This window comes from Haloarcula vallismortis ATCC 29715, from assembly GCF_000337775.1.
Lineage (GTDB): Archaea > Halobacteriota > Halobacteria > Halobacteriales > Haloarculaceae > Haloarcula > Haloarcula vallismortis.
Genome location: NZ_AOLQ01000021.1, coordinates 1 through 55,769, shown reverse-complemented (window position 1 = coordinate 55,769; position 55,769 = coordinate 1). Strand labels below are relative to the sequence as shown.

The window sequence follows — 55,769 nt, the reverse complement described above, 5'->3', positions numbered from 1 at the left end:
GCGCCGTTCGGCCCGCTCGAAGCGCTCGTCAGTCAGGTACACGCCGCCGTCCCGAACAGTGACCTCGATACCGTCGAGAGCGTCACCGGCACACGGACCGTGCGTACAAACGCCGTCCTCGGGTTCGAACTGCGCGCCGTGTTTGTGACACACCAGTTGTTCACCGCGGACAATCGCACCCCGACCCGGGTCAAGCGGGACCTCGGGCTGGTGGGGACAGGAGTTGCGCCAGGCGACGACGGCATCGCCCGCGCGATGCAGAATACAATTGACGCCCCGTCGGCCGTCGCGTGCCTCGAACACGAGCGTGCTGTCGGTCGGCACTGCATCGAGTGCGACGATTCGGCGCGGGTCGTCGCCGTCGTCGGTCTGCTGTCCGTCGTTGCCGTCGGTCGGCGCTTCGTCGTCAGCCGCCTGGTCGTCGCCAGTGCCGGAAAAACTGAACCGGACGGTCGTGTCGCCGGCTTCGACTTCGCCGTCGTCGTCGTGGATGCGAACCGATTCCGACTCGTCGTCGGTGTCGACGGTCACGTCCACGGGGTCACTCATAGCAACTGGTCGTCGGTTGACACACATAGCGATGTCGAAGTCGGCCGCGGCATGCCGGTTGCAAAACGGAGTTATGTCAGCCCTGCGGAACGTCGGTATGGACCCAGAAGATGTTTCCGTCGAAGTGGAGGTCGAGGTCGAGGTAGACACAGCGGAACTGGAAGCCGAAGTCGAGGACATGGCGGAGTTCGAAGCGGAACTGGAAGGGAAAGGCATCGAAATCGAACTGGAGGCTGAGGTCGAGTTCGCCGAGCACGACGACGAAGACGAGGCTGCCGAGGAAGAGATGGACGAAGCGGACGCCGAAGACAGCCACGAAGCAGAAACCGAAGATAGCCACGAGAGCGAGGAGTAACGGGGCCCACAGCGTCCGATTGTACGCATCCGCCGAAATGGCCAGCAGCGGCTCCGGTAACGGCCGTCGCCCCGTCAGAAACGAGGTGAAACCGATTTCACAATCACAGGCGTTCGTCGGTCTCGGCCGGTCGTCGCTCCAGCGCGGTGACCGACAGGGTTCCGTCGATGGTCGCCCGGAGCCGTTCGGACGTTGCCGTCATCGTCACGGCGATCTCCCACGGGTCCCGGCGTCGCACTGTCGTCCGTGACGGGTCGACGACGAAATCGAGTTCCCAGGCGCGGGTCGTCCGGGGGTCGACGCCGTGGTCGTACAGCCAGCCGGTTACCGCGGGGTGATAGAGCGCAACGACCGCGGCGGGCGGGTAGTTGTAGAAGCTACACTGCTGGCAGTCGATATCGAGCATCACCGGGTGGTCGGTCGCATAATGGGAGTCCAGTTCCGGCCCGGTTTCCGTCGTTAGCCCCGCACTGATGACGCCCGCACAGACCGGACAGACGCCGGCGACGGCGAACCGCCAGAATAGCCGGGTCCGCCGGTCGAACGCCGCGGCGACCGCTTCGTCGGTGCGACCGCTGACGCCGCCGGGGTCGAACGGGAACGCCATGACGGTGTCGTCACAGGTCAGACAGCCGACATGGCCGATGTACTCGTCCAGCGTGAACGTCAGCGCGGTCCCACAGTGGCGACAATCAGCATCGAGCGACACCGGATCTACGCCGCCGGTCTGATGGAGGACGCCGCTGTGGATCGCATCGAGGACGCGGTGGCCCGGATACAGCAGTTCGTACGCCTCGCCGTCCGTCCCGACGAACCGGCCGACCAGCTGCGAAAGGTGATAGTTGAACTTTCCGCTGTCGCGTTCGCCGACCTGTCGCTTGAGTTCTGCATACGGGAGGGCGTGCCGCTCTGCGGCCCAGAGCGCGTCCAGAATCTCGACGCGGAGGTCGTGGCTGAACAGCGCAAACGCGTCGGCGGGCGTCCGCTGCGTGTCCGCGTCACCGTCGGTGTCGTCGGGCATAGCCGCTGGTTCGACAGGTCGACACAAAACGTCTGGCCGTCCACTTATTAAACCACCTGTCAGAAGTTATACTGAAATAGAGTTCTCAGAATACTTACTAATCAACGGCGGCTACAAACAGGTACACGATGCACGACACGCCACACGTTATCGGTATCAGCGGAAGTTTGCGTGACGACAGCGGCACGAGAATCGCCGTCCAGCACGCCCTCGACGCGGCAGCGGAGGCTGGCGCAACCATCGAGCACATCGACCTGCGGGAATGGGACCTCCCGCTGTTCGACCCCGACACGGGCGCGGCTGCATCCGGTGACGGCCCGGAACTGGCCGCCCGAGTCCGCGAGGCCGACGCGATGGTCCTCGGAACCCCTATGTACCACGGCACAATCGCCTCGCCGCTGAAGACAGCGCTTGACTACTGTAGTATCGACGATGTCGAGAGGACGACCGTTGGCATTCTCGCAGTGGCCGGCGGCGGGTTCCCCACACCGGCGCTCCAGCACCTCCGGGCGTCCGTCCTTGAGCTGAAAGGCTGGCCGCTCCCCGGCGACGTCGCCATTCCTGACTCGTGGGCCGCCTTCGAGGACGGCAGCATCGCCGACGGAGACATCGCCGAACGCATCGAGAAGTTGGGAACGGATGTCGTCGCGTACGCGGGCATAGCGGACCGTCCGGAAAAACCGGAGCGGCCGGAGGTGGCGACCGGGGACTGATACTGTCGGCTGTAATCACGTGACGATTATTGCCACCTTGGGGTGGGGAATATTGTCACGACGTTACAGCCAACGGTATGACGTTACTCGAACCAGTCGACAAAACTCCCCTCCAGCAGATTCCCCTCCTGGTGACGGATGTAGGTGGCCTGCATCCCCCAGATCGCTTCAGCGAGCGGGACGTTCTCCTCGACGCGACGGCGGACGTAGTCGTGTTTCCACCGTGCGGGCGTCAGCCGGCGGTCGACGCGCTCTCGCAGCGGTCGGATGTAGCTGTGGGCCTCTTCCGCCGAGAGGCCGCGCTGTTCGAGGCCCTCCCGGGCGTGCTCGAACAGTTCGCCGTATATCTCTTCGGTGCTCGTCGTCGTCGCCCCGTCGGCGGTGATCCACTCGATTTTCGCCCGGAGGCCGTTCCGAGCGGCGGTGTAGAAGTTCCGCTTTGCCGTCTCCCAGTCCAGCGACCGGATGGGGTGTTCGAGCTGTGGCAGGCTCTCCATCAGGCCGGCGAAGACGGCTGCAAAGCCGACCGCGTCGTCGACGGTCGGCTGTGCGGCCAGCGGGCGGAACTCGATACGAGCGTTGGCCGCCGACCGCGTCGGCCCCTCGAACACCGGCCTGACCCACCGCCAGTACGTGCCGTGCTTGTGTCGGAAGTGAACGAAGTCGTCGTCGAAGCGAGTCCCCGACTGCAGGTCGACCGGAACGATGGTGTCGTCCTCGACGATATCGTCGATTGCGTCCTCGACTGAGTCGAAATCCGGCGGAAAACACACTTTCGGTGGCGTCGGGTCCCCGTCGGGGGGGTTGAGCACTGACTCAAAGACGCCGATACGGTTCTCCATCTTTGCCCCGGCAACGATCTCCGGATCGGGCGCGTCGTCGTAGAGATCCGGCGGGAAAAACGGCGAGTTGACGCCAAGCGCCAGCAACGGCGCAGCAATTCGGAGCGCATAGCTGAAATACTCCGGCAGGTCCGGGGCGTGGGGAATCTGGTAGTGCGGTTGAATCGAGGTGATGAGCGACTCTGGCATCACCGTCTCGGCCTGCAGCGAAACGTGTGGCGCGTCGATTTTGAACGCTGAGGGGTAGTCGGTGTTGGCCATCGTGTGATAGCGAACGGAGTCCGACATGTTCGTCCCGATGCGGACGCCGCTCTGTTCGACGCAGTCACAGAGATACGCCTCGGCTGTCTCGCCGGCAGGCGGGACGGTCCACATGCCATCAGAGACGAGCCGGATACCCTCGTTGCGTACCCGTTGCTGGGCCGGCATCAGCGACGCCTTCAGTTCGTTTCGCTGGGCCGCCAGCCCATGGGTGTTCAGCGGCTGCGGGCTCGTCTGCATCTCCGCGTTATGCAGGCCGAGTTCCTTCTCGAACCCGATGAGTTCGAGCAACTGGCGGGGGACCCGCTGGAGCGCGTCGGTCTGCTCGTCAACGGCGTACAGCTCCAGTTCCATGCCGACAATCGCTTCCGTGTTGTCGAACGTCCCGTCACGAACGGCGGATTTGAGGGCCTGTGCCTCCTCGCGAGCGCGCTCATTGAACGCCTCGCTGTCCGTCGCGAGCACCGCTGCCACCCGGTCCGCCAGTTCCGAAGCCGACATATCTCCGGATTTGCAGCCATGGGTGTTAAGCATGCCCCAGACGGGACGCGAGGAGTGAGACAGCGGTTTCTACGCCGTCACAGCAACTCGCCGCCGTCGCTCCCGACTTCGCCGAGAGCAATCCACACACGCTCACAGCAGGTCGCCGACATCGCTCATCGTCTCTCCTAACGGGTCTCGTTCCTCAGTCGTAAGTGCACCCTCCACCGCATCGCGGGCCGCGGGCAACGGCTCGTGCGTCTCGATGTACGCAGCCAGGGCAAACTCCTGTTCAGTCACGCCAGCGAGTGTAATCGCGTCACTGCGGGAGAGGTCCCCGGCAAGCCAATCGGCGATTATCTCACGGCCCTGCGGGCCGACGGGTGACACTTGCTCGCCGACGAGATGGAGCGTCTTGGCGGCCATCACAGGCGCAACGCCAGCGGCGCGGCCCGCGTCGCCGACGCTCCTGCCGGCTGCGTAGGCCTCGACGACGGTCGCCGCCGTCGCCGCCGAACACGGGAGGTCGTCGGCCACAGGGGCCAGTCGCTCCGGGAGCGGCGCGTCCGTCTCGTCGACAGCAGCGACGCCGTGGTCACGCTGGTGGGTCGTGACCTCGACACCGGCAGCGATATCCGACAACGTCATTAAAAATTTTCTTTCTTCTATCGGAATTTAATACTGTCGGTATCCCGATATGCGCCGGCGCCGGCCCCGGCATCTACCTACCGGTTACCGGTTGGCAGTTTCACCGAAAACCGCCCGGAATCCCGCCTTTGCATCGGTTTTTTAACCCTCCACCCAGCCGTAGGTCGAAACATGAGCACGACGGTAACGCAATGTCCGGAGTGTAACGGGTCAGTCAAACAGCAAGGCGTCGAATCGGTCTGTAGCGGCTGTGGGTTGGTCGTCGGCGAGGATGCCATCGACCCCGGCCCAGAGTGGCGGTCGTTCAGTGATGATGACACTGACCGAGCACGGACAGGCGCGCCGTTGACGCGGTCGCGCCATGATCGCGGTCTTTCGACGAAGATTGGCCGGTCGACACGGCTGAAAGGGCGCAAGCGCCGACAGTTCGCCCGCCTCCGTCGCGAGCACAACCGCGCCCAGATCAGCTCGAAACGCGAGCGAAACAAGGTGTACGCTTTCACAGAGATCCGGCGTATCATCAGTTCGATGGCGCTCTCGGACGCCATCCGGGACCGGGCGTGTGTGCTGTTCGAATCCGCACAGAACGAGGACCTGCTCAAAGGGCGAACGCTGGAAGGCTTCGCGGCCGCGGCCATCTACGCCACCTGCCGGACGGAAGGCGTTGCTCGGACCGTCGACGAACTCTGTACTGTCGCCAAAGCGACCCAGGCGGAGCTTCGCGCGGCCTACGACGCCCTGAACAGGGAACTCGGGCTTCCGACTGGCCCGATTGACCCCCGCGAGTACGTCCCTCGGTTTGCAACGGCGCTGGAGTTGCCGACGGCAGTCCGGCAGCGTGCGGAACGGCTCGTCGACGTGGCACAGGACCGTGGGCTGGTCAGCGGGCGCAACCCGGCCGGCGTCGCGGCGGCGTGTCTCTACACCGCGGCCCAGGAGCAGGGCGTAGCACTCACGCAGGCAGAAGCGGCAGAGACAGCAGACGTAACGCCGGTCACGTTACGAGGGACCTACACCGAGCTACAGGAGTAAACGGCGTCAACAAGCGCTTCAAGCGAGTTGCAGGCTGATGCTTCCGGCGCTGTTTCTCGAAGCGGCTGTCCATGCGCCTGCGCCGTCGCCAGCGGCTCGCTCTCCGGCACTGCGACGGCTGGCGCACCGAACCGATCCGCAACGGCCTCAGTCGCAGGGTCTGGGCCTGCACGGTTGAGGACGACCCGACAGAGTCCGGCGTCGAGTTCACGGGCCAGCGCCCGAACCCGGAGCGCGTCGGCGAGGGCCGCATCTTCCGGTGTCGTGACGAGTACCGCGGCGTCGGCGGCTGCAAGGGGCAGTCCCACGTCGGCGTGTAAGCCGGCCGGTGAATCGACGATGACCCAGCGATAGGTCCGCTCCAGCGCGGCGAATACGTCTGTGAGGGCCTGCAAATCGGCACTTCGAGCGCCGGCCAGCGTCCGTCCGCAGGGAACGAGGGTCACGGGGCCGTCTGCGCGGACAGCCTCGTGTGGGTCGGCGCGGTCGGCGAGCACATCGTGCAGGTCGGGACCGTGACTGGACGGGAGGTCCGCCATCCCGAGGTCGCCGTCGACGACGACGCTCCCCGCGTTTGCGTTCGAGAGCGAGCCCCTGTTATCAGCCCGTTCGAGTCCATCGAGTTCTGCCGCGAGATTGTACGCAATCGTCGACTTGCCGACGCCGCCCTTGCCGCCGGTGACTGCCAGAATCATGCGAGGCGAGAGAGCGTTTCGGTCGGCACCGTGGCGGCTGCTCGTCTGTCGGCGAGCCGCTCGGCCCGCCGGGCCAGCGCCCGGAGCATTTGTTCGTCGGTATCGCCGCGTTCCGAAACCGCCCGGACGCCGGAAATGCCGTCCGCTGCGCGAACCGCAGCCGTCGCCGCCGACAGCGAGTCCGCCTCAGCCAGCCGCTCTGCGCGGTCGACGCGTCGAGCGACGGTTTCGAGCCACTGCGAGACAGCGTCGGGGAGCCGCTGGTCCGACTGCTGGCCGGGCGCAGTCCTCGACTCTGCTGGCGATTTGACGGTCGCTCGCTGCGGGTCCATCTCCTGTTCGACCGTGGATTCATTCGACCGCCGACTCGTGGCTTCGGCCGCCTGCGACGGCTCGCCTGCAGGCACAGCATCAGCAGGCGGTGACGGGTCGCCCAGTTCCCTGAGGACGGCATCTGCGGAGTCGAATCGCTCGTCCGCCGGGGGCGTATCGGGCGTCGGCTCGGCACGCACCAGCTCCGCCGGCTGGTCAGATCGTGGGGCCGGCGTCGCGTACCCGAGCGCGTGCGTTCCCGGGCCGACGACGCCCTCGAAGCCGTTCCCGGTCCAGCCGGCCTCTGGAACGCCCTGCTTTCTCGGCGGCCAGAGAGGGCCATCGAGACAGTTCCGAACAGTGATTCGAGTCGGTTCGGTAACGTCGCCGACGGTCGCCGTGACGAGCGTCACGCCGTCGACTCGCTCGGCGCGACAGTCGAAGGTAACCATAGGGACGGTGGCCCGGCCTTCTGATTTAAACCTCAGCAGCGGATGACAGGGGCATCGAGACAGTCCGATGCAGCCGTCGGCGACCTGAACCGATCCGCCCCGAGGACGACCGGTGCGGGCGTCTTCGCGAACCGGAGCACGCCCAGCGCGGCCGTTACTGGATCGGCGTCGAGCGGGCTGTCCGGGTCCGGCCCCGGAACAGCTTCGATGGCCCGAGCGAACGGCTCGGCGCATCGGTCGACGAGGGTCGCCCGAGCGCTCCGCCGGAGGTTGGCCAGTTCGTCGGCAAGCCGACGTTGTTCCTCCAGCGAATCCCGGTAGGCGCGTGCCCGCTCCCGGCGGAGTTCACGGGTCTCTCTGGCGGCAGCCCGACGCGTCTCCCGTTCGCTCAGTTCCGTCGCCGCATCCCGGAGGTCAGCCTGTGCCGCCCCGTCGTCCGCCCCGACCGCCTGCCGAGCGGTGAGACGACCGCGATGGGTCGCGACCGCTTCCTGCAGGCCGTCGATGGTCGACTCCGGGACCGGGTCGACAGGGGCCGGTAGCTCCGGCGGCGAACATTCGAGCTCGGCCAGCTGGGCGCGGCACTCAGCGATAGCGTCGTCCTGCGGCGTTTCGTATCCCCGTGACCGGGCGGCGGCCGCGAGTGCAGTCCGCGTTCGCAGTCCCATCGACGAGTGGATGTGCCCGGCGTAAGCGTACACAGACGGGGGTTCCGGGCAGGAGACGACTGGCAAGCACCGCTGTCCACTGATACTTGCGGCGATGGTCCGACCGTCGACGTTTCGGGTTCGGAGGTCGACGACAGCACCCGTATAAGTGGTTCCAGCGATGCGGAGCTTCACAGGTCGACGCCTCGGAGTTGGTCCGGATCCGGGAGGTCACGTCCCGACGCGAACCGCTCGTAGGGCGTCGCCGGTTCCTCGCGCGACTCGTACCGTTTGGCCGCTTCACGGACGTGCGTCGGGGCATCTGTCGGTTCGAATGGCTCGACACGCTCAATCTGAACGTCAAGCCCGTGTTTCTCGTGGAGCCGGAGCGCCTGAAACGCCCCGAACTCGGTTCCGGAAAACAGCGCTGCTCTCCCGAACTGCCGAACGACACAATCTTCGTGGGCACGACAGACGTTCCGCAGGTCTCTGCGTGCCGGCCGGGAGTACGTGACGACGAGTAGCACTGGGTAGACATTGCTATTATTGCTATAAAATTTTACTGAATTGAATGTGCTTTAGAGTGAATATATATTGGAACCGGTGAGAAAGATAGGGGGTCGTATTCGAGAGTCAACACTGCGCACAGGATGTGGGGGACACCGACAGAAACTGCAGTACTAGAGAACGCCTTACTCGACGGCTGTAACGGTAAATTCCCCGACGTCCGAAACGAGGTCCCGAACCCGTTCGCGGGCTGCTGTCTCGGACGGCGCAAGGACGACGAGCCCGTCAACGGCGGCTCCGCCGGTTGCCCGGTAGGCCTGCAGGTCACCCTCGAACTCAGTCGCGTAGGTCCGGAGGGTCCCGCGAACGTCCCGTTCGAGATCGCCGAGCGACTTCGACCCGGCCTCGAAGTCGGCCAGCGCCTCCTCGATGTTACGGAGTGCGGAAATACGGTCCATATCAGGTCGTTCGGAGGTGGTCGGTGCGGGGCTCGTACACCTCGCCTTTCTGTTTCAGCTTGTCGATCTCGTGTTCGGCCTTCGACTCGTCGATACCGACCTCCTCTGCACGCTCGATGACCACGTCGGCGGGTGCGCCCTCGTCGTACTCGTCCTCGATGTCCGAGATGATGCCCTTGATGTTCTGGATGCGGTCGCGCTGAGTCTTCGACTGGCCGGTCTCGACCACGTCGGCGTCGAACTCGCCAGTCTCGGGGTCGACACCGATCTCCTTCAGGCAGTAATGGGCAATGTCGACCGCCCGGTCAGCGTCAGCCTCGTCGACAGTGTCCGACAGCCGAATCCGGGCAGACGCCTCGGCAAGCCGGACCAGCGCCTCCAGTTTCCGGGCGGTGACCGGTACCGGCGCGTCCTCGTCCTGCCCCTTGAGCCGCAGGTCGACGTAGAAGTCCTCAATGCGCGATTTCGCCTCCTCGGTCATCGTCGGGAAGCAGTTACGCTTTGCGTAGGCGACGTACTTCCGGAGGAGGTCCGGCTCGATGGTCGGCGCGACCTCCTCAGTGACGGTCCCGACTTCCTCCTCGCTGAAGTTCGAGGTCGGGTTCTCCGTCCGATGCGTGTGGAGTTCACCGGCGTAGTTGGTCTGGATAATGTGCTCGGCGAGGTTGCGGTCTTTCTCCTCGTCGGGCTTGTCCGTCACGGTGAAGATGAGGTCGAACCGGGAGATGAGCGCCGGTTCGAGGTCGATCTGCTCGCCGATGGGTTCGTACTGGTCGAAGCGGCCGTACTTGGGGTTGGCCGCGCCCAGCAGCGAACAGCGGGATTTGAGCGTCGCGTTGATTCCGGCCTTCGAGACGCTGATGCGCTGCTGCTCCAGCGCCTCGTGCATCGCCGACCGGTCTTCTGGGGACATCTTATCGAGTTCGTCGATAGCGGCGATGCCCTGATCTGCGAGCACGAGCGCGCCCGCTTCCAGCGTCCACTGCTGGCCGTCGCCGAAGTCGTCGCGGACGGCGGCCGCGGTAAGCCCCGCGCTTGATGAGCCTTTACCAGAGGTGTAGACAGAGCGGGGTGCGATATTCTCGATATATGATAGCATCTGAGATTTCCCGGTTCCTGGGTCCCCTATCAGCAACATATGGAGGTCACCACGTATCCGAGAGCCATCAGGTAGCTCCTTGGTCACGCCCGAGAAGAGCTGGAGCATCATCGCGAGCTTCTCCTTCTCGTAGCCGTAGATGGAGGGGGCGATGGCCCCGACCATCTTGTCGTAGATGTCGGGTTCGCTGGAGAGTTCGACGATTTCCTTTTTATCGGCATCGGTGATCTCCATGTCTTCAAACTGCTCGTCCTCGATTTCGACGCTGACGCCCTCCATGTAGATATCGAACATCGGGGACTTCTCGTTGTCGTTGCCCCGCTGGTCGAGTTTGAGGATGCCGGTCACGCGGACGTGGTCACCGGCGGTGACGTGGCCCGTGATGTCGTCCTCGATGTTGATATCGATTGACTGGGGCGTCTCCCCGCCGCGCAGTCCCTCGGGAGATTCCTGCACGCGGAGCTTCTGGGCGTCGATGAACTGGGACTGGTCGGTGTTGAGCCGGAACGGCCCCTGCCGTTCACAGCCCTGACAGTCGTGTGGTTCCTGAAAGTCGCCGGCGGTCTGAGGGATGCGCGTGAGCGTCCCACAGCGCTGGCACTCGAAGGCCGCCTCGATAACCTTCGGGCGCACGTCGGTCGCCTTCCGGATGATACCTCTGACGGCAACGAGGTTGCCGTGGTGCTCGTGGCGCAGGTCACGAATGTCTTCCGAATCGGGAAGGTTCCGGACGCGGACGTGGGCCTGGCCGAGCGAGACGTCGACCGGGAGGTCGTACAGTCGAAGGGCCTCCTCGGCGTACTCCTGAATCTGTTCGGGCTTCGTCCGATAGTCGTCGGCCAGGTCCGGGTCGAAGCGATAGAGGTCGTCCCAGTCGATGTACAGCGACTTCTGGTCGTTCGGGTATTTCTGGGCGAGCTCACCGATCTCGTTGCGGTAGTAGTTGCGGTAGAACTCCTCGAAGCGGTCGATGAGTTCGGTGTTCTCGGCGGTCGCCATTTGAGTGGACAGTGGTTATGCCCACTGGCCTAAGAAGGTTCGCAAACCGGGGTGGAACTGAAATGAGGCGGCATTGGTGTGGTATTAGTATCAGTGTCGAGAATTGGAACCCGTAGTTTTTGCTGATATACCTGATTCACTCAGAATAGAATACCCGTGCGCGAGCAAAAAATCACAAGACGGCGTCTTCTCGCCAGCGGCAGCGCGGCCGCGACCGCAACGCTCGCTGGCTGTGCAAGCCGCTTCGAGAATTTCGGGGGGAGCGAAGAGGCTGAGGGCAGCAGCCAGCAGGCGACCGAAAGCGCCATCGATGAGAGCGATGCGGCGGCAACTGTCGGAATGGTGTACGCGCTGGGTGGGCTCGATGACCGCTCGTTCAACGATGCGGCGAACCGCGGCATTCAGCGCGCACGCCTCGATGACGGGGTCGAGTACACGAACCACGAGCCAGGCAGTGTCGCCGGATTCGCCGACGTACAGGCCGAGCTAGCGGGTTCGACGAGCCCGTCATACGACCTGATCTGTTGTATCGGCTTCCTGCAGGCCGAGGGGCTGTCTGAGGTCGCACCGGAGTACACGGACCAGCAGTTCATGATCGTCGACTCTGTCGTGGATGCCGACAACGTGGCGAGTTACGTGTTCCGCGAACACGAGGGGTCGTTTCAGGCCGGGAACCTCGCTGGGCTGCTCACGACCAGAGATGTCGACCTCGGTGCGGGTGCGACGAACCCGGATGAGACGACCGTCGGGTTTATCGGCGGCCTCGACCAGCCGCTCATCCACAAGTTCGAAGCCGGCTTCAGAGCCGGCGTCGAGCACGCCAACGCGGACGTCGATGTCCTCACGGAGTATCTCGGGAACTTCGACGACGTGCAGGGTGCCCGCGACATCGCAGCCGAGATGTACGACGACGGAGCGGACATCGTCTACCACGCAGCAGGTGGCGCAGGTGTTGGCATCTTCCAGGCCGCACAGGCACATGGCCGGTACGCAATCGGGGTCGACTCAGACCAGTCACGGAGCAACCCTCGGTACGCGGACGTCGTGCTCGCGAGCATGGTCAAGCGAGTGAACGTCGCGGTCTACGACGCGGCGACGGCGACGGTCGCAGACAGCCTCCCCGCAGGTGAGGTCGTCTCTCTGGGGCTGGATAGTGACGGCGTCGGCGTCGTCTACGGTACCTCCCTCGAACCGGCAATTCCCGACGACGTCAGGGAGGCGCTGTCGACATCGCGGGAACAGATCGCTGCTGGCGACATCGTCGTCCCCACTGAGCGCGCCAGTACGGGTGGTGCCTGATGGCGGGTGGCCCACTCGACGGACTGGCGAGCGCGCTTGATCGGGTCGCCCCGGAGTTCATACGACAGCGGTTCGCTGCGAAGTTCGCTGTTGCGTTCCTTGCCGTGTTGCTCGTCATTGCGGGTGCCGGCGCGTTCACGTTCCAGGCGACATCGACAGCGGTCGAGCGCCAGACGACCGGACAGCTCGCCGAAACAAGCCATCTGGAAGGGGACGCTATCGGATCGTGGGTCGAACAGCAACGCACGCACACACGCTCTGTTTCGCAGGGTGAACCGCTCCGTAGCGACCGGCGGGCTGCAGCGTACATCCTCCTGCAAGACCAGCTACTGCCTGACGATGTTGTCAGTATGCATCTCGTAAACGACACTCGTGGCGAGGTGGTCGCCAGCACGGAACTCCCGCTAGAGGGGCGGTCGCTGTCCGAACTTGACGCGCCGTGGACGAGCGCCGAGGTGCCAGAGGGGCCCGGAAACAACAGTCAGGTGTGGTCGAGTAGCCGGTCGTACCGCTCGCCGGTCCTCAACGACGAACCCGTGATGGCGTTCGCTAGCTCGGTCCCGAAGCGTGACGGCTCGCACCTCGTCGTCGTCACGCGTATTCAGAGTCAGGTCGACCGGCTCAGCGATGCAAACTCAACGAAGGAAACCACGATTCTGAATACCAACGACGAGACGGTACTGAACATAGACCGCGAGTTCGATGCCGACACCCACAGTGGGAGTCTCGCGGCAATCCGTGATGCGAACGGCACCGCAGCACCGGTGACAGCGGTTTCCGATGGTCGCGTGTACGCGTTCGCGCCCGTCCCGAACACGAACTGGGTCACAGTGACCAGTCTGGATACGGCGCAGGCGTTCAGTGTCCGGGATACGGTCGGGCAGACGGTCGGGCTGCTTGTACTGCTGGCGCTCGTTTCGTTGTCGGCTGTCGGCCTCGTGCTCGGGAAGCGCACGGTCGACCCCCTGAAGCAGTTGCGGGACCGTGCCGAACGCATCGAGAGCGGCGACTTCGATGTCGACCTCGCAACGAACCGCGCCGACGAAATCGGTCGCCTCTACGGCACCTTCGACGACATGCGGATGTCCCTCCAGAACCGCATTCAGGAAGCGGAGGACGCAGTTGAGGAAGCGAAGACGGCGCGGGCGGAGGCCGAAGAACTGCGTACGGAAGCGGAGGACGCACGGGCAGAGGCGGAGGAAGCCAGCCAGCGTCTGCAAGAGCGCGCTTCCGAGTACAGCGCGGTGATGCAGGACATCGCCGACGGTGACCTCACGAAGCGACTCGACGAGGACGCAGAAGAGACGGCGATGCGTGAAGTCGCAGTGGAGTTCAACGCGATGCTCGATGGTCTCGAAGCCACCGTCAGCGAGGTCGCAGCGTTCGCCGACGAAGTTGCAAACGCCACAATCGAGGTCGCGACTGGAGCCGAGGAGATCGAGACGACGAGCCAGACCGTCAGTGACCGCATACAGGAGATTGCCGACGGCGCTATCAGACAGCACGACGACCTTGAGGAAGCTGCCGCCGAGATGGACGAGCTATCGGCGAGCATCGAGGAGGTCGCAGCGTCGTCGACAACGGTTGCAGAGACGGCCAGAGAAGCCGTCGACCGTGGCGAAACGGGCCGGGAAGCCGCCGAGTCGGCCATCGATGACATGGCCGAGATCGAGTCCCGCTCGGCGGACGCGGTCGACCAGATTCTCGACCTGCAAGAGCGCATGGACGACATCGGCGAGATTGTCGATTTCATCACGGATATCGCCGAGCAGACGAATATGCTCGCCCTGAACGCCAACATCGAGGCCGCCCGTGCCGACAAGGACGGCGAGGGCTTCGCCGTTGTCGCGGACGAGGTCAAGAGCCTCGCAGAGGAGACCAAAGAGGCGGCGGCGGAGATAGAAGCCGAAATCGCGACCGTACAGACAGAGACCGACGAGACTGTGACGGATATCCGCGCGACCAGCGACCACATCGACACCGGCGTCGAGACTGTCCGCGAGGCGGCCGATGCCATCGAGGATACCGTCGACGCAATCGAGAACGCCAACGATGGCATTCAGGAGATTGCGGATGCCACCGAAGACCAGGCTGACGCGACACAGAGCGTCGTCCACCGCGTCGATGGGGTGTCCGAAATCAGCCAGAACGTGACGGAAGACGCCGAGCAGGTGTCGGCGGCCGCCGAGGAGCAGTCCGCATCCGTCGCTGAGATCGCCCAGAGCGCAGACGAACTCCGCGACCGCGCTGACTCGCTGGCCGCAACTGTCGACCAGTTCGACACCAGTGGGGAGGGAGACGACCGCGGCGATACCGCCGGTGTCGCCGGGGAACGTGCCACGCGTTCGGCCCCCGACGGGACTGGCGACTAGCGCGGCGTGTCATCGCTACGGCTTCTTTTCGCAGCGTTGTGCGGAGAGTCACTGCTGGCATACTGGGAAGGACTGACCGCTGTGACGAATGTGAGCAGCGACCACAGCAAGGGACTGGCAGGACAGGCCACTGGAAAATTAAGCGGTAGAAGCGACAAAGAGGTCGCTTTCGGTATCCGAGTATGGGATCGCCCAGATTTGAACTAGGGGCACGGGCACCCAAGGCCCGAAGGTTACCAAGCTACCCCACGATCCCGTACTTACCTCTCGATTCGACAGCGTGTAAAGCGTTTCGTTGCGAGCCGGCCATGTCATGCGGGAGCGAGGCCCCAGAAATACGCGATGCCGAGCGTCGTCACGACGGCGAAAACAGCCTGTAGCGGCGCACCGACTTTCAGATAGTCGGTAAATCGGTAGCCACCGGGACCGTAGACGAGGAGATTCGTCTGGTAGCCGACCGGCGTCATGAACGCTGTCGAGGCGGCGAAGGTGACGGCGAGGACGAAGGCGAAGGCGTTGGCGTTCAGTTGCTGGGCGGTCTCGATGGCGACGGGAATCATCAGGACCACGGAGGCGTTGTTCGAGATGATGTTCGTCAGCAGCGCTGTGACGAGGTACATCAGTCCGAGGACGACGGCGAGACCGCCGCCGGCAGTGAGCACGCTGCCGGCACCGATGACGAACAGCTCCGCGAGCAGGTCAGCGCCACCAGTCTCCTGCAGGGCAATACCCAGCGGAATGACGCCCGCGAGCAGGAAGACAACATCCCACTGGACGGCGTCGTACAGTTCCGGCGGGCGGAGACAGCCGGTGAGGACCATGGCGAGCGCGCCGCCGAGCGCCGAGATAACGATGTGAATCGGGGTCAGCGCCGCGACGCCGACGACGGCGGCGACAATGCCGACCGCGACGGGAATCTTCGACCGCCGGAAGTCTGGCCGCTCGACCTCCTGCGCGACGATGAAGTCGTTGTTTCGATTGAGCCGGTCGATGCTGTCGGGGGTGGCCTGCACCAGCAGCGTATCGCCGATGCGGAGTTTGACGTGGTCCATCCGCTGGCGGTACAGCTCCTGCCCGTGGCGAAGCGCCAGCACGGTCGCATCGTAGCGCTGGCGGAAGTTCGTGGAGACGAGCGTCTCACCGATGAGCGAGGAGCCGGGAGCGACGACGACCTCGACGAGATTCTTGCGCTCCGTTGCGGTTTCCAGTTCTGCCTCATCGACCTCGACGTCGGGAATTACGTCCAGCCCCTCGACGTCGAGAAGGTCGACAAGTGTGTCCCGATCCGTCCGAACGGCGAAGATGTCGCCGGCCCGGATCGCTTTCTGGCCGAACGGTTCGAGAAACGTGCGTTTCTCGCGGACCAGTTGAACGATGTCCACGTCGAACTCCGAGACCCTGAGCGCCTCCTCGACAGTCTGGCCGATGAGCGGGGAGTCCTCGCGAACGACAACCTCGGTCAGATACTCACCCATCTCGAACTCCTCAGTAAGGTCTTCTTCGGCCGGGATGCGCGACGGGACCAGATAGCGACCGACGGTGAGGAGATAGATCGTCCCGACGATAGTGACGATGATCCCGAGTTGCGTGAACTCGAACATACTGAACGGGCGACCGATCAGTTCCGCCGAGAGCTGCGAGGCGAGGATGTTCGTCGAGGTGCCGATAAGCGTCAGCATCCCGCCGAACATCGAGGCGTAGGACAGCGGCAGGAGGAGTTTCGACGGCGAGAGCTTCCCAGAGTGGGCGATATCCGAAACCATCGGCAGAAGAATGGCGACGGCGGCAGTGTTGTTGATGAACCCGGAGATGGGCGCGACCAGTCCGACGGTCGCACCGAGCTGTTTCGTCTCGCTGTCCCCGGTCAACGAGGCGATTTTCGCGCCGAGAATCTGGACGATACCGGTCCGCTGGACACCATCGGAGAGAATGAACATCGCGAGCACCGTTATCGTCGCCGTCGAGGCGAAGCCCGAGAGCCCGCGGTCCAGCGGCGACATTCCGTCGCCGGCCTGATGTAACACGTACACTGGCTCTGCAAGCAGCCCGATATCGGCTGCGAGTACCGTCACCGGTTCGGCCAGCATCAGCGCGACCATGACGGCGATAGCAGTCACGTCGACGGGCAGCGCCTCCGTCGCAAACAGCACCAGCGCGGCGACGATGACCGCGAACACGAACAACATTCCCGGCGTGACAGGTGGCAGCGACACGTCTGGCACCTGCACAGCCAGTGACAAAAGGATGTATCGTTTGCGAGCGGGGGTGTCCGCTCACACTCTGCTCCGGCAGCCGACGTTTATCCCTGTCGGGGCCGAACGAACAGTAATGAGCCTTTTCAACGATCTCGGTCGAAAAGTCGAGGAACTGAAACAGGAGGTCGGGAACGCGACCGACGACGAAGCGACCCACCGGTGTATCGAGTGTGACACGCTCCTCTACACGGACCACGACGAGTGTCCCGAATGTGGGAGCACGTCGGTCATACCAATATCCGACTAGCAACAGCGAGGAAGCGCCTGGCCGAGGTTATGTCGCTACCGCGTCGGCCCGTCACGGCCGAGATCTTCGAGCAGGGCGTCGTAGCTCCGTCCGAACACCGCTTGTTTTCTGAGCGACGTTATCGCGACCTCGAAGACGGGGACGGCGAACTGTCCATCCGGTCCGCCGACGACGACAGCCGCTTCGTGGTCCGTCTCGTCGGTCCAGTCACCGTCGAGGTGTCGGACGAGCACCTCGCCGAAGTAGCCGCCGAGTTCCTGCACGACGCTGGTGAACGCGCGGTCGTCGAAAGACGCGTCGCTCCCGAACGTCGTCTCGGCGAAGCGCTCGTCGTCCCACTCCGCGTCAACAAGGCCGTCAAGACGCGACAGCGAGGCCGGCGAGAAATCGAGGTCGTGTTCGCCCCAGAAGTCGGCGAACTCGACGGCGGTCTCGGCGTGGTCCGCGCGGACCGTTCCGGGTTCCCACGAGCGATCCATCGAGCCAGCGGTCGAGTCGCCGTCAATCGGAACGGACAGTTCGCTCTCATCAGTGGCCGCTGTCGCAGCCGTCTCGTCAGCCGGCGTTTCGGATGCCGCCCCCGCGCCTGAATCGACATCTGACGACGTATCCGGCGAGCTATCGAGCGTCGATTCGTCGTCCAGGGATGTCTCGGCTGCTCCGTCATCAGCTGTGTCGGTCGCTGCTCCGTCATCAGCTGTGTCGGTCGCTGCCTCGGCATCGGCCGTGTCGGTTGCCGCCACTGCGGACGCGTCGACAGCCGAGTCGTCGGACGGTGTCTCGGTCGTCAGTGCTTCGTCCGAGGGGCGCGCTGTAGCACTGTCAGCCGCCGGCTCAGCTTCCTCGATGTACGCGGCCACCTCGTCGACCGTGGCCGTGTCACCGGTATCGTCAGTATCGGTCGTGTCGACATCGGGCCCGTTCTCCGAGGCATCGAATGCTGGTTCCGCTGTCGGTGTTTCCGGTGTTGGCTGCGCATCAGCGATGTCAGCAGCCGGCTGCTCGGTGGTGGTCTCAGCTGTCGATTCCTCGTCAGTTGAATCGGCAGTCGATTCATCGCCAGCGGTTGCAGCGGCTGGTGGCTCGCTGCCGGCGTCGCCTGACGCCGAATCTGTCCCATCGGTATCCGCGTCCCCGCCGCTATCGAAAACCGAGCCGGTGGCGGCGTCGTCGTCAGATTGAGTCTCGTTCTCTGGCTCGTCAGCACCCTCACTGACGACAGGGGTAGAATCGGCGTCATCCGACCGGTCGTCATCGTCCGATGCGGCTTCGACTCGTCGAACGACACGGGTCGGTTCCGATTCGACTGTCTGAGACAGCACAGAATCAGCGGTATCGCCGGCGGCTGTCGCACCTTGCGCGTCTGTCGCCGTCGGTTCGGGAGGCACGTCGCGCTCGTCCGCCTGTCCATCGTCGGCGTGACCGACGACCCGCGTCGGCTCGGAGACGACGCTGTCGGCAGCTGGGTCGCCCGCATCCGGACCCGCTCGCCCATCGGCGTCAGTTCGCTGTACAGCATCCAGTGCCAGTTCGGATTCTAGCCGCGTTACGACAGCCGCAAACACCGGCTCATCGCCAAACGAGCGGGCGGCCACGTCGAACACCGCGACGGTCACCTCGTCGTCCGGGCCGGCGACGGTAACACCCCAGCGACCGTCAGACTGGACCCACTCGCCGTCGTAGGCCCGCACGAGGAGTTCGCCGAGATAGCTCCCGAACCGTACCGTGTTCGCAGTGTAGGTCGTCGTCCCCGCGGCGTCATCGACAGTCTCGCCGCCGTAGCTCTCTTCGATAGCCGTATCGAGCCGCGCGAGCGCAGTGGGGTCGAACGTCAGCGGGTCCGCGCCGTCGACGACGCGCTCTGCGTACTCACGAAACGCCGTCGTGTCGAGCGTCGCCGTGTCCAGCAGCTCCGGCCCGTCATCGGACGGCGGGTCGCCTCCGGCCGTCCGCTCGTCTCCGTCGGTCGATGAGTCGTCGCCGCCGACGGCGCGACGGATTCTATCGAACAGGCCCATGGACACCGGAAGTACGTGCCGCTACAAGAATCTGTGCCCCGAGCTGATAGACGAGAGACAGGTCCGACTAGTGTTCGTCGCGCAGTTCCATGTCGGCGACGATTTCGTAGGGGTGCTGTCCCTTCCGGATGCCGTCGAGTAGTTGGAACGACTCATCGGGCGCGAGGAAGTGCCGGGTGACGGCCCGACCGAGCGGCGTCGGCGAGAGGCCGTCGATGAACTCGTACTCCAGTAGCTTCCCCAAGGCGTGTTTCGTCGGCACCTCGCCGACCATCCGGTCGTTGAGCCGCTTGGCCTGCTTGCCGGCGACGGTGACGTTCGCCAGCGTCTCCTCGACAGCCGCGCCCTCGTCGTAGCGGGTGATAACCGGCTCCATCTCGCCTTTGAGCAGTTTGAACGCCACCTCGTCCTCGGTCATCTCCATGCTGTTGTGGTACGAACAGTCCGGTTCGACCAGCATGTAGACGGTCCCCTTGTCGTGGTAGTCCGGGCGGCCAGCCCGGCCGAGCATCTGACTGAACTCCTGGACGGTGAGCCATTCGATACCCATCGCAAGCGAGTCGAAGATGACCTGCGAGGCCGGGAAGTCCACCCCCGCCGCCAGCGCCGCCGTCGTCACGACCGCTGCGAGGTCCTGGTCCGCGAACTGCCGCTCGACACGCTGGCGCTTCCGGTTGTCCAGGCCAGCGTGGTACGGCGCAGAACTGTACTCCAGCTTCCGGGAGATCTGGTGACAGCGCCGCCGGGAGTTGGTGAAGATGATGGTCTGGCCGCGGTACCCCTTGCTGGATTTGTTGTCGAAGGCGCGCTTGACGAGCTTCTTTTCCGTTTCAATTTTCTCGCGCCCGTCGGCGAACGTGACGTGGCGCTCGATGGGGACCGGCCGCTCCTCGAACTCGATGAGCGTCGCCCGCAACTGGTCGGCCAGTTGGCCGGGGTTGCCGACCGTCGCCGAGAGATAAATCCACTGCGTGTCGCCGCTGTCGGGCGCACCCCCGGACTCACAGTAGTACTTCAGCCGCGAGATCAGGCCGTCGAGCCGGTGGCCCCGCTCGTCCTCGCCGAGGGTGTGCACCTCGTCGATGACGACGGTCCCGACGGTGCCGAGGTCCTTGCCGGTCCGGAGCGCGTGGTCGATCCCCTCGTAGGTCCCGACGATGACGTCAGCCTCGGGGTCGAAGCGCCCGCCCTCGTCGGCGATGCGGCTCGCACCCACGCGGAGGGACACGTCGACCATGTCGCCGTAGCGGTCCTGGAACTGCTCGTATTTCTGGTTCGCCAGCGCGACCAGTGGAACGAGAAACAGCATTGTTCCCTTGTTGTTCAGAACGCGGTCGATGCCGGCCATCTCACCGATGAGCGTCTTCCCCGTCGCCGTCGCGCTCACGACCAGCTGGTCGCGGCCCTCGGTCGCGCCGTGTTCGACAGCGAGGCTCTGGACCGGCAACAGCGTCTCGAACCGGGATTCGAGGTGGTCCTGCATCCCGGGGTGGAGGTCCAGCGAGTCCACCCGGACCGGGTCGACCTCGTCGACGGTCGCCGAGATCTCGTCGAACTTCGTCAGGTCCGGGTCCAGCTGGCCCGACAGGAGGTTCGTCACCCGGTCGAGGTCCTGCACTTCGAGCAGCAGTTCTTCGAGCCGGTCACGCGCGTCGCCGCTGATACTCCCTTTGAATGCGAGTTCGCGGTCGAGCTGCTGGCGAGCGCACTCCGGACAGATAGTCTCGTCGTCGGTCTCGATAGCCGTCTCGCTCGTAATCGGCGAGTAACGCCCGTCGGAGGCACACAACCGACAGGTCCGGACGACCTTGGCCTCGATCTGGTAGGCGTCGAGCATCTCGCGGATGCGCTCGCGTGCACGCGGAGTGGTCTGCTCTGAGATGCGAATGCGGGCCGCACGGCGGGCGAGGTCGACGAACTGGTCGGGCGAGCGAAGCTCCTCGCTGGTCCCGTCTTTCACCCTGAGGCGACGCGGGCGGGGACCGGCGTCGGTCTCCTTGAGTTCGAGGATGCCGTGGAAGAGCCGTTCGCCGTCCCGGTGGGCGGCGACGCGGAACTCCTCGCCGTGTTCGTGGAGGAACAGCGTCTCTACCTGTGCGGCCTGCTGTGACACAGTCGTCTAGAGGCGACTGCGCTACTTGAGCGGTTCGGACTAGGTGTGAGTGTTGCTGATGCTGTGACGGCTTGTTTGCCAGCCAGAAAGTCCGCTGGTAGTCACTCCTGCAGTCTGATTTCGTCGTCACCGGCGGGAACCGCACAGAGGAACGCCCCCGGTTCGTCGCCATCGTTGCGATACCAGTGGACAGCGCCGGCGGGGATGTGGAGGCTGTCGCCGGCTTCGACCGCGTACTCTTCGCCCTCGATACCGACGGTGTAGCTTCCCGAGAGGACGTACTGCTCGTGTTCGATGTCGTTGGTGTGTTTCGGCACGCTGCCGCCGGGGGCGAGCGTGAAGCGACGGATTGCGAGATTCCCGCCGCCCTGTTCCGCGTCGATGAGGACGCCCTTCTCCAGCCCGTCGGCTGCGTCGACGGCGTCGTACTCGATGTCCGCGGCCCGCCGAATCAGTGGCTCGCTCATGTTCGCTCCATCGCGGGCTCGACGCAAAGACGTACCGGCGGCGTGAGCGCACCACTCCAGCCAAGGGGGCTTAAGACCGTCCCCCGACAAGCGACGGGTATGCGCCGGTTTCGCATCGGAAGCGCGTTCGGAATCCCCATACAGCTGGATCTGACGTTTCTCCTCGTACTCCCCTTGTTCGCCTGGATTATCGGGACACAGATCGAACAGACGACCGAGCTGTTGAACAGCACGCTGAACGCCGGGCTAGACGCGGCTGTTCTCACAGACGGCGCGCTCGTGTGGGTGCTCGGTATCGGTGCGGCGGTCGGCCTGTTCACCGGCGTCGTCCTCCACGAACTCGGCCACTCTCTCGTGGCGATCCGCTATGGCTTCCCCATCGACTCCATCACGCTCTGGCTGTTCGGCGGTATCGCCCAGCTCAGCGAGATGCCCGAAGACTGGAAGCAGGAACTGGTCATCGCCATCGCCGGTCCCATCGTCAGCATCGCCGTCGGCGTTGTGTGTTTCCTCGCGTTCCAGATTCTCCCGAGCGGCGCGGCGACCCCCATCGAATCAGCACGGTTCATCCTGGGCTATCTCGCGCTGATGAACATCGCGCTGGCGGCGTTCAACATGCTCCCGGGCTTCCCGATGGACGGGGGCCGCGTCCTGCGTGCTCTGTTAGCCCGCCGCCGGTCCTACGCCAGGGCTACCACCATCGCCGCCGAGGTCGGGAAGGTGTTCGCCGTCTTCCTCGGCCTCTTTGGCATCTTCGTCCTCGGGAACATCTTCCTCGCCGGGCTGGCCTTCTTCATCTACATCGGTGCGGCGGGCGAGTCCCGCCAGACATCGATGCGGGCCGCGTTCGAGGGCGTCACCGTCGCGGACGTGATGACGCCGGCGGACCACGTGACGACGGTGTCCGAGGACATGTCCGTCCGGGAGCTCATCCAGACGATGTTCAGGGAGCGCCACACCGGCTATCCCGTCGAACGTAGCGGCGAGGTCGTCGGCCTCGTGACGCTCGAAGACGCCCGTGCCGTCCAGGAGGTCGAGCGCGATGCGTACACCGTCGGCGACGTGATGACGACAGAAATCATCACGATCAGTTCGGACACCGACGTGATGGATGCGCTGACTTCCCTCCAGCAGAACTCTGTCGGTCGCCTGCTCGTCACTGACGAGGACGACTCATTCGAGGGGTTGCTCACCCGGACGGACATCATGACGGCGCTTTCGATTATCAAATCCAGTGGTGATTTCGCCGCTATCGGCGAGACGGAGACTGAAACCGTCCGCCCCGAGTCCAGAATCGAGCGGTAGCGTTACTCGTCGGAGAGATACGACATCGCTGCCTCGTCGGACACCTGTTCGAACTGCTCGTAGTACTGACCGACGGCACGGAACTCCGAGGGAACCGCTAAACAGATCACCTCGTCAGCGAGCGCTTTGAGGTCCGATATCGCCCGCGGCGAGGCGACCGGCACCGCGAGCACAAGTCGCTCGGGGTCAGCCTGTCGGATCTGCTCGATGCAGGCCCGCGCCGTCGCACCCGTTGCCACGCCGTCGTCGACGAGACACACCCGCTTGCCCGTAAGTGACGGCGAAGACTCCGGTTCGCGGTAGCGCTGGGCCTTCTGCCGAGCGGATTCGGCCATCTCCGCTCGGGTGCTCGCAACGTAGTCGCGGGGAATCTCTCGTCGCTCGATGACATCGGTGTTGAGCCAGACCGAGCCGTCGGCGGCGACAGCGCCGATAGCATACTCGGGGTTGTTCGGTGCGCCGATCTTCTTTGCGACCGCAATATCCAGCGGCACATCAAGCGCGTCAGCGACTGGCCGCCCGACCGGCAGTCCACCGCGCGGGATCGCAAGGACAACATCGACCTCGATGTCCCGCTCGCGCAACGCCTCACCCAGCCGCCGACCGGCATCGAGCCTGTTCTCGAACATCGGGGAGCGGTTGCGTACCATACTAGTTAGTTCGCTGTCGAGACGCAAATATTTCCGCATTCTGGCGGTCGACTGGAAACCGCGCGCCAGCCGGAGGGCACCGCTACTTGTCGGACAGCGCCGCGGCAATCGCTTCGAGGTCTCCCTTCCGGAAGGGCTGCTCCGCGTCCGCCGGGTCGTCATCCTCGCGCTCACCGATCTTCCAGAGAATCCCCGCCCGCATCTGCGGCTTCGACGGCAGCCGGTCCGTGTCGATTTCGTATCCGACGGCCCCACAGATCGCTGCCAGGGCTTCCTTGGTGAAGGCAGTCGAGACCGGGCGTTCGTACCGGCCGACGGCCTCGCGGATCTCGTTTCGTAGCTCGTCGACAGTCGGTGACATACGCGTACCCGCGGCGGGACAGGTTGTGTAGATTCCGGTCGGCTACGCCGTCGCGCCGCCCTCGATGATGGCGTCCGTCCGGGGGATGCCGGCCCGCCAGCGCAGTTCCGCCCGCGAAACGTGACCGAACTCGGCTCGACGATGACAGCCCGGACACAGCGAGACGACGTTGTCGAGCGTGTGTGCGTCCCGGACGGCGAGCGCTGGCATCACGGCGAACAACCGAACCGGCACAATGTGGTGCACGTCCGGGTTCCGGCCCAGTTCGTCGGCATCAGTGCCACACAGCACGCAGGCGTGGTCGTCCCGCTCTAAGGCCTGTTCGCGCACTGCCCGCCAGCCCGGCCCGTAGTCGCCGACGCCGCCGCCACGCCAGTTCGGATGCCCATCGCCAGCGAACGCCTCGGAGAGCCACTCGGCGTGGCAGTCCCGACTGCAGAGGACGACTTCCCCGGTCACATCGCTCGGATATCGCTCAACGGGGCTGTCACAGACAGAACAATCGAAGCTGAGCGTTCCGCCGTTCCAGTTCGGGTTATCGACCCCGGAAATCTGTCGCGTGTGTCGCCACTCAGCGTTCTCGACACAGTCCGGGCAATAACACCCCTCTTTTTCCGATGGGTAGTATTCGAAACTCGTGCCGCAGTTGTCACAGGTCGTCTCCTTCCTCGCACTGGAATAGTTCGGGTTGTCGGCTCCTGAAAAGGAGACTGCGGCGTCACGACACTCGGCGGAGCAGTACCGTTTCTCGTGTTCAGAGTGAAACCTATCCGAACAGCGGTCACACTCCCTGTTTGGCAGGCGTTCGTCGTGAGTGCTGCTATGGTGAACGCCGAGTCCGCGTCTAGAGTCAAACGTCCGGTCACAGGAGGGGCAGTCGTGACTTGTCATCAAAAAGTACTATCTGCTGACACATTATAAATGAACGGGAGAATCGACGATATGCTGAATCTGTCGAAATCAGCAGGTAGAAAGCCTAAGTCCGGGCGCGGGAATTGAACCCGCCTCTTAGCCACCACAAGGCTAAAGGATGCCACTACCCCAGCCCGGACACGCTCGCTGAAGCATTCATAGTTATTCCGCTGGAACAGAAATACGTTACGAATCTGGGAACCAGTGGGCCGTGAGAGCGCGTGACAGCGGTGGCCCCTCGGGGCTGAACGAACACTATTCAGCCCACCGATTGCTTCGAGACGCTTTTACACGGCCGACGCGTACAAACGGGTACGCGTGGCCATCACGGACAAAATCTACGTCAAGAACCACCAGCAACTCGCCTCCCAGCTAGAGACGAGCTTCCCGAAAGGGGCGTTCAAGGGTGCGACGCTGGACATCCTCTTTCAGGGCGAGGGGCTGGCAAAGCTCGATGAAGCCACCAGAGAGCGGGTGCTGGATTTTGCCGAGGACTTTCTGGACTGTGATTGTGAGGCCAATCCCCACTGTGGCTGTGCCGAGCGGAAGTTCATATCCTACCTGCTGGAGTTGCGCGAGCAAGGGATGGGGCCGGACGCCATCGTCGACGTGATGAGCGACGATTACATGCTGTATGCGTATCCGGGCGACGTGCTCTCCTTCCTCGATAACTCTGTCAGAACGTTAGAAGCCGTCGAAACCCTGGCCGACGTCGATGGGCGCGACGATGTGGCCGAAGACGTGCAACAGAAACGCCAGCGGTTACTCTAGGTCGTCGAAGCTACCGATGCGATAGGAGGCGTCCTCTTCTTCGCCCTGATCTAAGTCTTCGAGGTGGATGACCTCGTCTTGGTCCATCTCGTCGAGTTGCTGGCGAAGCTTTGTGACGTAGCGCTTGTGTTCTTCCAGTTGTTCGCGGAGGTGCTCGGCTTCGAGTTCGAGTCGTTCGTGCTCGCGGACGAAGCTCTTCGGCACTTCAACCTTCGGGGGGAAGCTCTCAGTGCTGGTCTCGGTTGCATCGTCCTCGAACTCGTGTTCCGGCGCGACCTTCACCTGACCGTCGTGGGAAACGAGCGTGTCGACGTAGTCACGAAAAACTGCAGACAACGAGATATCGCGCTCCTCGGCGATTTCGCGAAGGGTCTCGAATTTGTCCTCGCTGACGCGAAAGGAGATAGTCTTGTTTTTGTTGCCCATAGTTACGTACTGATTTAGTAGCAACGTATTTAATCGTTTGTCAGACGCTACCGGATCTGTGTCCCGGTGGCCGTCCCTGGCAACAGTCGAATCGCCGTGATTTAACAGTCGGACGACCTCGGTATCGGCAGAGATGGCGACAGACTTCGACGCAGCTGGCCACCACTTCGGCATCATCGTCAGCGACCTGGACCGCGCCGTCGAGTTCTACCGCGACGTGCTCGGGCTCAACGTACTGACCCGGTTTTCCGTCGGTGACGAGGCGTTTGGAACCGCCGTCGACATCAAGGGAGCCAGCGCCGAGCTGGTCCATCTAGACGCCGGCAGCGTGCGCCTGGAGCTGGCGACATACGAACCGGAGGGCGAGGCAATGCCGGACCCGGATCTCAATCGGCCGGGGTCGACCCACCCCGGGCTGGAGGTTGACGACCTAGAGGCCGTGGCCGGTCGGCTGCCCGACGATGTCGAGACGCTCAGTGGCCCCCAGACGACCGAAAGCGGGACGACGATTATGTTTGTCGTCGATCCCGAGGGGAACCGAATCGAGCTACTGGAGCCGTAACGTCAGTCGCAAAAAACCGCCGGCAGCGTCGAGGTTAGTCGGCGCTGGCTTCGGCCTGCTCGTCCTGTAGGCTTTCGAGTGCGCCGACGACTGACTGCCGGTAGTTCTCGATTGACAGTTGTTCGTACTCCTCGTCGGCCATCGCGATGTACTCGTCGGTGGCCGGGTCCTCCATGTCGGCTTCCTTGTACCGCTTGACCCGGTCGAGGGTGCGCTCGGCCGTCTCGACGACCCAGCGGTCCCGCGTCGCCTCGTCGACCTCCGAGATGGACTCGGGGCGAATCGAGACGTTCACTTCGCCCTCGTCGGTCTCGTAGGTACGGGGCTTGCCGACGACAGCGACGTAGGCCGGGGGATCCAGTTCGCGCAGCATCGACGCCGCGTCGGGCTGGTACTGCCCGGCGTACATGAAGAACGTGTCGCCGTTGGGGTCGACGACTCGGCCCTGCCAGTACTCGCTGTCCTCGCCGACGTCCTCGGTCTCGGTGAGGGTGCCAACCAGGAACACGCGGTTGGCGCGCTGCCCGGTCGGCAGCAGGACGTACACCGGTGCGCGGTCGTCGTCGGATTCCTTGAACGTGTAGCTCGCGTCGTTGAACTCGCGTGCGAAGACGCGTCGTGCGACCTCGCGGGTGGGTGTACTCGCCATTTAGATCGACCTCGCTTTGATGAGAATCTCGTCTGCATCCACGGCCCCGGTCAGTCGCTCCTGCTCGTCGGCGAGCAAGTAGCGGCCGAAGGTCGGCCCCTGAACGCGGTAGTAGCGGCCGAGGATCTTCTGTCGCATCTCGTCTGCGACGACGGTCGTATCGAGCGCGTCCATCGCCATCTCCTTCGCTTCTTCGAGGGCGATACCGGTCAGTTCCTCGGTCGCGTCCTCGTCGAAGATGACCTCGGTGACTTCCTCGCCGTCGTCGAGCACGCCCTTGATGCGGAGGTCGAACTCGCCTTCGACCTCGCCGTGTTCGTTGCAACGGCCGTTCTGCAGGACGCGTGTGCAGTCGTCCTCCGGACAGCGTTTGATCAGCCCGGAGCCCGACTGAATGTCGACCAGTGCGCCCTCGGCCTCGACGCTGTCGTCGCCGACCTCGAGGTCCTCGTCCAGTTCCTCGATGGTGGTCGTCCGGTTGAGCTTCACGGAGAAGCGGCCCTGATACTCGTCGGTGACGACGTTGCGCAGGGCGTAGGATTTGCCTTCTTCTAGGGAGGGCAGGTCGGACTTCGACCACTTCGTGAACTTGATCGTGCCCGTCTCATCGCCCAGCAGGCCGACCTGGGCCACGGCGTCGGCGCGCGGGTCCCAGAGTTCGACGACTTTCGCGCGAATGTCGACCCACTCCTCGGGGGCGTCGACATCGGCGACGTTGACCTGTTCGTTGCCGCCGCCGTCGCCGCCGCCCAGCTGGTCGCGGTCCATGCCGGCCTCGTCGAGGTACGTGTTGACGACACTTCGACGGGCCTCGCTGATGGGGACCTGATAATCGTTCACCAGCGTATCGAGTCGCTCGACGACGTCGTCGACGTCGATCTCTAGCTGGTCGGAAAACTGCTCGTGTATCTCTGTCGCGTGGGTACGCAAATCTGACTCAGTCATTGGCTTTCACTGTCTCCGCCTGGTTTTCGTTGGGAGACAATCGACGGTTGGTCCCCTTCGGATATAAATACTCGCCCAGCGGAGTGAAAGTGAAGTTGGGCACGCGCGAGAAGATTGATTTGTCGCCGGGCACAACGGGAGGTATGGCCGACGACGAGCGACTCGCGCGGTTCATCCGGGACACCTTGCGGTCGGCCGAGCAGCAACTCTCCGACGCGAAGAAGGCCTATAAGAACGGCAAGCGGTCGGCGGAGGCCGGCCTGCCCAGAGACGAGGAAGGGCGGGCCCGCATCGTCTGTCGCCGTCACGCCGAGTACCGCGCCGTGTCGATGGACGAGCAGCGGCGGCCAGTCTGTTACGACGGGGAGAACACGGACTGTCAGGGCTGTGTCGAGGATATCAGGGACGGGACAATAGAGACGTGGTAAGTGCCGGATAGCAGTTGGTTCGGCCGGTCCCCTTCTCGGTCGCCAGTACAACACTTTACCGCTGGCCGGGCGAACGCCGGGTATGGAGCGACCAATCGTTGCGCTCGTTTTGGCCGGCGGGACCGGAACACGTCTGTATCCGGCGAGTCGGAGCGACCGGCCCAAACAGTTTCTCTCGTTCGGGGAAGACGAGTCACTACTTGCCGAGACTGTCAGCCGGGTAGGGTTCGTCGACGAGAGCTACGTACTGACCCGGGAGTCATTCGCCGACGGGGTGCGGGAGCGCGTCCCGAATGCGGCAGTGTTGACCGAACCGGAACCCAAAGATACCGGGCCGGCGCTTCTGTACGCGGCCCACCGCATCCGCGAGCAGGTCGGGGACTGCGTCCTGCTGTGTCTGCCGAGCGACCACCGGATTTCGGGGCCGTTCGAGACAATCGCACGGACGGCCGCGCGAGTCGCAGTGGAAACAAAGGGGCTTGTTACCGTCGGCATCAAGCCCGACCGGCCGGCGACCGGCTACGGTTACATCAAGCCCGGGGCGTCCGAGAACGGCTTTGCGCCGGTCGAAACGTTCCACGAGAAGCCCGACCGGGAGACCGCGACGGAGTACGTCCGGGAAGGGTTCTACTGGAACGCCGGCCTGTTTTCTTGGACGCCGTCGGGCCTGCTGTCCGCCGCCGAATCATCGCCGCTTGCACCGATGATTGAGCGGTTGGACGAAGGGAATTACGACGCCGCATTCGACGCTATCGACCCTGTGAGCATCGACTACGCGGTGCTCGAAGACGCCGACAACGCCTTCGTCGTCCCGGCGGCGCTGGACTGGGACGACCTGGGCTCGTGGGATGCCTTCGAGCGTGTCCTCGACAGCCAGGACGGGAACGCCGTGCTCGGCGACGCGGTTACTATCGACGCCGACGGGAACGTGCTGGCGAGCGACGGCCACGTCAGCGCCGTCGGCGTCGAAGATCTGGTGGTGGCGTCGTTCGACGACCGGACGCTCGTCGTTCCGAAAGACGAGGCCCAGCGCGTCCGAGAAGTGGTCGCAGAACTGCGGGACGACGGGCTATTCTGAGTGGCCCGGCGACCAGGGCTGTTAGCTCCGCATCGCGCCGCCGTCGACGGGCAGGGCTGTCCCGGTGACGTAGGAGGAGCGGGCCGACGAAAGGAACGCCACTACGTCGCCGAGTTCTTCAGGCTGGCCGACGCGCTGTAGCGGCGCGTCGGACCACGACTCGATACCCGCCTCGTAGGAGTCGTACTCGCCGCGCTCGACGGCCGCCTCCACGAGTTCCTCGATTCGGGGCGTCTCGTGTGCGCCGGGGAGGACGGCGTTGACGCGAACCTCGGGTGCGAACTCGCGGGCCTGCGTTTTCATCAGACCGATGACGGCGCGACGGACGGCATTCGAGAGGACCAGATCGTCGATAACCTCCCTGACAGAGCGGGAGGTGATGTTGACGATAGTGCCGGCTTCGGAGTCTCTGAGGTACGGGTAGGCGGTCCGGGTGGTCCAGACGGCACTCATCACAAGCAGGTCGTAGGCGCTGTACCACTCGCGCTCAGTCGTCTCCATGAACGGTCCGGGGGCCGGGCCGCCGGCGCTGGTGACGACATGGTCGAGGCCGCCGAAACTGTCGACAGTCTCCTCGACGAGCGCTTCAATCTGGTCGGGGTCGGTGATGTCGGCTTCGACGGCCAGCACGTCGCCGTCGCCGACCGATTCGAGCCGCTGGCGAGCTTCGTCGACGTGGTCCGGCGTTTGGCCACAGACGGCCACGTCGGCTCCCTCAGCAGCAAGCGCTTCGGCGCTCGCAAGTCCGAGGCCGCTCGTCGCGGCGGTACACAGCGCTGCGTTGCCTTCAAGTTCAAGATCCATATCCACAGGAAAGACTGACTGGCTCAAAGAAGTCCCGCTCGCAAACTGTCCCAGTGACGCTCGACCGCGGACTGTCCTAGCTGCCCCAGAAGTTGTCCCGACTCCCGAGACGCCGGCCGTCGTCGTCGGGGTCGTCGTCCGTCTCGTCGGTCTCCGTGTCGCTCTCGTCGGTTTCGGATTCGGAGAGGTCCTCGTCCATCTCCAGTCGCTCGACCTCCTCGGCGCGGGCGTGGTTCGAGTGGACGTTCGTCACCTTGACCAGTGAGCGCGCCGGCGGGAGCACCCCGTCGACCATGATGATGAAGCCGTCCTCGGTCCGCCCAACGCCGGCGCCACTCTCGTGGATGTCCTCGATGTCGACGGTGACCTCCTCGCCCATCTTGACTGGCTGGCTCTTGAGTTCCGAGATCGGCTGGTTGTAGTGATTGCACCACTCGGCGCCGCCACGGTCGCCGTAGTGGGTACAGCCCATCCCCTGAATTCGTTCGGTGAATTCGGGACAGTCGTCTGCGAGCGGACAATCGGCCATATCAGGGGATAGCGTGGCCGCTGGCAAAACGCTTGCGACCACGTTTCCGAGGCATACAGCCTGTTATTACGTTTGAGATTTTCACCGGCACACACTTTAGCGCCACTCGCCGGTTGTCGCGTAGCACTCGGCAACACCCAGAGCTATGAGAACGCAGCTGTTTGCAGGACTGGTCTGTCTCCTTCTGGTTTGTACGTCTCCGGTCGCCCTCGGTGTCGAATCGACACCACAGGTGCGGGGCGGTGCCGACGGCGACAGTTCGATTACAGTCCAGTACACAATCGACAGAGAGCCGGACCAGACTGGTCAGGTCCGGGTCACCGCGACCATCGAGCGACCACGGCACGTCACCGGACTGTCGGTACGGACGCCGGCGGAGACGACAGTCCACCAAGCCGACGGACTCCACTTCGACGGCGACCGCTGGCGTGTCAGCGATGAAGCCGGGACGGCACGGCTGACCTACACTGTGCCGGTCGGACTCTCGACGACGTTCGGCCAGCGGACCGCCGACACCCGCAACTGGACGCTATTGGCCAGACAGGAGGTGTCACTGCATGCTCGCTGGCGCTGGCGCGTCGGGCCGCGGCCCGCGTGGAACGAGTCGCTCGCGCTCGCACCCGGTCAGAGTGGTGTCGCCGGGAGTACAGCCGCCTACATCGGTCCCCACGAGACAGAAACCAGAACGGTCGATGGCGACCGAATCACACTCGTCGTCCCGGCGGCGTCGGACCTGCGACCCGACAGGGCCGCCGTTCTGGATTCCATCAGCCATGCAAAGCGTGTCTCGACCGCCGGAACAGATCACGACCATACCCGCGTGTTTGTCGCGCCGAACGAACTCGCTCCCGGCGGGTACACCCCATCGAATGGCGAGTCAGACGTCATCGTCAACGCCGGCGAACCCGTCCGCTCTCCGGTCAACGTCTGGGTCCACGAGTACCGACACACTCGACAGACCTTCGAGACAGTGCCGGCGATGGACTGGCTCAGTGAGGGCAGTGCGGACTACCACACTGCAGCCCTCACCTACAGCGCAGGCGGCGTCGATACAGACCAGTTCCGTGAGCGAGTTACGACCGAACGCCACCAAACTGCCGACCTGACACGGCCCGATAGCTGGGACGGACCGGGCGCACAGTACCACAAGGGCACGCGTGTCGTCGCGGCGATTGACGCCCGTCTCCGACAGGCGACTGACGGCAGTCGAACGTTCGAAGCGGTCCTCGACAGGCTGACCCGGCAGGGCGAACGCGTCACCCTCGCGCTGTTCGCCGAGACGGTGTCGGCTGTCGCCGGGGACGACCTCGATACGTTCGTTCGACGGGCTGTCACTGGCACCGCACCGCCGGTCTCGACCGACACACTCACAGAGCACGATTTGCGGCGAAGCGGCTCGGCAGATACGACCGGTCGGCGGACGCATTTCGCGCCGTCGGTCGATAGCGCCGCGACCAGCGCCGGCGACGAGCCCACACACAGTGTCGCTACCGGACGGCCGGTCACCGACCGCTACGGGGAGTGGACCGTGCTCGGGACGCTCGGTATGCTGTCGGTCCTACTGGTCCGTCGCAAGCGACGGCGAAAGCGGCTGTAACGCTTCCGGGCACGTCCGTTTCGAGACAGGCAGCGACTTCAAACACCGGCGCGATGATCTGTGTCGAATATGCTTTTCCACAACTGTCATGCCGACTGCTTACCTGTCACCTGACAATGGCATCACAGTCCATCTACGAACGGATCGGCGGTCGTGACGCGGTCGAGGCGGTAGTCTCGGATTTTTACGACCGCGTGCTCGACGACCCGCTGCTTGAACCGTACTTCGAGGAGACCGACATGGACCAGCTCCGCAGCCACCAAGCGCAGTTCATCAGCGTCGTCGCCGGCGGTCCGGTCGACTACGACGGCGACGATATGCAGACCGCCCACGAAGGCATGGGAATCACAGAGGACGCCTTCGCCAAGGTCGCAGCCCACCTCGAAGCCGCGCTCCGCGAGAACGGCGTCCCCGACGATGACGTCGAAGCGATCCTCACGGAGGTCGCTGCCATGGAAGACGACATCGTGGAAGCGTAGCCGGCCGGCAAGGTTCGGACGTGGACTGAGACACAGCATCGGAACCATCGGGAGCCGAAACAGACGATATCGCGAACCACGGTGCCGCTGTAGTCATCGCCCTGTACACGAGCGACAGAGTACTGACCGCGGCACCGGTAGTTCACCCATGTCTTCAAAACAATAGCTGAGTATGAAAATGTCGCTGTTCCATACGCTTTGCGGAGAAAACCATGCGTGTGAAGGGTACGAAACCGAGACCGCCCCCCAAGTCGAGTTGCTGTGCCTCTGACAGGTCATGCAAACCGACTAGGTACCGGCAGTAGTGTACCCTTCACGATAACATTCTGTAGAGTGGGTCCGGGAGTACGTGTCGGCGGCGACGGGCAGTGCAGAACGGACAGTCAGTAGCGACCCGCGGCAGCACTCGAATGCGACCGACAGCGAATTGATGCGATGCCACTCCGCAGCGCGTAGCGTGGCCTCCGGCATTACCGTCGTCCGCAAGGAGCGGGCACGGTGGGATTTTCACCCGATGCCAGACCTCGCTTCGCTCGGTCTGCCGTGGTTCGAATCCCACGGAGCCGTTCCTGCTCACTGTCGTTCGCAGAGAACGGGCACGGTGGGATTCGAACCCACGACCGTCGGATATCTTCCCCCGATGGCAGCGCCAGCGGAGATAGAAGTCCGACGCTCTATCCGGACTGAGCTACGTGCCCTCGCTATCGTGTATTTCCGGCGGTGACAAAAGAAATGCGGAACACGGTCGCCAGTCAGTCACCGTGGTCGAGGTCTTCTTCGACATCATCAGCGGTCGTAATGGCGTTGACGTTGCCTGTCTGAATCGCTGTCAGCCCGTCCAGCGCACAGAGAGCGTCGATTTCGTCCTGTGTCGTCGAGACCAGCAGGTCGTCGAACTGGAGGTGACGCTCGACGGTCGCGCCGGCGGCTTCCACAGCGGCGGCAACGCGCTCGGGGTCGGCATCGTCGGCCGTTTCGAGAACCAGATCGACAGGCTCGCCGTCGACTGGGGCCGCACGCAGACTCTCGACGGCACGGGAGACGTACATTATTCGGATGAGGGACCGCCGGGGCCTTGATTGTGCTGTTCGGGGCGGTCGAAACGGGCCTCTGCCACGGCGAAGGCGAGCGTACTGACCAGACCGAGCAGCGTCCCGCCGGTGAGCATTATAGCGAGGTACTCCAGATCTTGCGCCCCGAGGAAGAAGGCGCTAACCGCGTGTAACACGAGGGCGATAGAGAGGACGTAGAAGGGAGCGTTGAGATACCGCCAGCGGAAGCTTCCGTCGAGGTACTCGTCGGTCACGCGGCCGAGGCTGGAGGTGATACCGGCGGCGGCGAACCACTGAATCGCGCCCGACACCAGCGACGCGATGACTTCAATTGCGTCGGGGTCTGTCTGGCGTTCGAGCTCCTGAACGCCGTTGACGCCACCGATAGCAAGCAGTGCGGCCGCGACGACGTAGGTGATAATCGTCACGCGCCCGGCGTACAGCCCCGAGGTCGCCCGTTCGACCGCCTCGTCCAGTATCTTCTCAGCGCCGAGGCCCCGTGCGAGGATATAGAGCCCGAGCAGGCCGGAGATGACACCCAGCGCAGAGCCGGGGTAGCCAAGCGCCTCGATAGCGATTGTCAGCGGGTAGATGAGCAGGAGAATGCCCAGCGGAACCAGAATCGTGCCGCGGGTTTCCGGGTCATCAAGGACCTGCTTGATAGTGTAGTACATCGATTCGAGGTTCTGTGCCTGTCGCACGACGACGCGGCGGACGCCGTCGATACGGACCCGAGAACGGATTACGGGGACCACCGACTCGTCCTGTGCGCCGTCGGTGACGATGAGCGCCCGCACGTCCTCGCTGGCGGCCAGCGACGCGAGGACGGTATCGACCTCTTCGCCGACGGCCCGGTTGGCGGCGACATCGCTCCCGTCGACGCCAGTGACGGCCGCGACTTCCACCGGTTCGTCGGTGATATCGTCGTAGATGTGGACGCCCTCGAACAGGACGTTCACGTCGGAGTCCTCCGGGTCGTTCGACGCCAGCGCCACCGCTGCGTCCACGACGGCATCGCGCCCGATGACAGGCGTGTCGATGCCGGTCTTGCGGCCGAGGTCGTCGTCGAGGTCGATACACAGCACCAGCAGCATCTACCGGCGCTACGCCGTCTGTGTTTAACTTCTTTCGGGACCCTCTCATCCGGATTCCGGTAGCGTCCCGCGCGTTCGCCGTTCGACGAGCAACAGCGCGGCGAGCCCCAGAATAATAAGCGTGTACGCCGCTGCGGCGGTGAGAGCGGCCTGTTCGGAGCTGTACTCGCCGGTGCGGAAGATGATAGCCTTCCGGACCATCGCGATGACGCCAGTGTAGATGACCAGACGGACGATGCGCCGGGTTTCGCTCTCCTGCGTGTACGCGACGACAGTCTGGTACACCTCGACAATGATAAACAGGAGGAGGGCAGTGTCGATGAAGCCGACGACGACCAGCGGGTCGGTGATGTCACCCCGAACGGCGCTCTGGAATATCTGGAGGCTCAAGTCGAACACGCCGATCGCAAAGAGGAGAACGATAACCAGTGCCGCGACGACTTCGACGTACCGAATCGCCGTCTCACTGATTCCGAGCACCTTGTCGTCAAACGACTTCGCCATCGGTAGCGGTCCGCCGACTGGGTCGGACTCCTCGTCATCCATACACACGAAACGGACCCCAGCCCATTCAAAGCGGTCCCTATCTAGCGTGGCCCGGGTCCGCCGGCCGCGGCTCGTAGGTCTCCGGCGTCGTCCCCAGTTTGGCGACGAGCCACAGCACCGGGAGCAACAACACGCTGCCGACAACGAAGGGCGACCAGTAGCCGACGGCGAAGTACAGTCCGCCCATGACCGGCGGACCGACGGTCCGGGCGAGACTACCAGCGCCCTGCGTGATACCGAAGGCGCTCCCCTGAAGGGCGGCGCTGGCCCGCTGGGAGACGAGCGCCGTCAGCGTCACCGAGAGGATGCCGTTACCGAGAGGCAGCAGGGTCAGCACGAGCAGGAGGCCGAACAGGTCGGCGGTGAGGAACGGAGCGAGTGCGGTCAAGTCGGGAAGCACCGACCCGATGGCCCGGGAAATCGGGATTGCACCGACGCCGACGACCAGCAAGCCGGTCCCGAACAGCGAGAGCCGGACCGGGCTGTAGCGGGCAGAGAGCCGACCGACGAGGACGCCCTGTGTAACGACCGCGAGGACGCCAATGTAGGTCAACAGGAGCGCGCTCTGGGCGGCCGTGTAGCCGTAGATATCGGCGACGTATGGGACGAACATCACCTGAACGCCGGAGAAGGCAAACGAGACGAGAAAGAAGGCCACGAGCAGCGGTCGGAGGCCGGGCGTCGCAACAGCCGTCCGAAGCTGGGTAATCGGGGAGGTGCGTTCTGTCGCGGTCGCACCCGTGGACTCGGAGACGGTCCGAGACTCCGGGAGGAAAAGCAGGGCGACGAACACACCGCCCAGACTCGCGGCCGCGGCGGCGAAACTCGGGAGCGAGAACCGGGTAATCGGCACAGCCGCCGGCAGAAACCCGTCAACGGCGGCGACCGTGGCGTCGAAGCTCAGCACCGCGCCGATGCCGGGGCCGAAGATGAACCCGAGGCCGAACGCGGCCCCGATAAATCCGAGCGCGGCGGCCCGGCGCTCGGGCGGCGTCACGTCGGCGACGTAGGCCTGGGCCGTCGAGAGGTTGCCGCCCATTGCACCGGCCAGCAACCGGGACAGAAAGAGGAGCCACAGCGCGTCGGCCAGCCCGAACACCGTCCAGGCGACGACGGAGCCACCCAGCGACACCACCAGCACCGGGCGACGGCCGACGCGGTCCGACAGCGACCCGAGCAGCGGTGCGAAGACGAACTGCATCGCGGAGTAGGAGGCCGCGAGCAGCCCGATGACGAACTCCGTCCCGCCGGGAAACGTGCGCGTGTAATACGGCAGGATAGGGATGATGATACCGAAGCCCAACAGGTCCAGGAAAACGACGAAGAAGACGACCGCGAGGCCACGACGACGGCGGGACCCGGTGATACCGGTCCCGGTATCTGTCATACCAACCTCTGTGTCGGGAAGTGGGATAAGCGCCACGGGAAACCGGAATAGCCAGGGAGCCGACCCATGCCGTCACGTCCCACGCTGGACCCGATGCGCACGCTTTTTCCCGCTGGGAGGAGTGGCTAGAGACAATGATTTCCGAGGGCTGCGAACAGTGCGCCAAGGGCGGCAAAATGGTGCTGTTCGTCTACGGCTACTGCGACCAGCGAGACTGCTTCTACTGTCCCCTCGGGGAAAACCGCAAGAACGTCACTCAGATGTACGCCAACGAGCGTCCTGTTGAGGACGACAGCGACGTCATCGAGGAGGCCAAGCGCATGAGCGCGCTTGGCACCTCAATCACGGGCGGCGAACCCCAGGAAGTGCTCGACCGGACCTGTCACTACCTGGAACTGCTGAAAGACGAGTTCGGCGAGGACCACCACACGCACCTCTACACCGGAATTCCCGGCGGCCGCGAGAACATGCGCCGCCTCTCGGAAGCCGGTCTCGACGAGATTCGCTTCCACCCGCCGCTGGAACAGTGGGGCGACCTCCACGGGACCGAGTGGGAAGACATCCTCTACATCGCCCGCGAGGAGGGGCTGACCCCCGCCTTCGAGATTCCCGGCATCCGCGCCGAAGAGGAGTTCCTCGAATTCTTAGACGAGGGCGCGGCCGACTTCTGTAACATCAACGAGTTCGAGATGTCCGACGGGAACTACCGCCGGATGCAGGAGGAGGGCTTCGAGCTGAAAGAGGACCACATGAGCGCCGTCGAGGGGTCCCACGACATTCTGGAGAAAATGGGTGACCACGAGAAGGTGTACTTCTGTACGAGCGTGTTCAAAGACGCCGCCCAGCACCGCTCGCGGCTCAAGCGGATGGCCCGCAACATCCGCCGTCCGTTCGACGACGTGACAGAGGACGGGACGCTCGTCTACGGGAAGGCCTGGACCTCCGAAGCACGACTGGAGACCCTCGGCGTTCCCGAGGAGTACTACACCGTCAAATCCGAGCACGTCGAGCTGGCCTGGTGGCTGCTGGAGGAGATGGTCGAAGAGGGCGACATCGAGAAAGGCGAAATCGTCGAGCAGTACCCGACATACGACGGGACTGTGGTCGAGCGAACGCCGCTGTCCAACGGTGCTGACGCTGGACGAGCGACGGCCGACGACTAGAATCCCAGTTCGGTTTTCCCGGTTTCTGCAACTCACAGGCCTGTGCTGTCCAGCCGTGGCTTTATTTGTCAGCTGAGAGAAGTGCCGCTGACCCTCCATGCGCTTGGCTATCGACAGTGGGAAGCTCCTGTACGCACTCGGAGTCCTGTTTGCCGCGGCGGCGCTCCTGTATTTCGTTCGGGATGTCGTGTTCGATCTCTCGATAACAGTGAAAGCGGCGTTGCTGTTGCTGACCTTTATTGCACTGTTCGTTGCGGGTATGGCCCTCGAACGGGACGTGCTTGATGTCGTCGCCTTCGCCCTCAGTGGCGTGACGTACGTCGTGTTCGTCGGCTACGTCGTCGTTCGGTATTCACCCGGCGAGACGGGAACGTTCCTGTTGCTCGCCTTATCTGCGGGGCTGTTCGTCGGGCTCGGCTACGCGCTCCGGGCAGGGATTCCGACGCCGTCGCGGCGAACGGCGACGGCCGCTCTCGGCGGCCTCCTCGTTGTGAGTGCTGGACTCGTCGGGGCCGATACGCTCAGTGGCGGGGTGACATACGATGTGCAGACGAACGAGTCCGTCACCGTGTCGGTCCCGGAGACAGAACACACCCCGAACAGGTACCCGTACATCGAGACGGAAATCGGAGCCGTTACTGCGTCGAACCCGTCTCCATTTCTGCGAGCGTTAGACCTCCCCTCGCTTTCGGGTTGTCTGGTCGGGCCGATAGACCACCGGGAAGACAGAGTGTACGTAGACACCGACATCCAGTGGGACGAGGACACCATCGCCGCATCGACGACGAAGTCTTACGCCGTCACCGCTGAGTTACCGATCGACCCGAACCGGACGGAGTCAGAAACGTACGCCATCGAACAGGGAATCGACTGCAGTACGGAGCGGTCTGAGCCAACGCTGGTGATTCAGGTCGGCGAGAGCGATACGATAGACTGACTACTCCAGTTCTGTGAGACACTCTTGACAGTAGGTGGCGTCTTCCACGTTCGGCGTGCCGCAGGTGTCACAGGTCACGACCGACATCTTTGTTTCAGACAGCGGCGACGCCTCAGCGTCAGTGAGCACGTCGACTGGCCAGTCAGGGCCGGTCGGCGACTGGTCCTGTCTCTCGGCGCGCTGATGGACCTGCTGGATGAGTTCGTCGTCACGCATCGCTTCGAGGCCGCGCCATAGCCCCAGAAACAGCAGCGTCGGCGCGACGATAACGAACAGGCCAGCGATGACGCGCAACGCCAGTTCCACCTGGCTGAGTGACATATGGTCACAATGGACTGGACAGTCGAGTATCCTTCGCCACATCCGTCGGCTTGCGGGCCGTCAGGCGGTGTCGACGCCTTCTTGCCTCGTCTTGCTGAAGACAGGGTATGAGTAGCCTTATCGTGGCAGTCGGTGGCGGACTGGCCGTGATCTTGCTTCTCGGACTGAGCGCGTTCTTTTCCAGTTCGGAGATAGCAGTGTTCTCGCTACAGAAAGACTGGATAGCACAACAGGCGGCGACGGGGGATCGACGGGCGCAGGTGTTACAGGAACTGTACGATAATCCACACCGACTACTGGTGACGCTGTTGGTCGGTAACAACATCGTCAACATCGCTATTTCGAGCATCATCACCGTCCTTATCGCGAGTTCCCTCTCGCCCGGACCGGCGGTCGTTGCAACTACGGTCGTGACGAGCGTCCTCATCCTGATTTTCGGCGAAATCGTGCCAAAGGCGTTCGGCCTCGGCAACGCACAGGCGTGGGCACTGACAGTCGCCTCGCCCGTCCGAATCGTCGAGCGCGTACTCTCTCCGCTTATCACCCTGTTCGATGGCATCGCTGGCCGGATAACCGCCCTCATCACCGGCGAAACAGGCATCGAGAAGCCGTATCTGGAGTGACCGTCAGTACTGGTACAGCGAAACGACGAACGGGAGCTTGTTGTACATCCAGATCGCCAGCGGGAGGCCGACGATTGTCACGGACAGCGCGTACGCGACACCGGTCCAGACGCCGCTGGCCCACCAGCCGACGAAGACGAACCAGACTCCCCGGACGAGCAGCGAGTGCTGCGAGCCGCCAGCACTCTCCGTGACGAGCTGGTCGCGTCGCTTGAGCGTCAGCACCAGTGGCACCCTGTTTATCATTTTGATGCCAAGCGGGAGCCCGATAATCGTGACGTTCAGGAACCACGCGACCGAGAGCCAGATGCCGGTCACCCACCAGCCGACAAGCAGGAACCACACCGCCCTGACGAGGAGGGACCGTTGGTCACTCATACCGGAACCTACCTCGGCCGGCATCATAAGCTTCCTGTCCAGTGTGTGAGGACAGAAACCGAGCCAGTATAGACGGCTGGCGTTACGCTTCAAACCCGCCTTCAAAGACAAGCGTCCCGTCCCGCTGGACGACCTGCACCGACCTTTTTCATCGTCGGGTCACCTTCGGCGACCACTCCTCGAAAAACGTCGATGAAAAAGCCGACCGCTCGCTCCGTTCGCGGTCGATACTCAGTCCTCGAACCCGTCTTCAAAGACAAACGTCCCGTCCCGCTGGACGACCTGCACCGACCTTTTTCATCGTCGGGTCACCTTCGGCGACCACTCCTCGAAAAACGTCGATGAAAAAGCCGACCGCTCACTCCGTTCGCGGTCGATACTCAGTCCTCGAACCCGTCTTCAAAGACAAACGTCCCGTCCCGCTGGACGACTTCGCCATCGACTTCGATGAACGAGTCCTCGCTCATATCGACAATCATGTCGACGTGGACGGCCGATTCGTTTTGTTCGTTGTCCTCGCCGACAGTCTCGTCGTAGGCTCGTCCTACCGCCATGTGAACGGTGTCACCCATCTTTTCATCGAACAGCATATTGTAGGAGAACTGGTCGATATCGCGGTTCATTCCGATTCCAAGTTCGCCGAGTCGGCTCGCACCGTCATCAGTCGACAGCACCTCTGTCAGGAGGTCCTCGTTCTTGGCAGCGCTGTGCTCGACAACTTCACCGCCCTCGAAGCGGAGGAAGACATCAGTCACTTCCCGGCCCTGATGGTACAGCGGCTTGTCGAACAGCACCTCGCCATCGACGCTGTCGGGGACCGGTGCGGTGAACACCTCGCCGCCGGGGAGGTTCTTCTCGCCGTAATCGTTGAGCGTCTCGTTACCGGCGATGGACATCGTCACGTCCGTCGTCTCCCCGGAAACGATACGGACTTCCTCGGCGGGGTCGAGTATTTCGACCATCTGTGACTGGTGTTCGCGGACCGCGTCCCAGTCCTTGAGGACCGCGTCCCAGACGAAGTTCTCGTAGCCCTCAGTGGAGGTCTGTGCGAGCTGGGCATTCGCGGGCGCGGGATATTGCGTGAGACACCAGGTCTTCGAGAGCCGCTCGTTCAGGAGCGGCTGCTGGGACTGCTGATAGGCGGCCGTCGTTTCTGGGTCGACATCACTGGTTTCGGTGACGTTGTCGCTGCCCTTGATTGCGATGTATGCGTCCATCTCCTCGTACAGCGCCTCGACGTGACTCGGTGTCTCGAATTCGTCCCGGTTGCGGAGGTAGGCACGACGGAACCGCTCGCCGAGGCGGTCCTGTACGACAAGCGGATTTGCGCCGCGGTCAGCGGCGAACTCGTGTAGCGCAGTGACGAGATCCGCAGCCTGCGGGTGAGCGTCGATAACGAGGTTGTCGCCCTCGCTCAGATCGATAGAGTGGTCGACAATGACTTCCGCATGTTCGCGAATACGTGGGTCCATACAGATAGGCACCACCGACGCCCCCTAATCGTTACCCTCCCGGCTACTTCTTCTTGCTCTGCTGGAGCCCTTCCTTGAACCCCTGAAAGGTCCGCCGGAGCATCAGATACATAAAGAAGAAAAACAGGAGCACAGCAGCGAGGAGCGCGTACATGAGCCAGTTTTCCATACCGGCGGCTTGTTGAGCGGCGCTCAAAGTCCTTTCGGGAAAGTCGCATTCAGGCGTCTACCGGCCGATTTTGGAGGGTAAAATACGGGTTTGACCGATAGCTACAGCGGTCACTGTGCTTTGGCAAAGACTCATAATCCCATAGAACATACAGATAGTCATGTCGTTGCTGCCCTCTCGGGACCCGGCGACCCCGGACGCCGAACCCCGAGTTATCGGTGTCGACAGTGATGATGCGGACGACGTGCTGTCGGCACTCTCGGCAGAGACAGCGCGCAACTTACTGTCAGAGCTAAATAAGGAGCCAGCACCGCCGTCTGAGCTGGCCGACCGGGTGGACACGTCGCTACAGAATGCCCAGTACCACCTGAAGAAACTCAAGAACGCCGGGGCGGTCGAGGTCGTCGACACGGCATACTCCGAGAAAGGACGAGAGATGGACGTGTTCGCGCCGGCCAACCAGCCACTCGTTATCTGTGCCGGCGACGAACAGGAGACGTCGGGGCTGCGGGCCGCGCTAGCAAACATCATCGGTGGTTTGGCGATCATCGGCTTCGCAAGCCTGCTGGTCCAGCAGGTGTTTGGGAGCGGGTTGGGATCGCTGTTTGGCGGCCCAGCAGTGTCGTCCGGGAGCGCGGACACTGGCGCCCGGGACCCGAGTTTCTACGGCGGAGGGACAACCGTGACCGACGGTGGTTTCGAGGCTACTGCGGGCGCACTCGACACAGCCGCACAGGGCGGCGCCGAGGCCGCTGCCGCCGTGATTCCGCCAGGTCTAGCGTTCTTTGCTGGCGGCGCGTTCGTCATCGCGGGGATGGCGGCGCTGTGGTATATGCGACAGTAACCACTTCGGCCGCTTTGCTCCGTTAGCCGAGGGAAACTTCTACAACAAACGTCGCTGGGATACGCTCACCGCTCGACGATAGTCGTCGAAATCGGCGTCCCGTCCGGTGAGCGAAGGCGGACGCGAACATCACCAGCCATTATGTCCAGTTCCGCGTGAGCCGGTTGATAGCGCCGCGGGTCGGCGTAGCTGCCCGGATTGACCAGCGTCCAGCCGCCGAAATCGGTCAGTGTGGGTCTGTGTGAGTGGCCGACGACGACGATGTCGGCGTTTTCCTGTCGAGCCAACATCCCGAGCGCGGTTTCGGTGTGGTCGTGACCATGAACGACGACGATTGTCAACCCCTCCCAGGAGACGGTCGCAACGTCGGGGAGCCGGGCACGGACCGCCGGCCTGTCGTTGTTCCCGACGACGCCGGTCAGTTCGTCACACTCGGCGTCGATGGCATCAAGAACCTGTTCGGTCATGAAATCGCCGGCATGGAGAACGTGGTCGGCTTCGCGGACAGCTTCGAGCGTCCGATCTGTCAGCCGGTGGTCGTCGGTCCCGTGCGTATCTGAGATGGCAGCGAGCATACCGCACGTAGCAGCCACAGATATAAATCCAGAAGCATTTTGCGTCACGGTCGTGACGGAAAAATAATGGCAGGGAGCAAATCAGTCGTCATTGCCGCACTGATAGCCAACGGCGCGATTGCGGTTCTGAAGTTCTTCGGCTTCCTTCTGACCGGGAGTGCCGCGATGCTGTCGGAGACGTACCACAGCATCTCTGACACCGGAAATCAAGTATTCTTGCTCATCGGAATCCGGTTCAGCGAGCGAAAACGCGACCGTCGCCATCCATTTGGCTACGGCAAGGCGCAGTTCTTCTATAGCTTCCTCGTCTCCGTGTTCCTGTTCGGCATCGCCGGCTGGGAGAGCGCGAAACACGGGTGGAACGAGCTTACAGCCGGCGGCCACGGCGGCGGTGAACACGCCGGCGAGGCGGTCGAGTTCCTGTTTATCTCCTTTACGCCACCGACGTGGCTGGACCCGCTGTGGGTCAACTACACCGTCCTCCTCGGAGCTTTCGCCTTCGAGACGTACGCGCTGGTGAAAGCCCGCGCCGAGATGAAACGCCAGATCGACCGGAACGACTGGTCGGGCTACCGCGAGGCGTTCCGCAAGACCAGCGACGTGACGACGCTGACCGCGCTGACCGAGGACACCATCGCGCTCGCGGGTATCGTCATCGCGCTGGTCGGCTTAGTCCTCGAACAGATGACGGGGAACCCGTTCTTCGACCGAATCTCCGCGCTGCTCATCGGTATCATGCTGATGGGCTTTGCCCTGGCGCTGGCCTGGGAGAACAAGCGCCTCCTACTGGGGGAGAGTCTCCCGGCGGACGAGGAACAGCGGCTCCGTGACGTTGTCATGGGGAACGACCACGTGGCTGAAATCACCGGGTTCCGGACGGTCTACTTCGGACCGAAAGAGGTCATCGTCTTCGCGGACCTGCAGTTCACCCCGGGACTCGACACGGAGTCGATAGACGACGAGATAACAGCCCTCGAATCGGCGATGCAGGACACCAACGACGACATCAGGAAAGTCTACATCGAGCCAGAGCTGTAAGGGTCGTTCTCTTCGAGCCACCACGGAATCGGGACGCGAGCGATATCAGTTGTGACTGTCATTGTCGTGTCGATATCCGGCCTGTTCGGTCGTCGTTCAGCGTGCTCGACGTATCTGATTACCCCCTGCCGGTCGACGTACAGCCGCGACCGACCGATGTTGGACTCGTTCTCGGCGGCTGGTGTCACAACTGGGTCCGTTGGGGCCAGAACAGCGACCGGCCGTCCGTTCCACTGGAAGGAATCCGTCTTCCGATACTGGGTAGTCGACAGGAGCCGTCGAAGGAGGTCAACGCCGGCCGGCGAGGCGACCAGCGACGTGTTCGGCGTCGCGGGCGTGGTAGCGTACGGGGTCTCGGGGTCGTCCCGGACGTTCGTGTACAGCGTCCCGTCGGCGAGGACCACGTCGTCGGATATCGGACCGAACCGCCGTCTGACCCGGGTTATCTCTCCATCACGGTCTACCCAGACATCGAGCGTGTTCTGTGGCCCGACCTGTTCGACGTGCCGATGGAAGCTCCGGGTCGAAAGCGCCCGCTCGTGACGGTCCAGTAGTCGGTCCACGTCGACCCGCCCGTCGCTAGTCGGCACTGCCACCGTCTCAGCAGGCGAGTCAGTGGGGACAGGCGCCGGCGTCACCGAATTGCCGTCACCCGCCGTCGGGCCGGCCGGGAGGAAGCCGGAACACCCCGCGAGAAGGGCGATACCGACGGCGAGCGTGACACGCCACATGTGTTTCGGAAGGTGCGCTGGCGGCAAGTAGCTGTGGGGGCGAACCCTTTTGCCGGAGAACGGCCAAGCGAGGCACGTGGCAACGACGGACGACGGCTACATGCGGTTTTTCCCCTTCGAGGAGCCGTACGACCATCAGCAGGAGGCGATGGGCACGATATACGACGCGCTCGAGGAGGGCCGTGACGTGCTGTTCGAAGGGGCCTGCGGGACCGGGAAGACGCTCGCGTCGCTGGTCCCCGCGCTGGAACACGCTCGGGAGACGGGCAAGACCGTCGTCATCACGACGAACGTCCACCAGCAGATGCGCCAGTTCGTCGAGGACGCCAGAGCGATAACAGACAAGGAGCGACTGCGAGCGGTCGTCTTCCGCGGCAAAGGGTCGATGTGTCACATCGACGTGGACTACGAGGAGTGCCAGGCCCTGCGTGACACGACCCGAGACCTCGTCGAGGTCGAGAGCGACATCGCCGAACTGGAACAGCGCGAAGGGGAACTCCTCTCGGACGGGCAGGCAGGCAGCAGCGAGGCGATGGAGGCCCGCAACGCCGTCGTCGAGGAACTCCGGGACCTGCAGGACGAGCGCGAGGAGATCGAGACCGAGCGGTCCACATGTGACCACTACTACCGGAACCTCACCGTCGACACCAGTGAGTTCTACGCGTGGCTGTTCGACGACGTGCGCACACCTGACGACGTGTACGAGTACGCCCACGAGCAGGGACTGTGTGGCTACGAACTGCTAAAGGAGGCAATGGACGGCGTCGACCTCGTAGTGTGTAACTATCACCACCTGCTTGACCCGACCATCCGCGAGCAGTTCTTCCACTGGATCGGCCGCGACCCCGAGGACATCATCGCCGTCTTCGACGAAGCCCACAACGTCGAGTCGGCCGCCCGCGACCACGCCCGGCGGACGCTCACCGAGAACACGCTCGACCAGGCCATATTGGAACTCGACAGCGAGGAAGACGCCCGAGCCGACGCCGCAGCCAACGTCATCGAGACGTTCCGGGACGCGCTCGTCGAGGCCTACGAGGACTCCTTCGAGTTCGGCGCACGGGCGGCCGTCGACGAGCACTGGGACGACATCACAATCGCTAATGACGACCGGAAAGACGATCTGACGCTTGCGTTCCTCCAAGGGTACACCGGCCCTGGCTTCCACGAGGAACTGGATCGGGCGCTGGAACTCGGTCGTGATTTGGACGCACGGTATCAGGAGGCGTTCAAAAAAGGGGAGCTGGACACCAGAAAGGAGTGCCAGACCTTGCAGGCTGCTGGCTTCATCGCCGACTGGCTCGACGAATCCGACGAGACCGGCCAGTACCCTGTGGTCAGCGTCCGCCGCGACGAATCGACTGACAAAGTGTACGGCCGCGCGGAACTGTACACCTGCATCCCCGAGGAAGTCACCCGCGACCTGTTCGAGGACCTGCACGCGGCGGTGCTGATGAGCGCTACGCTGCGGCCCTTCGATGTGACCGAGAACGTTGTCGGGGCCGAGGACCCGGTGACGATGGCCTACGGCGCACAGTTCCCGGAAGAGCGCCGCCGAACCTACGCCGTCGACGGCCCCGCGCTGTTTTCCAGCGAGCGTGACGACCCCCAGACCCAGCAACGCATCGCCCGCACGCTCGAAGATATCGTTCGCTTTACGCCCGGCAACACGCTCGTGTTCTGTCCCTCCTACAGCGAGGCCGAGCGCTACCACGACATGACCGCCGTGAGCGCGACCCGGTATCTGGACGAACCGGGCACCCAGGCGCGTGACCTCCGAGAAGCCTTTACCAGCGGCGACGATGGCGTGCTGTACACCTCGCTGTGGGGGACACTGGGGGAAGGGGTGAGCTACGACGGCGACGATGCCCGGACCGTCGTGGTCGTCGGGGTCCCGTACCCTCATCTCGACGACCGCATGGACGCCGTCCAGAACGCCTACGACACGACCTTCGGCGAGGACGAGGACGACGCCGGCTGGCGCTACGCCGTCGAAATCCCGACAGTTCGGAAAACAAGACAGGCCCTCGGGCGTGTGGTCCGCTCGCCCGAGGATTTCGGGGCGCGCATCCTGCTCGACAAGCGCTACACCGAGGCCGCCGAGATGGAGATGCACGACTACGCCGTGCGCGGGACCTTCCCGCCGGAGGAACGTCGCGAGATGGTCGACATCGGCCCCGAAAAGCTCAAATTCGCGATGCTGAACTTCTATCAGGACATGGGCGCCTACGACGGGCCGCCGCCAAAGCCCTGAGGTGGCTGTGACCTGCCTGCAACGAGGACTGACCGGAAACCGGATAGTTTGAAACCCTCCACGCGAAACGGACGGGTAATGTTAGTCGCCTTCGACTTCGACGGGACGCTCTCCGATTCGGAGATGACAGTCCTGCTCGGGAGCCAGAACGGGACGGCCGAGGATATGGCCGACATCACCGAGCGCGCGATGAACAACGAAATCGAATACGCTGAGAGCCTTCGCCAGCGGTGTGCGCTCCTCGAAGGCCTCTCGGATGAGCAGGCACAGGCGGCCTTCGACGAGGTCGCCCTGCGTCCCGGCGCGGCTGAAGTCATCAAGGCGCTGCGGGACGCCGGCGTCTACGTCGCTATCCTCACCGGCGGGTTCGAGCGCGGCGTCGCAACTGCACTCGAAACGGAGGGGGTCGAGGTCGATGCCATCGTCGCAAACCGACTGCCCGTTGAGGACGGTAAGCTCACCGGCGAGGTCCGTGGGCCGCTCATCTCCGGGACGAAAGACGACGCGCTGGAGGTCGTCACCGCCGTCACCGGAGAGGACCGGGACACAACTGTTGCCGTCGGCGACGGCGCCAACGACCTGCCGATGCTCGAAGTTGCAAATCTGGCTATCGGTTTCGACCCGAAACCGGCCGTCGCGCCGTCATGTGACACGTCGGTCGAGACGATGGACGAACTGTACGAGGTGCTGGAAGCCGAAGGAATCCTGTAGCGCAGTCACTGTTTTCGTCACACTCCGTACCGTAAACTGTGGGTCAAGACCGAAAACAGGGAGTGGCACGCTCCCCACGGATGCGGGCATTCGTTGTCGGACCAATGACAGAGTATGGTTGAGCGTGAACCGACGCGTGCCCGCAGTTGGCGACGGTTCGTTTAACACGTAAACCTCTGGCGTAATAAGTTTAGTGAACAGGTTAATTATTGCACTCGGATAATTCGTATGTCCACTGAAAGGCGATAAAATACTACGTGAACGTCAGTGCGTAGCCTGACCGATGGCCTGGTCGAGGTCGGCTTTGATGTCTTCGACGGACTCGGTGCCGACAGAGAGGCGGACCATGTCGTCGGTGACGCCGGCGGCGGCCTTTTCTTCGTCGGTGAGTTGTTGATGAGTGGTCGAGGCCGGGTGGATGATGAGCGTCTTCGCGTCGCCGACGTTGGCCAGCAGGGAGGCGATCTCCGTCGACTCGACGGTCGTCCGGGCTGCGTCGTAGCCCGCGTCGAGACCGAACGTTATCATGCCGCCGTAGCCGCCGTCAAGATATTTGCTGGCGGTGTCGTGCGTTTCGTGGTCTTCGAGGCCGGGGTAGGTGACCCACGAGACCTCGGGATGGTCGGCGAGGAACTCGGCAACGCCCATTGCGTTGTCACAGTGACGGTCCATCCGTGCAGGCAGCGTCTCCAGACCCTGCATCGTCTGCCACGCGTCGAAGGGCGACTGCTGGCAGCCCAGATCACGGAGACCACGGGCGATGGCGGCGTAGGTGAAAGCCGCGTCCTCGAATCGCTCCCGGAAGTTGACACCGTGGTACGCGGGGTTGTCGCCGGCGATTTCCGGGTACTTGTCGGCGTGTTCCTCCCACGGGAACGAGCCGCCGTCGACGAGAACGCCGCCAACAGTGGTGCCGTGGCCGTGAATCCACTTGGTCGTGGAGTTCCAGACGAGGTCGGCCCCGTGCTCGATTGGGTTACAGAGGTACGGCGTCGCGAAGGTGTTGTCGACGAAGAAGGGGACGCCGTGGTCGTGAGCAATTTCGGCGAGGCGTTCGAAGTCGGGCGTCACAAGCGACGGGTTGCCGATAGTCTCACAGTGGACGTAAGCCGTGTTCTCGTCGATAGCATCGGCGTAGGCGTCGTAGTCGAGCGTGTCGACGAAGCGGGTTTCGACGCCGTTTCGGGGCGCGGTGTGGGTGTAGTAGGTGTAGGTCCCGCCGTACAGCGACGACGCCGTGACGACGTTATCGCCAACATCCGCAAGCAGGAAGGTCGCGAGGTTCAGCGACGCCATTCCCGAAGCGGTGGCGACCGCGCCGACGCCGCCCTCTAGCGCCGCCAGCCGCTCCTGCAGCATCCCGACGGTGGGGTTCATCAGCCGCGAGTAGATGTGGCCCGGCTTTTCCAGTGCAAACTGCTTGGCCGCGTCTTCGGCGTCCTCGAAGACGTACGAGGTGGTCTGGTACAGTGGCGGCGCGCGAGAGCGAGCCTCAGCGTCCGGCTCTTCCTGTCCGACGTGCAAGGCGTCGGTTTCGAATCCGTGGTCTTGGTCGTCACTCATACACTCCGCTTTCACCTGACGGGTCTTAATAACAGCCACACCGGTCAGCCCCGCCACTGCTACGAGATACCGGTGATTCTTCGCACTAATACCGAATATCTTTGTCCATGATCTTTCAGGGTACAGGTCGATGAGATGCTGTCGAGACAACGCGCGAGCACGCGGACGGCCGGGAGCAAGTGGTGCGACGACTGTCGCACCCGAAGCGACCCGGGGAAGGGCAGGCCGGCGTGAATGGGTAGTAGCATACCGCGCGCCGACAGCGCGCGGTTTAACCGGAATCGCTCAGCGATTCCGGCCTTTTTCGCCACCGAAAGACTCGCACGGCTCGTCTTTCGAGCCCTCGTTCGCTTCGCTCACGAGGACCACGTTTTTGCAAGCAGGGGTGCCCACAGGCCGCGGAGCGGCCGAGGACGCCCCTCGCAGCAAAAAGGTGGTTAGGTAAACTTCCGGACCGTCATATCCAGTGTATCCAGGTCGAGAATCGGCGCGAAGCCGGCGTCGGGGTCGATGTTGACGCTCTTCTGGAACTCGGTCTGGGCCTGCCAGCAGCCGGAGTTCAGCGCAACAACGTTGTGGTATTCGCCCCAGCCGAGCTTGTGGACGTGGCCGGTGTGGAACACGTCGGGGACCTCTTCCATCACGAGATAGTCGCGGTCCTCGGGGGCGAGCCGGGTGTGGCCGCCGTACTGGGGCGCGACGTGGCGCTTCTTCAGGAGCTGGTACATCGCCTTGTGTGGCTCCTCGTAACTGGCCTCCTCGTCGGGGAGTTCGGCGATAACCTCGTCCAGCGAGACGCCGTGATACATCAGGACCGTGACGCCCTCGACAGTGACCAGCGAGGGATTGGAGTGAACCTGGGCGTCATGAGCGCTCATGATGTCCCGCAGTTCCTCGTCGAAGCCGGGCTGGGGCTCGGCCAGCCGTACGGCGTCGTGGTTGCCCGGAATCATCCGAATCTCCATGTCGCCCGGGACTTCTTTGAGGTACTCCGAGAACGCGCGGTACTGGTCGTAGATGTCGATGATGTCCAGTTCCTCGTCCTGCTCGGGGTAGATGCCGACGCCCTCGACCATGTCGCCGGCGATGAGCAGATATTCGACGGTTTCGGCTTCAGGGGTGTGGAGCCAGTCGGTAAAGCGGTGCCAGGCGTCCTCCATGAACTCCTGGCTGCCGACGTGAACATCTGATATGAGTGCTGCCTGCACGTGGCGGTCAGCGGTCGAGGGGCTGTGTGTTCGGGGCACGTCCGGGAAGTAAAGTGAGTCTACGAACAGGATGCCGGCGTCGTCGGCCAGCGTCCCCTCGACGGCGATGACCTCGTCCATGAGCAACTGCTGGACGAGATCAGCGATAGGGCGGTCTTTCATCACGAGACAGGGGAAGGTTCCGTTCGTGTCCTCCAGTTCGACGAGCCAGTGCCCGCTGGCCGTCGAGCGGATGTCTGAGACCATCCCGATCAGCGCCGCGTCGCTGCCGCCGCCCATGTTTTCGATTGCGTCGGTCGGCCGGTGGTTCACCCTGCCACGGAGTTTGCTCGCCAGTTTCTCGTAGCGGTCCCGGAACACCGCGACGAAGTCCGAGTACTCGCCGGTTCCGGTGGACTGGCCGGTCATGTCGTTCGCGACATCGATAGCTCGGAGGGATGTGTCCACGTCCCGTGACCCCCCTGTTTCAGGTGGAGCGGACGTACCCGGTTCGGTCGATGGGGCTGCGCCAGCTCCAGTTGAAGCGGAGGGGTGTGGATTGGCTGGAGTGCCGGTAATTTCGTCTCCGGAATCTGGTTCGGTACTCGGTTGGCTTCCCGCGCCTTCTGTCGCTTCAATCACAGATTCGACGTGGTCGGTTGTCAGCTTCAACGCTTCATCAGGAAGGGTTTCGAGTGCGCGTTCCAGCGTCACCGATGGATTTGGAGTGTCGGCGATTCGCGTCACTGCCTCGCGCTCCGCGTTGTAGCCGCGGCTCGCGAGTTCGCTGACGATTCGTGCCGGCGTCTCCAGAGGCACGTTCCACACTCAGTGTCTGCGGGCAAAAGGATAGCGGACCGACAGCCGTCACAAGATTGATACGCCGCTGTCGGCAATCCGAGGTAGAATGGGCCGGGACGAATCAACCAGCAGCACATCGCCAGACGAAACAGAGGAGGCTGTCGACACCAGCCCGACGCTTCGTCTCGGCCTGTACGTCCGCGACATCGGCACGAGCATCGGGGCGGTCATGCTCGTCGGTGCGCTCCTGTTTGCCGTCAGTGGGGTGTGGCCCCCGCTTGTCGCCATCGAGAGCGGGAGCATGGAGCCACACATCGACACCGGTGATATGGTATTTGTCATGGACGCAGAACGGTTTTCCGGACAGGAGGCGCGTTACGGCGTTGTAACGGCAGCAGCCGGGGCTGAAACCGGGTATCAGACCTTCCAGCAGTCTGGGGACGTTATCGTCTTCGAACCCAACGGTAACGAACAGCGGACGCCGATTATTCACCGGTCAATGCTGTGGGTCGATGCCGGCGAGAACTGGTACGACCGGGCGAACCAGACGTACATCGGGAGCGCGGACAGCTGCGACGAACTTCGGAACTGCCCAGCCCCCCACGCCGGGTTTATCACGAAAGGTGATAACAAGGTGACCAACACCAGATACGATCAGGTCACCGGAGCGAGTACTGTTGTGCGCCCGGAGTGGGTCATTGGAACCGGGATCTTCCGAATCCCACGTCTCGGGTACGTCCGGGTCCAGCCGTCCCAGCTATCGCACACATCAGTTTCGGCCCCGGTCGGAGAAGCTTCAGGGCCGACGGCAAATTGAACAGATCGGACGGCTACGTTCGCTCCAACAACAGAAAGTTGATTGGCTGCCTCCGAGTATTCGTGGTACGAATGGGCGGGCCAGACCATCGGTCGTCGGACGAAGACGAAACCGAGGGACCGGGAGGGATGATGTACGTGACCGATATCGTCAGTAGCGCCGGCTCAGTCCTGCTTGTCGGGGTGTTGCTGTTCGCAGTCAGCGGTGTGTGGCCTCCGCTCGTCGCTATCGAAAGCCCGAGCATGGACCCTCATATCAAGGAAGGCGATCTCGTGTTCGTGATGGAAGAGGAGCGGTTCTCCGGTCCGGACGACCACGGAGGTGTCGTCACCGCAGCGAACGACGACAGCTATCGGAAGTTCCAGCAGCCGGGCGACGTTATCGTGTACGAACCCGACGGCAACAGCCGACAGACCCCGATCATCCACCGAGCGATGCTATGGGTTGATGACGGCGAGAACTGGTACGACCGTGCGAACAAAGACTACATCGGCAGTGCAAACAGCTGTGACGAACTCAGCTCCTGTCCGGCCGACCACGCCGGCTTCATCACCAAGGGCGACAACAACGGCCGGTACGACCAAGTCGGCTCCAACCCCATCAGCGAACCAGTCAGGCCCGGATGGGTCGTCGGTACCGCTGAAATGCGGGTCCCACTGCTGGGGCAGGTCCGACTCCAGTGGAACCAGGCCGGAGCGACCGATGTAGTACCAAGCGAGACAGGGCCGGCAGTGACGAACGAAACAGGGTCGACAGCCGTGAACACGACTGCGTCCGGGTAGCTGGTATCTCTCGAAGGGGGACTGTTTCACCTGCAACGGTGGAGACTGTCGGGTGCTAATACGATCCGCGGATCAGTTGTCAAAGCGGGCCTGAACGAACGGCTGGACATCGTCGATATCACCGAGCCGCGAATCGGACAGAAGCACCGCTTCCGTTTCCTCGGTCGGAACCGACAGCGAAATTTCTTTGGTCCGCCCGTAGCGACCCTTCGAGACGACGACGGCGTTAACGATGCCGAGCATATCGAGTTCCGAGATGAGGTCAGTGACGCGGCGCTGTGTCAGGATGTCGGCGTCGATCTCCTCACAGAGGTTCTTGTAGATGTTGAACACCTCGCCGGTGTTGATGTTGTGGACGCCGTTTTTCTCCAGCAGGATGATGGCAAAGAGGACGATCTTCGACTGCGTTGGGAGCGTCCGGACGACCTCCACAACCCGATCAAGTTCGATCTTCTCCTGGGCCTGCCGGACGTGGTCTTCGAGGACGTTGTCCGTCTGGTCGCGCTCAGCGAGTTCGCCGGCCGTCCGGAGGAGGTCAAGCGCACGGCGTGCATCCCCATGTTCCTGTGCAGCGAAGGCCGCACACAGCGGGATGACGTCCTCGGTGAGCGCGTCGCCTTTGAACGCCACGTCCGAGCGCGCCTGCAGGATGTCCCGGAGCTGGTTCGCGTCGTAAGGCGGGAAGACGATCTCCTCCTCGCCGAGGCTGGATTTGACCCGCGGGTCGAGGAAGTCTGTGAACTTCAGGTCATTTGAGATGCCCATGATTGAGACGCGGGAGTTCTCCAGTTCGGAGTTCATCCGGGAGAGGTTGTACAGCGTGTCGTCGCCGCTTTTCTCGACGAGCTTGTCGATCTCGTCGAGCATGATAACCACCACGCGCTCGTGGTAGTCGACGGCGTCGAAAAATGAGCTGTAGACGCGGTCAGTCGGCCATCCCGTCATCGGAACTTCCTCGAACTCGGATTTGTCGGCTTCCAGCGATTCGATTTCGGTGTCGATGTCGTCGAGGGAGTCAAACGCCGTCTCTTCGAGTGCAGCCGTATTCTCGCGTGCGCGCGACCGAAGGTCCTCAAGTTCGGCGACGCGGTCGTCGATGAGCTGGGCGTTCTTGTCGATGAACTTGTTGGCGAGCTGGGCCAGTACGCGGTACTGTGTGTCGGTTACCTCGCAGTTGATGTACTCGACTTCACAGGGGACTTCATACTTCTGTGAGGTCGTTTCGAGTTCCTCACTGACGAACTTCGCGGACGCGGTTTTCCCCGTTCCTGTCTTCCCGTAGATGAGGATGTTCGACGGCGTATCGCCGCGCAAGGCAGTAACGAGAATCGTCGCCATGTTGTTTATCTGCTCCTCACGGTGGGGGAGTTTGTGTGGCGTGTACGAGGGGCGAAGCACCTCCTTGTTCTCGAAAATTGGCTCCCCTTCGAGAAGGTCATCGAACAGGCCACGGGACGCCTCGTCTGAAGGGTCATCGGATCCAGTATCGAGATTGTCGAGAATGACATCGTCGAGATCTGACGGCCCGGTCGATATCTCGGGGTCCGTTCCGGAGCTGGGTTGCCCGTCGGACCCGTCGGCATCGTTCGACGTCTCTGTTGTCGACAGATCGGATTCCGGGGCCGAGTTGTTGCTTTCGTCAGTCATAGTCGATCGAGGAGCCCCCTTCGTTTCGTGTGGAGAGCGTTGGAGACACCGGAACAGAGGGAGCGAGGAGTGCGTCAGTGGCGTTGTTAGTGAGCATCAGCGCTCTCCGGTGTGTCCAGTTGAACCACATGAACCGTACCGTGATTCGATATTAAATATTTCGGTACACCACCTGTGAAAGATATGTATTAGTGTATTGATATTTTCTGTTGCATGGCTACCATTGTCCTAAAGAGAGCTATAGCTCCGATCTCACCGGGGTAGAACGAATCGTGTACAGCAGGACAGTGATTGAAGATCAAGAGGGCAGTGGAACAGTTCCGAGAGCAGGGACGTAGTG

The 55,769-nt window shown here is 63.3% G+C and carries 57 protein-coding genes and 2 tRNA genes (1 of these 59 running past the window's edge); 22 read left to right on the top strand and 37 right to left on the bottom strand.

The window, feature by feature from the left end:
- A protein-coding gene (locus C437_RS05760; RefSeq protein ID WP_004515960.1) for a Rieske (2Fe-2S) protein crosses the window boundary here: on the bottom strand, window positions 1-549 show its 5' portion. Its footprint begins 3 nt before the window's first position; only the first 549 of its 552 coding nucleotides appear in the window; the start codon lies at window positions 547-549; the stop codon falls past the left edge of the window.
- Between the two features lie 97 nt (window positions 550-646).
- Between C437_RS05760 and C437_RS05755 the strand changes: the two genes are divergently transcribed.
- Window positions 647-904 carry a hypothetical protein gene (locus C437_RS05755; protein WP_049919639.1) on the top strand — a complete coding sequence of 86 codons (258 nt, stop codon included), beginning with the start codon at window positions 647-649 and terminating at the stop codon, window positions 902-904.
- Between the two features lie 103 nt (window positions 905-1,007).
- Here the strand turns inward: C437_RS05755 and C437_RS05750 are convergent, their stop codons facing one another.
- Window positions 1,008-1,925, bottom strand: coding sequence for a DUF7351 domain-containing protein (locus tag C437_RS05750; protein ID WP_004515958.1), 918 nt, complete (start codon window positions 1,923-1,925; stop codon window positions 1,008-1,010).
- Window positions 1,926-2,053: 128 nt separating this feature from the next.
- Between C437_RS05750 and C437_RS05745 the strand changes: the two genes are divergently transcribed.
- The gene (locus C437_RS05745; protein WP_004515957.1) at window positions 2,054-2,638 is read left to right on the top strand and encodes an NADPH-dependent FMN reductase; all 585 of its coding nucleotides are present in this window, start codon (window positions 2,054-2,056) and stop codon (window positions 2,636-2,638) included.
- An 83-nt stretch (window positions 2,639-2,721) separates the two neighbouring features.
- Here the strand turns inward: C437_RS05745 and C437_RS05740 are convergent, their stop codons facing one another.
- Entirely contained in the window at window positions 2,722-4,242 is a 1,521-nt protein-coding gene (locus C437_RS05740; protein ID WP_004515956.1) for a glutamate--cysteine ligase family protein, read from the bottom strand.
- A gap of 132 nt (window positions 4,243-4,374) precedes the next feature.
- Window positions 4,375-4,869: a DUF7858 family protein gene (locus C437_RS05735; RefSeq protein ID WP_004515955.1), complete on the bottom strand. Its 495-nt coding sequence runs from the start codon at window positions 4,867-4,869 to the stop codon at window positions 4,375-4,377.
- Window positions 4,870-5,040: 171 nt separating this feature from the next.
- Here C437_RS05735 and C437_RS05730 point away from each other — a divergent pair, with 171 nt between their 5' ends.
- Window positions 5,041-5,901, top strand: a complete 861-nt coding sequence (locus C437_RS05730; protein WP_004515954.1) for a transcription initiation factor IIB — start codon at window positions 5,041-5,043, stop codon at window positions 5,899-5,901.
- On the opposite strand, the gene C437_RS05725 is transcribed toward C437_RS05730, so the two are convergent.
- The 6 genes from C437_RS05725 to C437_RS05700 form a co-directional block, all read right to left on the bottom strand.
- Window positions 5,880-6,596, bottom strand: a complete 717-nt coding sequence (locus C437_RS05725) for a MinD/ParA family ATP-binding protein (RefSeq protein ID WP_004515953.1) — start codon at window positions 6,594-6,596, stop codon at window positions 5,880-5,882. The two genes, C437_RS05730 and C437_RS05725, sit on opposite strands and share 22 nt — an antisense overlap.
- On the bottom strand, window positions 6,593-7,360 hold the full coding sequence (locus C437_RS05720; RefSeq protein WP_004515952.1) for a DUF7857 domain-containing protein: 768 nt from the start codon (window positions 7,358-7,360) through the stop codon (window positions 6,593-6,595). Before C437_RS05720 ends, C437_RS05725 begins: the two co-directional genes overlap by 4 nt.
- Before the next feature lie 32 nt (window positions 7,361-7,392).
- Window positions 7,393-8,202: a DUF7856 family protein gene (locus C437_RS05715; RefSeq protein WP_004515951.1), complete on the bottom strand. Its 810-nt coding sequence runs from the start codon at window positions 8,200-8,202 to the stop codon at window positions 7,393-7,395.
- The gene (locus C437_RS05710) at window positions 8,199-8,534 is read right to left on the bottom strand and encodes a DUF7855 family protein (RefSeq protein WP_004515950.1); all 336 of its coding nucleotides are present in this window, start codon (window positions 8,532-8,534) and stop codon (window positions 8,199-8,201) included. The genes C437_RS05715 and C437_RS05710 overlap by 4 nt, the downstream gene beginning before the upstream one ends.
- A gap of 165 nt (window positions 8,535-8,699) precedes the next feature.
- The gene (locus C437_RS05705) at window positions 8,700-8,972 is read right to left on the bottom strand and encodes a DUF7854 family protein (protein WP_004515949.1); all 273 of its coding nucleotides are present in this window, start codon (window positions 8,970-8,972) and stop codon (window positions 8,700-8,702) included.
- A gap of 1 nt (window position 8,973) precedes the next feature.
- On the bottom strand, window positions 8,974-11,070 hold the full coding sequence (locus C437_RS05700; protein WP_004515948.1) for a minichromosome maintenance protein MCM: 2,097 nt from the start codon (window positions 11,068-11,070) through the stop codon (window positions 8,974-8,976).
- Between the two features lie 156 nt (window positions 11,071-11,226).
- Here C437_RS05700 and C437_RS05695 point away from each other — a divergent pair, with 156 nt between their 5' ends.
- Both C437_RS05695 and C437_RS05690 read left to right on the top strand, forming a co-directional pair.
- A complete protein-coding gene (locus C437_RS05695; RefSeq protein ID WP_004515947.1) occupies window positions 11,227-12,369 on the top strand; it encodes a BMP family lipoprotein in 1,143 nt (380 codons plus the stop codon).
- Window positions 12,369-14,741: a methyl-accepting chemotaxis protein gene (locus tag C437_RS05690; RefSeq protein WP_004515946.1), complete on the top strand. Its 2,373-nt coding sequence runs from the start codon at window positions 12,369-12,371 to the stop codon at window positions 14,739-14,741. The genes C437_RS05695 and C437_RS05690 overlap by 1 nt, the downstream gene beginning before the upstream one ends.
- A 183-nt stretch (window positions 14,742-14,924) precedes the next feature.
- On the opposite strand, the gene C437_RS05685 is transcribed toward C437_RS05690, so the two are convergent.
- Window positions 14,925-14,997 (bottom strand) — tRNA-Pro (locus C437_RS05685).
- A gap of 55 nt (window positions 14,998-15,052) precedes the next feature.
- Window positions 15,053-16,927: an SLC13 family permease gene (locus tag C437_RS05680; RefSeq protein WP_004515945.1), complete on the bottom strand. Its 1,875-nt coding sequence runs from the start codon at window positions 16,925-16,927 to the stop codon at window positions 15,053-15,055.
- A 142-nt stretch (window positions 16,928-17,069) separates the two neighbouring features.
- Here C437_RS05680 and C437_RS20490 point away from each other — a divergent pair, with 142 nt between their 5' ends.
- The gene (locus C437_RS20490; RefSeq protein ID WP_004515944.1) at window positions 17,070-17,243 is read left to right on the top strand and encodes a glycyl radical enzyme family protein; all 174 of its coding nucleotides are present in this window, start codon (window positions 17,070-17,072) and stop codon (window positions 17,241-17,243) included.
- A gap of 35 nt (window positions 17,244-17,278) precedes the next feature.
- On the opposite strand, the gene C437_RS05675 is transcribed toward C437_RS20490, so the two are convergent.
- The 3 genes from C437_RS05675 to C437_RS05665 form a co-directional block, all read right to left on the bottom strand.
- Window positions 17,279-19,261, bottom strand: coding sequence for a hypothetical protein (locus tag C437_RS05675; protein ID WP_004515943.1), 1,983 nt, complete (start codon window positions 19,259-19,261; stop codon window positions 17,279-17,281).
- Window positions 19,262-19,328: 67 nt separating this feature from the next.
- On the bottom strand, window positions 19,329-21,374 hold the full coding sequence (locus C437_RS05670; RefSeq protein ID WP_004515942.1) for a DEAD/DEAH box helicase: 2,046 nt from the start codon (window positions 21,372-21,374) through the stop codon (window positions 19,329-19,331).
- 101 nt (window positions 21,375-21,475) lie between these two features.
- On the bottom strand, window positions 21,476-21,841 hold the full coding sequence (locus C437_RS05665; protein ID WP_004515941.1) for a cupin domain-containing protein: 366 nt from the start codon (window positions 21,839-21,841) through the stop codon (window positions 21,476-21,478).
- Between the two features lie 99 nt (window positions 21,842-21,940).
- Between C437_RS05665 and C437_RS05660 the strand changes: the two genes are divergently transcribed.
- Complete coding sequence (locus tag C437_RS05660; RefSeq protein ID WP_004515940.1) at window positions 21,941-23,146, top strand: CBS domain-containing protein; 1,206 nt, start codon at window positions 21,941-21,943, stop codon at window positions 23,144-23,146.
- Window positions 23,147-23,148: 2 nt separating this feature from the next.
- Here the strand turns inward: C437_RS05660 and C437_RS05655 are convergent, their stop codons facing one another.
- The 3 genes from C437_RS05655 to C437_RS05645 form a co-directional block, all read right to left on the bottom strand.
- Entirely contained in the window at window positions 23,149-23,796 is a 648-nt protein-coding gene (locus tag C437_RS05655; protein ID WP_049919637.1) for a phosphoribosyltransferase, read from the bottom strand.
- An 82-nt stretch (window positions 23,797-23,878) separates the two neighbouring features.
- On the bottom strand, window positions 23,879-24,157 hold the full coding sequence (locus C437_RS05650; RefSeq protein ID WP_004515938.1) for a hypothetical protein: 279 nt from the start codon (window positions 24,155-24,157) through the stop codon (window positions 23,879-23,881).
- A gap of 42 nt (window positions 24,158-24,199) precedes the next feature.
- On the bottom strand, window positions 24,200-25,048 hold the full coding sequence (locus C437_RS05645; protein WP_004515937.1) for an HNH endonuclease: 849 nt from the start codon (window positions 25,046-25,048) through the stop codon (window positions 24,200-24,202).
- Between the two features lie 339 nt (window positions 25,049-25,387).
- On the opposite strand from C437_RS05645, the gene C437_RS05635 reads away from it, so the two are divergent.
- On the top strand, window positions 25,388-25,840 hold the full coding sequence (locus tag C437_RS05635) for a DUF5814 domain-containing protein (RefSeq protein ID WP_004515936.1): 453 nt from the start codon (window positions 25,388-25,390) through the stop codon (window positions 25,838-25,840).
- On the opposite strand, the gene C437_RS05630 is transcribed toward C437_RS05635, so the two are convergent.
- Window positions 25,832-26,266 carry a CopG family transcriptional regulator gene (locus tag C437_RS05630; RefSeq protein WP_004515935.1) on the bottom strand — a complete coding sequence of 145 codons (435 nt, stop codon included), beginning with the start codon at window positions 26,264-26,266 and terminating at the stop codon, window positions 25,832-25,834. The genes C437_RS05635 and C437_RS05630 overlap by 9 nt on opposite strands.
- A 133-nt stretch (window positions 26,267-26,399) precedes the next feature.
- Between C437_RS05630 and C437_RS05625 the strand changes: the two genes are divergently transcribed.
- Entirely contained in the window at window positions 26,400-26,828 is a 429-nt protein-coding gene (locus C437_RS05625) for a VOC family protein (protein WP_004515934.1), read from the top strand.
- A gap of 34 nt (window positions 26,829-26,862) precedes the next feature.
- Here C437_RS05625 and C437_RS05620 read toward each other — a convergent pair whose 3' ends face one another.
- Both C437_RS05620 and C437_RS05615 read right to left on the bottom strand, forming a co-directional pair.
- On the bottom strand, window positions 26,863-27,477 hold the full coding sequence (locus tag C437_RS05620) for an RPA family protein (RefSeq protein ID WP_004515933.1): 615 nt from the start codon (window positions 27,475-27,477) through the stop codon (window positions 26,863-26,865).
- A complete protein-coding gene (locus C437_RS05615; protein ID WP_004515932.1) occupies window positions 27,478-28,422 on the bottom strand; it encodes a replication factor A in 945 nt (314 codons plus the stop codon).
- 143 nt (window positions 28,423-28,565) lie between these two features.
- Between C437_RS05615 and C437_RS05610 the strand changes: the two genes are divergently transcribed.
- Complete coding sequence (locus C437_RS05610; protein WP_004515931.1) at window positions 28,566-28,850, top strand: DUF7091 family protein; 285 nt, start codon at window positions 28,566-28,568, stop codon at window positions 28,848-28,850.
- Window positions 28,851-28,932: 82 nt separating this feature from the next.
- On the top strand, window positions 28,933-29,928 hold the full coding sequence (locus C437_RS05605) for a mannose-1-phosphate guanylyltransferase (RefSeq protein ID WP_004515930.1): 996 nt from the start codon (window positions 28,933-28,935) through the stop codon (window positions 29,926-29,928).
- Between the two features lie 21 nt (window positions 29,929-29,949).
- Here C437_RS05605 and C437_RS05600 read toward each other — a convergent pair whose 3' ends face one another.
- Both C437_RS05600 and C437_RS05595 read right to left on the bottom strand, forming a co-directional pair.
- Window positions 29,950-30,732: an SDR family oxidoreductase gene (locus C437_RS05600; RefSeq protein WP_004515929.1), complete on the bottom strand. Its 783-nt coding sequence runs from the start codon at window positions 30,730-30,732 to the stop codon at window positions 29,950-29,952.
- A 76-nt stretch (window positions 30,733-30,808) separates the two neighbouring features.
- Window positions 30,809-31,261, bottom strand: a complete 453-nt coding sequence (locus C437_RS05595) for a TRAM domain-containing protein (protein WP_004515928.1) — start codon at window positions 31,259-31,261, stop codon at window positions 30,809-30,811.
- Between the two features lie 145 nt (window positions 31,262-31,406).
- Here C437_RS05595 and C437_RS05590 point away from each other — a divergent pair, with 145 nt between their 5' ends.
- Complete coding sequence (locus C437_RS05590; protein ID WP_004515927.1) at window positions 31,407-32,858, top strand: M61 metallopeptidase family protein; 1,452 nt, start codon at window positions 31,407-31,409, stop codon at window positions 32,856-32,858.
- Between the two features lie 116 nt (window positions 32,859-32,974).
- Window positions 32,975-33,337 (top strand): group I truncated hemoglobin, encoded by a 363-nt coding sequence (locus C437_RS05585; RefSeq protein WP_004515926.1) that lies wholly within the window; start codon window positions 32,975-32,977, stop codon window positions 33,335-33,337.
- A gap of 593 nt (window positions 33,338-33,930) precedes the next feature.
- Here C437_RS05585 and C437_RS05580 read toward each other — a convergent pair.
- The 5 genes from C437_RS05580 to C437_RS05560 form a co-directional block, all read right to left on the bottom strand.
- A tRNA-Arg gene (locus tag C437_RS05580) sits at window positions 33,931-34,035 on the bottom strand.
- Between the two features lie 54 nt (window positions 34,036-34,089).
- A complete protein-coding gene (locus C437_RS05575) occupies window positions 34,090-34,386 on the bottom strand; it encodes a hypothetical protein (RefSeq protein WP_004515925.1) in 297 nt (98 codons plus the stop codon).
- Window positions 34,386-35,483, bottom strand: a complete 1,098-nt coding sequence (locus C437_RS05570) for a DUF373 family protein (protein ID WP_004515924.1) — start codon at window positions 35,481-35,483, stop codon at window positions 34,386-34,388. Before C437_RS05570 ends, C437_RS05575 begins: the two co-directional genes overlap by 1 nt.
- A gap of 45 nt (window positions 35,484-35,528) precedes the next feature.
- Window positions 35,529-36,029 (bottom strand): phosphate-starvation-inducible PsiE family protein, encoded by a 501-nt coding sequence (locus C437_RS05565; protein WP_004515923.1) that lies wholly within the window; start codon window positions 36,027-36,029, stop codon window positions 35,529-35,531.
- A 37-nt stretch (window positions 36,030-36,066) separates the two neighbouring features.
- Window positions 36,067-37,416: an MFS transporter gene (locus tag C437_RS05560; RefSeq protein WP_004515922.1), complete on the bottom strand. Its 1,350-nt coding sequence runs from the start codon at window positions 37,414-37,416 to the stop codon at window positions 36,067-36,069.
- 134 nt (window positions 37,417-37,550) lie between these two features.
- Here C437_RS05560 and C437_RS05555 point away from each other — a divergent pair, with 134 nt between their 5' ends.
- Complete coding sequence (locus C437_RS05555) at window positions 37,551-38,579, top strand: radical SAM protein (RefSeq protein WP_004515921.1); 1,029 nt, start codon at window positions 37,551-37,553, stop codon at window positions 38,577-38,579.
- Between the two features lie 97 nt (window positions 38,580-38,676).
- The gene (locus C437_RS05550; protein WP_004515920.1) at window positions 38,677-39,516 is read left to right on the top strand and encodes a DUF1109 domain-containing protein; all 840 of its coding nucleotides are present in this window, start codon (window positions 38,677-38,679) and stop codon (window positions 39,514-39,516) included.
- Here the strand turns inward: C437_RS05550 and C437_RS05545 are convergent, their stop codons facing one another.
- Window positions 39,517-39,837: a DUF7577 domain-containing protein gene (locus C437_RS05545; protein WP_004515919.1), complete on the bottom strand. Its 321-nt coding sequence runs from the start codon at window positions 39,835-39,837 to the stop codon at window positions 39,517-39,519.
- A gap of 107 nt (window positions 39,838-39,944) precedes the next feature.
- On the opposite strand from C437_RS05545, the gene C437_RS05540 reads away from it, so the two are divergent.
- On the top strand, window positions 39,945-40,460 hold the full coding sequence (locus C437_RS05540; protein WP_004515918.1) for a CNNM domain-containing protein: 516 nt from the start codon (window positions 39,945-39,947) through the stop codon (window positions 40,458-40,460).
- A 3-nt stretch (window positions 40,461-40,463) separates the two neighbouring features.
- Here the strand turns inward: C437_RS05540 and C437_RS05535 are convergent, their stop codons facing one another.
- The 3 genes from C437_RS05535 to C437_RS21055 form a co-directional block, all read right to left on the bottom strand.
- Complete coding sequence (locus tag C437_RS05535; protein ID WP_049919636.1) at window positions 40,464-40,838, bottom strand: YccF domain-containing protein; 375 nt, start codon at window positions 40,836-40,838, stop codon at window positions 40,464-40,466.
- A gap of 380 nt (window positions 40,839-41,218) precedes the next feature.
- Window positions 41,219-42,310: an aminopeptidase gene (locus tag C437_RS05530; RefSeq protein ID WP_004515916.1), complete on the bottom strand. Its 1,092-nt coding sequence runs from the start codon at window positions 42,308-42,310 to the stop codon at window positions 41,219-41,221.
- A gap of 43 nt (window positions 42,311-42,353) precedes the next feature.
- Entirely contained in the window at window positions 42,354-42,479 is a 126-nt protein-coding gene (locus C437_RS21055; RefSeq protein ID WP_004515915.1) for a DUF7859 family protein, read from the bottom strand.
- Window positions 42,480-42,639: 160 nt separating this feature from the next.
- On the opposite strand from C437_RS21055, the gene C437_RS05525 reads away from it, so the two are divergent.
- Window positions 42,640-43,323, top strand: coding sequence for an ArsR/SmtB family transcription factor (locus C437_RS05525; protein ID WP_004515914.1), 684 nt, complete (start codon window positions 42,640-42,642; stop codon window positions 43,321-43,323).
- A 65-nt stretch (window positions 43,324-43,388) separates the two neighbouring features.
- Here the strand turns inward: C437_RS05525 and C437_RS05520 are convergent, their stop codons facing one another.
- Window positions 43,389-43,898 carry a metallophosphoesterase gene (locus C437_RS05520; protein WP_004515913.1) on the bottom strand — a complete coding sequence of 170 codons (510 nt, stop codon included), beginning with the start codon at window positions 43,896-43,898 and terminating at the stop codon, window positions 43,389-43,391.
- 66 nt (window positions 43,899-43,964) lie between these two features.
- On the opposite strand from C437_RS05520, the gene C437_RS05515 reads away from it, so the two are divergent.
- Complete coding sequence (locus C437_RS05515) at window positions 43,965-44,936, top strand: cation diffusion facilitator family transporter (RefSeq protein WP_004515912.1); 972 nt, start codon at window positions 43,965-43,967, stop codon at window positions 44,934-44,936.
- Here the strand turns inward: C437_RS05515 and C437_RS05510 are convergent.
- Window positions 44,915-45,667, bottom strand: coding sequence for a hypothetical protein (locus C437_RS05510; RefSeq protein WP_004515911.1), 753 nt, complete (start codon window positions 45,665-45,667; stop codon window positions 44,915-44,917). The two genes, C437_RS05515 and C437_RS05510, sit on opposite strands and share 22 nt — an antisense overlap.
- 76 nt (window positions 45,668-45,743) lie before the next feature.
- Here C437_RS05510 and C437_RS05505 point away from each other — a divergent pair, with 76 nt between their 5' ends.
- On the top strand, window positions 45,744-47,921 hold the full coding sequence (locus C437_RS05505; RefSeq protein ID WP_004515910.1) for an ATP-dependent DNA helicase: 2,178 nt from the start codon (window positions 45,744-45,746) through the stop codon (window positions 47,919-47,921).
- A gap of 78 nt (window positions 47,922-47,999) precedes the next feature.
- Window positions 48,000-48,632, top strand: a complete 633-nt coding sequence (gene serB / locus C437_RS05500; RefSeq protein WP_004515909.1) for a phosphoserine phosphatase SerB — start codon at window positions 48,000-48,002, stop codon at window positions 48,630-48,632.
- A gap of 264 nt (window positions 48,633-48,896) precedes the next feature.
- Here the strand turns inward: serB and C437_RS05495 are convergent, their stop codons facing one another.
- Together C437_RS05495 and C437_RS05490 are read right to left on the bottom strand one after the other, a co-directional pair.
- Entirely contained in the window at window positions 48,897-50,195 is a 1,299-nt protein-coding gene (locus C437_RS05495) for an O-acetylhomoserine aminocarboxypropyltransferase/cysteine synthase family protein (protein ID WP_004515908.1), read from the bottom strand.
- A 437-nt stretch (window positions 50,196-50,632) separates the two neighbouring features.
- Window positions 50,633-52,201 carry a DNA-directed DNA polymerase II small subunit gene (locus tag C437_RS05490; RefSeq protein ID WP_004515907.1) on the bottom strand — a complete coding sequence of 523 codons (1,569 nt, stop codon included), beginning with the start codon at window positions 52,199-52,201 and terminating at the stop codon, window positions 50,633-50,635.
- A gap of 88 nt (window positions 52,202-52,289) precedes the next feature.
- Between C437_RS05490 and C437_RS05485 the strand changes: the two genes are divergently transcribed.
- The gene (locus tag C437_RS05485; protein ID WP_004515906.1) at window positions 52,290-53,000 is read left to right on the top strand and encodes a S24/S26 family peptidase; all 711 of its coding nucleotides are present in this window, start codon (window positions 52,290-52,292) and stop codon (window positions 52,998-53,000) included.
- A 128-nt stretch (window positions 53,001-53,128) separates the two neighbouring features.
- The gene (locus C437_RS05480) at window positions 53,129-53,782 is read left to right on the top strand and encodes a S24/S26 family peptidase (protein WP_049919646.1); all 654 of its coding nucleotides are present in this window, start codon (window positions 53,129-53,131) and stop codon (window positions 53,780-53,782) included.
- A 72-nt stretch (window positions 53,783-53,854) separates the two neighbouring features.
- Here the strand turns inward: C437_RS05480 and C437_RS05475 are convergent, their stop codons facing one another.
- On the bottom strand, window positions 53,855-55,429 hold the full coding sequence (locus C437_RS05475; protein ID WP_004515904.1) for a Cdc6/Cdc18 family protein: 1,575 nt from the start codon (window positions 55,427-55,429) through the stop codon (window positions 53,855-53,857).
- Window positions 55,430-55,769 lie beyond the last annotated feature (340 nt).

Coding starts and splice junctions, on each gene's coding strand:
- C437_RS05755 (WP_049919639.1), top strand. CDS start 647: ATGGACCCAGAAGATGTTTCCGTCGAAGTGGAGGTCGAGGTCGAGGTA.
- C437_RS05750 (WP_004515958.1), bottom strand. CDS start 1,925: ATGCCCGACGACACCGACGGTGACGCGGACACGCAGCGGACGCCCGCC.
- C437_RS05745 (WP_004515957.1), top strand. CDS start 2,054: ATGCACGACACGCCACACGTTATCGGTATCAGCGGAAGTTTGCGTGAC.
- C437_RS05740 (WP_004515956.1), bottom strand. CDS start 4,242: ATGTCGGCTTCGGAACTGGCGGACCGGGTGGCAGCGGTGCTCGCGACG.
- C437_RS05735 (WP_004515955.1), bottom strand. CDS start 4,869: ATGACGTTGTCGGATATCGCTGCCGGTGTCGAGGTCACGACCCACCAG.
- C437_RS05730 (WP_004515954.1), top strand. CDS start 5,041: ATGAGCACGACGGTAACGCAATGTCCGGAGTGTAACGGGTCAGTCAAA.
- C437_RS05725 (WP_004515953.1), bottom strand. CDS start 6,596: ATGATTCTGGCAGTCACCGGCGGCAAGGGCGGCGTCGGCAAGTCGACG.
- C437_RS05720 (WP_004515952.1), bottom strand. CDS start 7,360: ATGGTTACCTTCGACTGTCGCGCCGAGCGAGTCGACGGCGTGACGCTC.
- C437_RS05705 (WP_004515949.1), bottom strand. CDS start 8,972: ATGGACCGTATTTCCGCACTCCGTAACATCGAGGAGGCGCTGGCCGAC.
- C437_RS05700 (WP_004515948.1), bottom strand. CDS start 11,070: ATGGCGACCGCCGAGAACACCGAACTCATCGACCGCTTCGAGGAGTTC.
- C437_RS05690 (WP_004515946.1), top strand. CDS start 12,369: ATGGCGGGTGGCCCACTCGACGGACTGGCGAGCGCGCTTGATCGGGTC.
- C437_RS05680 (WP_004515945.1), bottom strand. CDS start 16,927: ATGTTGTTCGTGTTCGCGGTCATCGTCGCCGCGCTGGTGCTGTTTGCG.
- C437_RS20490 (WP_004515944.1), top strand. CDS start 17,070: ATGAGCCTTTTCAACGATCTCGGTCGAAAAGTCGAGGAACTGAAACAG.
- C437_RS05675 (WP_004515943.1), bottom strand. CDS start 19,261: ATGGGCCTGTTCGATAGAATCCGTCGCGCCGTCGGCGGCGACGACTCA.
- C437_RS05665 (WP_004515941.1), bottom strand. CDS start 21,841: ATGAGCGAGCCACTGATTCGGCGGGCCGCGGACATCGAGTACGACGCC.
- C437_RS05660 (WP_004515940.1), top strand. CDS start 21,941: ATGCGCCGGTTTCGCATCGGAAGCGCGTTCGGAATCCCCATACAGCTG.
- C437_RS05655 (WP_049919637.1), bottom strand. CDS start 23,796: ATGGTACGCAACCGCTCCCCGATGTTCGAGAACAGGCTCGATGCCGGT.
- C437_RS05650 (WP_004515938.1), bottom strand. CDS start 24,157: ATGTCACCGACTGTCGACGAGCTACGAAACGAGATCCGCGAGGCCGTC.
- C437_RS05645 (WP_004515937.1), bottom strand. CDS start 25,048: ATGACAAGTCACGACTGCCCCTCCTGTGACCGGACGTTTGACTCTAGA.
- C437_RS05630 (WP_004515935.1), bottom strand. CDS start 26,266: ATGGGCAACAAAAACAAGACTATCTCCTTTCGCGTCAGCGAGGACAAA.
- C437_RS05625 (WP_004515934.1), top strand. CDS start 26,400: ATGGCGACAGACTTCGACGCAGCTGGCCACCACTTCGGCATCATCGTC.
- C437_RS05620 (WP_004515933.1), bottom strand. CDS start 27,477: ATGGCGAGTACACCCACCCGCGAGGTCGCACGACGCGTCTTCGCACGC.
- C437_RS05615 (WP_004515932.1), bottom strand. CDS start 28,422: ATGACTGAGTCAGATTTGCGTACCCACGCGACAGAGATACACGAGCAG.
- C437_RS05610 (WP_004515931.1), top strand. CDS start 28,566: ATGGCCGACGACGAGCGACTCGCGCGGTTCATCCGGGACACCTTGCGG.
- C437_RS05605 (WP_004515930.1), top strand. CDS start 28,933: ATGGAGCGACCAATCGTTGCGCTCGTTTTGGCCGGCGGGACCGGAACA.
- C437_RS05600 (WP_004515929.1), bottom strand. CDS start 30,732: ATGGATCTTGAACTTGAAGGCAACGCAGCGCTGTGTACCGCCGCGACG.
- C437_RS05595 (WP_004515928.1), bottom strand. CDS start 31,261: ATGGCCGATTGTCCGCTCGCAGACGACTGTCCCGAATTCACCGAACGA.
- C437_RS05590 (WP_004515927.1), top strand. CDS start 31,407: ATGAGAACGCAGCTGTTTGCAGGACTGGTCTGTCTCCTTCTGGTTTGT.
- C437_RS05585 (WP_004515926.1), top strand. CDS start 32,975: ATGGCATCACAGTCCATCTACGAACGGATCGGCGGTCGTGACGCGGTC.
- C437_RS05575 (WP_004515925.1), bottom strand. CDS start 34,386: ATGTACGTCTCCCGTGCCGTCGAGAGTCTGCGTGCGGCCCCAGTCGAC.
- C437_RS05570 (WP_004515924.1), bottom strand. CDS start 35,483: ATGCTGCTGGTGCTGTGTATCGACCTCGACGACGACCTCGGCCGCAAG.
- C437_RS05565 (WP_004515923.1), bottom strand. CDS start 36,029: ATGGATGACGAGGAGTCCGACCCAGTCGGCGGACCGCTACCGATGGCG.
- C437_RS05560 (WP_004515922.1), bottom strand. CDS start 37,416: ATGACAGATACCGGGACCGGTATCACCGGGTCCCGCCGTCGTCGTGGC.
- C437_RS05555 (WP_004515921.1), top strand. CDS start 37,551: ATGATTTCCGAGGGCTGCGAACAGTGCGCCAAGGGCGGCAAAATGGTG.
- C437_RS05550 (WP_004515920.1), top strand. CDS start 38,677: ATGCGCTTGGCTATCGACAGTGGGAAGCTCCTGTACGCACTCGGAGTC.
- C437_RS05545 (WP_004515919.1), bottom strand. CDS start 39,837: ATGTCACTCAGCCAGGTGGAACTGGCGTTGCGCGTCATCGCTGGCCTG.
- C437_RS05540 (WP_004515918.1), top strand. CDS start 39,945: ATGAGTAGCCTTATCGTGGCAGTCGGTGGCGGACTGGCCGTGATCTTG.
- C437_RS05535 (WP_049919636.1), bottom strand. CDS start 40,838: ATGAGTGACCAACGGTCCCTCCTCGTCAGGGCGGTGTGGTTCCTGCTT.
- C437_RS05530 (WP_004515916.1), bottom strand. CDS start 42,310: ATGGACCCACGTATTCGCGAACATGCGGAAGTCATTGTCGACCACTCT.
- C437_RS21055 (WP_004515915.1), bottom strand. CDS start 42,479: ATGGAAAACTGGCTCATGTACGCGCTCCTCGCTGCTGTGCTCCTGTTT.
- C437_RS05525 (WP_004515914.1), top strand. CDS start 42,640: ATGTCGTTGCTGCCCTCTCGGGACCCGGCGACCCCGGACGCCGAACCC.
- C437_RS05520 (WP_004515913.1), bottom strand. CDS start 43,898: ATGCTCGCTGCCATCTCAGATACGCACGGGACCGACGACCACCGGCTG.
- C437_RS05515 (WP_004515912.1), top strand. CDS start 43,965: ATGGCAGGGAGCAAATCAGTCGTCATTGCCGCACTGATAGCCAACGGC.
- C437_RS05510 (WP_004515911.1), bottom strand. CDS start 45,667: ATGTGGCGTGTCACGCTCGCCGTCGGTATCGCCCTTCTCGCGGGGTGT.
- serB (WP_004515909.1), top strand. CDS start 48,000: ATGTTAGTCGCCTTCGACTTCGACGGGACGCTCTCCGATTCGGAGATG.
- C437_RS05495 (WP_004515908.1), bottom strand. CDS start 50,195: ATGAGTGACGACCAAGACCACGGATTCGAAACCGACGCCTTGCACGTC.
- C437_RS05485 (WP_004515906.1), top strand. CDS start 52,290: ATGGGCCGGGACGAATCAACCAGCAGCACATCGCCAGACGAAACAGAG.
- C437_RS05480 (WP_049919646.1), top strand. CDS start 53,129: ATGATGTACGTGACCGATATCGTCAGTAGCGCCGGCTCAGTCCTGCTT.
- C437_RS05475 (WP_004515904.1), bottom strand. CDS start 55,429: ATGACTGACGAAAGCAACAACTCGGCCCCGGAATCCGATCTGTCGACA.